A 55,565-nucleotide genomic window follows, 5' to 3' on the forward strand; every position below is an offset into this window, starting at 1 on the left:
AGTTCAAGCCTGAGCAGGCATCGGCCACCAACAACTGGTATTGGCCCACAGTCAGGGTCACGCCAGTGCGTGCAATGGGGTAACCCGCCCAGTACATCATCTGCTCAGCCACCACCGACACCGCGCTCTTGAGGGGCATGGTCATGGCCTGCACCAGCACCCCCGGCAGGGGCACCATGAAGAACAGAAACGCCAGCGGAAACCAGGCACGACGAACACCTGCCACGCCGACGACCAAAAGCATGCAAGCCGGCAGCGTCAGAAGCAACGATCCGGCCTCCAATTCGATGACCTGCTGCGAACGCCCCACGACGTATGTGAGCACTGCCACCATCAACAACAGAAAGCCGACCACCGGTGCAGGACGTGCTTGCGCGCCAAACAAACTGGCGCGCATATCCCACAACAACCAGGAGCAAGCCGCCAAGATCAAGGGTCCATGACCTTGTTCATCCGTGGCCCAGACCGTTTCTGCCAGACGCATGAAGGTCGGCACGTACATCACAGCAATGCCCAGAAGAAGACACAACAGTGCGTGCACGGGATAGGTCACCTCGACAGCCAGACCTGTTGATCCGGATTCGCGCGCAGACGTAGGGGGAGCAGCCATGGACAGACGGGTGAAAATGAAATGTACAGAGCGTAATGTGACCGATAAGTGGGCAGAAGTTCCTGCACCACGGGACATCCATACCCCCCTGAAAACGGGTTCGTATCCTCAGCGCACAAGCACCACAAGAGATATGAGCCAACGAGCCCGCAGACCCCATGGTTATCACCGAGACTGACACCTTACCCCCCCGCAACCAAATGGTTACGCGAATCGAGGGCGTCATTGACGCAACATTTGCGGGTTAACACCCTGACACGAAACGCAAAATCAACAAATACAAAGCAACATACCTGGTGCATCCGCATAACCTCTCCGCAAGCATGAACTTCATTCAGTGACATTCCCGGAGCGTGACGCAGGCCCTTCACTCCTAAAATCATTTCGAGCCTGAGGGGCCACGGCTTGAATCCTCAGCAAGGAGCGGCCTGAGGCAATCCGCCGCCCACAGCCCCACCTGAAGATCGCCTCTTGACCACGCACACATGCCGACACACACCACCTCCCACACTCATGACGCCACCGGTCGGCAAGGCACTCTTGTTCTGGACTCTCACATAGACGCGACGAGTTGGGACGATGCTCTGACACGCATCATCGAATGGGGGCGACAACACCAGTCTCGCTATGTCACCCTTTGCAATGTGCACTCGGTCGTGACTGCCAGCCAAGATCCGGTGTTCAAGCGAGTGGTGGCACAAGCTGATCTGGCCCTGCCCGATGGTGCGCCAGTTGCGTGGGTGCTGCGGCACCGTGGCCACCCAACACAGCAACGGATCAATGGCCCCGATTTGACATGGCGCTACCTGGAATCCGCAGAGAAGCTGGGACAGTCGGTGTTTTTCTACGGCAGCAGTGAGAACACGCTCATGAAGCTCAAGGAACGTATCAGCCACTCGTTCCCACGGCTGAGTGTGGTCGGCATGGTCTCCCCCCCTTTTCGTGAGCTGACACCCGCCGAAGACCAGTCCTACATCGATCAAATCAACCAATCAGGTGCGCACGTCCTCTTCGTCGGCTTGGGCTGCCCCAAGCAAGAGATCTGGATGGCGCAGCATCGCGGCAAAATCAATGCAGTGATGCTGGGCGTGGGTGCTGCATTCGACTATCACGCGGGGACCATCCAACGCGCCCCCGTCTGGATGCAAAAAATGGGGCTGGAGTGGTTTCATCGCTTGTGCAGTGAGCCTCGTCGTCTGGCCAAGCGATACGCCGTCACCAACACGGTGTTTGTGTATCGCACCCTCAAAGCGATGCTGTTTGAGCGCGGCAAACTGAACCCTGATAGCCGCCAGTGAGAGGGCTGACCGCACGCCCCATCTTCAACCCAAATTCCCGCCCTCCTCGCCTCAACACATCATGGATCAGAACGCCAAAATCTTCGTCGCCGGACACCGTGGCATGGTGGGCTCCGCCATCGTGCGCCGACTACAGCGGGCGGGCTATCAGAATGTAATCACCCGAACACGACAAGAGCTCGATTTGCTGAGCCAGCAAGCGGTTCATGATTTTCTGCGTTCAGAGAGACCCGATTACCTGTTCATCGCGGCAGCCAAGGTCGGCGGCATCCAGGCCAACAATGTGTACCGCGCCGACTTCATCTATCAGAACCTGATGATCGAGGCCAACCTGATACACGGCGCCCATCTAGCTGGCATTCAGAAACTGATGTTCCTCGGCTCCAGTTGCATCTACCCGAAAATGGCCCCTCAGCCCATGAGCGAGGATGTCTTGCTGACCGGGCCGCTTGAGCCCACCAATGAGCCGTATGCGATCGCCAAGATCGCGGGCATCAAGATGTGCGAGGCCTACAACGCACAGTACGGCCGCGACTACATCAGCGTGATGCCCACCAACCTGTACGGCGTCAATGACAACTACGACCTGAACAACAGCCACGTGCTGCCGGCTTTGATCCGCAAAACGCACGAAGCCAAGGTGCGTGGCGACCGGGAACTGGTGGTCTGGGGGACCGGCAACCCCATGCGCGAGTTTCTGTACGCAGACGATCTGGCCGATGCCTGCGTGTTTCTCATGGAGCAAGGCTACAGCGGCCCGCTGGTGAACATCGGCACAGGCACGGACGTGACCATCCGGGAGTTGGCCGAAACCGTGACACGTGTGCTGGGTTTCACAGGAACCCTGAGCTTCGACACAAGCAAGCCAGACGGCACGCCGCGCAAGTTGATGAACGTTTCACGCCTGACGCAACTCGGGTGGGAGGCCACGACCACGCTCGAAGATGGCATCCGGATGGCGTACCAGGATTTCCTGCAGCGCCACGCCTGATGCCAATGCACCCGAGATGGCTCAGAGTTTGAGCTTCACAAACACAAACTCGGGAATGTGCCAGATGATCAACATGATCCAGCGCCAGAAGCCAGGCGTGTACACCACACGCTGACCTTGATCGATGGCCCGCGTGATGTCCTTGGCAACCTGCTCGGGTTGGGCCCACAGTGCGCCCTGCTTCAAATGTGCGGTCATGGGCGTGCTCACAAAGCCGGGCTTGATGGTGATGACGTGCACACCCTGCTTGGACAGACGCTGGCGCATGCCCGAGGCGAATGCACTCACCAAGGCCTTGGCGCTGCCGTAGACGTAGTTGCTCTGCCGCCCCCGGTCTCCGGCCACCGACGAGATCACGGCGATGGCACCGTGGCCTTGCTGTGCAAACTGCTCTCCGGCCAAGCTCATCAGCGACACGACGGACGTGCCATTGGTCTGGATTTCCTGCAGCGCATAGGCCACATCCTGTTGCGCCCGCTCCTGATCAGACAGGGTACCGTGTGCGATCAACACGGTGTCCAGCCCCCCCAAGGTCTCGGTCGCCTCGGCGAGTAAGGCAGCGTGGGCAGACAAATCGTTCGCATCAAACACGCGCCGGCCCAAGCGGCCAGCCCCCCGGGCGCGCAGATCGTCGCACACCGACTGCAGCTGGCTGGGGTTGCGCGCAGCCAGGAAAAGGTGGTCGCCACGCTGGGCCCAGAGGCGCGCGCAGGCTTCGGCCATGCCCGAGGTGGCGCCAACGATCAGGATCTTTCTCATGCAGGAGTCTCCGAGACGCGCCGCCACAAGCCGGAGCTGAAGCGGGGGTCCACATAATTTGCAAATTCACGCCAGCGCGGGTAGCCCGCCTGGAACAAGGCAGCGCCCATGCGGCCGTCCTTGGCGGCGTACAGCCGCCCACCCGCCGCCAGCACAATGCGGTCCAGCTCTTCGAACAGGCGATGCAGGCGTGGCCCCACATTGGGGAAGTCCAAGGCCAGCGTGGTGCCGGGTTGGGGAAAAGAGAGCATGCCGCGCGACGGCGGTGCGCCAAACTGCTTGAGGACCGCCAGGAAAGAGCCTTGCCCGCTGTGCGCGATGGTGTACAGCAGGCGTCGCGTGACCGCCAAGGCGTCATCGGGCGGAATCACACACTGGTACTGGTGAAAGCCTGGTGGGCCGTAAATGCGGTTCCACTCCAGCAAGGCATCCAGCGGGTAGAAGAACGGCCGGTAATGCTGCGCCACACGCACCACCTCGGCCCGCTGTTTGTGGAAGTACAAGGTGTTGAAGGCCTTGAGCGACAGCGTGTTGATCAGGGAGATCGGCGGCGTGAACGGCACACGTCGACTCGACTCGCCAACGCCACTGGGCAAGGACGGTGGCAACACTGACAGGTCCATGGCCGCCGGCGCATGGTTAGCCCGACTGAACAGCCCGCGTCCCAGTCGCTTGCCAGTGAAGGCGCAGTCGATCCAGGCCACGGTGTACTCATGGTCACGCTCGGAAGCCTGGCTCAACTCGAAGAAGGCCTCGGGGCTGTCGAACCGGATGGTTTCTGTGTCCATGTAAGGATTGACCACCCGACGCAGCTGGATTTCGGCCCAGGTGATCAAGCCTGTCAGCCCCAAGCCACCCACTGTGGCCGCAAACCAGTCAGCGTGCTGCGTGGGAGAGCACACCCGACGCGTGCCATCGGAGCGCAACAACTCCAATTGCGTGACATGGTTGCCAAAGGACCCTGCCACATGGTGATTCTTGCCATGCACATCGTTGGCGATGGCGCCGCCCACGGTCACGAACTGGGTGCCGGGCGTAACGGGCAAGAACCAGCCCTGAGGCACCACCAGGCGCAAGATGGTGGACAGGAGCACCCCCGCCTCGCAGCGCAGCAAGCCGGTCCGCGGATCGAAGTCGATGAAGTGGTCCAGTTGCCCGGCCAGCAACAAGGCCCCACCCGGATTGAGATTGCTGTCACCGTAGCTGCGGCCATTCCCGAAAGGCAGCACCGAGGCGTCATCCTCAGGCAAAGGCAAGGCCAAATGGCGACTGGGCAGCCCCAAAGCCGTGTGCGCGACACGCTGCACCCGCCCCCAGGAGGTGAACACGCGCGCAGGAATGACCGGGCTCATGCCGATGTCACACCGCCAGGTACAGCGCAATGGCTGCTGCCACCCCGGTCAGCAAGCTGACCCGGTCCTTGAGTGCATAGACCAGCGGGTCGTCATGCATGCGCCCCCGGTAGGTCTGCATCCAGATGCGACTGATCCAGTACAGCATGATGGGCACCAGCAACCATGCGAACTTGGGATGACGGTACATCTGCGCCACGTCAGGCGAATTCAGATAAAGCGCCAGCACCAGAATGCTGAGGTAACCCGATGAGGCGCCCAGGCTCTGCAAGAGGTTCAGGTCTTCCACCTGATACCCCCTGCCCTGCGCCGTCAGCTTGCCTTGTTCGCGCATCGCATGCAGTTCGGCATAGCGCTTGACGATGGCCAGGCTCAGGAAAATGAAAATCGCAAAAATCAGGAGCCAGAACGACAGCGGGATCCCGGCTGCGGCCGAGCCAGCAACGATGCGGATGGTGTACAGCCCGGCCAGCGCCAGCACGTCCACCATCACGATTTTCTTGATGCCAAACGAGTAGGCCAGCGTGGCCACGTAATAGCCACCCAAGACGCCCAGGAAGGTCACAGGCAAGGGCAGCGACAAAAGCAAGGCCACCAGCAACAGCAAGGGCGCCACGGTGAGACCAAACAACAAACTCAACTGCCCTGCCGCGAAGGGGCGATGGCATTTGCTGTGGTGCTGGCGGTCGGCCTCCAGGTCCAGCATGTCGTTGAGCAGGTACACCGAGGACGCACACAGGCTGAACGCGATGAAGGCCAGGAAGCTCGCCCCAAGCGTGGCCATGGTCATCTGATGCGAGGCCAACATAGGCACGAAGATCAGGGCATTCTTGGCCCATTGGTGCACACGCAAGGCCTTCAGCACCACCTTGACGCCGACCGTCGGTGCGGGCACCACGTGGCTGACCACGGCCACCTGCGATGCGGCCAGACGGACAGGCTCGGGCGCATTGACCACGATGGCCGAGCGCGCCTTCGCCCAAATGGGTACATCGACCCGGTGGTTGCCACAGTAATCGAAGGCGCGTTCACCGAACCGCGCCACCAACTCGGCCGCCTTGTTCTGTCCTGACAAGTTGGTGCGCCCGTTGCTGGCGAGCACGCCATCGAAAATGCCCAGGTGATCGGCCACCGCCTGCGCCAGACGTGCATCCGAGGCGGTGCACAACCACAGCGGACGGCCCGCTGCTTTCTGCGCACGCAGCCATGCCACAAACGGTTGGGTATAGGGCAACGCAGCCCCGTTCAAGGTGACCCGGCGAGCAATCTGGGCCTTGAGGTGGGCTTTGCCTCGCAGCAACCACAGCGGTGCGATGAACACGTACAGCGGGTTCTGCTTGATGAGCAACAGGAAAGATTCCAGCAGCAGATCACTGTGGATCAACGATCCATCGAGGTCCACGCACAGAGGCACAGCTTGGGTCATGTTTCACACATTCGAAGAGGTCTGGCCTCGCAGGACCCAGACGCACAGCCAGCCGATCACCACGGCCAGCCACAGGGTCAACAAACGGCATACCAGGGTCAGGAGGATAGCCTGAGGCATGGTGTAGCCGTGGGCAAACAGCAAAGCGGCCATCACGGCCTCGGTGCTGCCCAACCCACCTGGCAAAAAAGACAGGGCGCCCACGATGATGGCAATCGCATAAATGCCCATCGCTGCCGGAATGGAAAGCTCTATCGGTGCCACCACGTCGGCCACCAGCTTGAGACCCACCGCCTCGGCACCCCAGGCGACCAGACCCATCGACAGGCCAGCCAGCAGCAAACCAGGCGCCAGAAACTGACGGGCGCTGACCAGCATGTTCACCAGAGGGCGCAAGGCGGTGACCAGCTTGCCTTGGTGCACCGCCATCAACTGCGCGGCCACGTGGGTCCAAGGCACCAGTGCCACGCCCATCAGCAGCGCCCCCACGAGGCCCACGGCCACCCACAGGAACACGCGGTAGGCCTGCAACTCGGCCAGCACGGCGACGGCCAGCAAAATCATCACGGCCAGGTCCAACAAACGCTCGACAAAAAAGGCCCCACTGACGGCCGACACCGGAATGCCACGCGGCAGGTAGTAACGCGCCCGCACCATCTCACCCAGCTTGCCGGGAGAGAGGGTGAAGGCAAAACCTGCCATGAAGGTCAGCGACACGAAGCCCCAGGGCAGATCGTGCCCCAGCCGCTGCAGGTACAGCCGCCAACGCCAGACTCGCAGCACGTAGTTGAGCAAGGACAGCGCTGCCGCGATGGCGACCGCTGTCCAGCCCGCACGCAGCGGCGTCAGGTCGATCTGCACGATGTCGTGGTGGAAGGCCTTGATGCACCAGGCGGCGAACAGGGCAAACACCCCGTAAACGAGGAGGCGGCGCCACCAGGGCACCGTCGCCGGTTGCAGGTCCGTGTTCAAAACTGGCGTGCTCATGCGCGCACATCCATGCAGATCAGGTGCGCCCGCGCATCAGAACGTCTCAGCATCACACAACCTGGGTGCCTGGGCATCCTTGGGCGCCAACTCAGGCTGCTGTCCCTTCAAAGGCCAGTCGATACCAATGTCCGGGTCGTTCCACGCGATGGCACGCTCGCAGTCCTTGGCATAAACGTCAGTGGTCTTGTAGAGGAAATGGGTGTCGTCCTGCAGAGAGACGAAGCCGTGTGCAAAACCCTCGGGGATCCACAGTTGGCGTTTGTTCTCGGCCGACAGTTCGACGCCCACCCACTGCCCATAAGTGGGCAAGCCTTTGCGGATGTCCACGGCCACGTCAAACGCGGCGCCCTGGGTCACGCGTACCAGCTTGCCTTGCGGGTGGGGCGGCAACTGATAGTGCAGACCACGCAACACCCCCGCCTTGCTGCAGGAGTGGTTGTCCTGAACGAAGGGACGCGGCGCGGGCAGGCCCAACTCGGCCAAGGCTGAGACGAACTTGCCGTGGTGGTAGCTTTCCATGAACCAGCCACGGTCGTCGCCGAACACGGCCGGCTCGACGATGACAACGTCAGGGATGCGAGTGGGAATGAGTTTCATGGTGTCTCAGAAAACCTGGTCGCGCAGGACCTTCAGCAGGTACTGGCCGTAGCCGCTCTTCAGCATGGGCTGGGCCAGCTTCTCGACCTGCTCGGCCGTGATCCAGCCCGAACGGTAGGCGATTTCTTCCAGGCATGCCACCTTGAGGCCCTGGCGCTTTTCCAGCGTGGCGATGAACTGGCCAGCCTCGAGCAGACTGTCGTGCGTGCCGGTGTCAAGCCAGGCGTAGCCACGACCCATGATCTCGACGCTGAGCTGCCCCTGCTTCAGGTACACGGCGTTGACGTCGGTGATCTCCAGTTCGCCGCGTGGGCTGGGCTGGATGTTCGCTGCGATGTCGCACACCTGCTGGTCGTAGAAGTACAGGCCGGTGACGGCGTAGTTGCTCTTGGGCGCTTTGGGCTTTTCTTCGATGCTCAGGGCGCGGTGCTGGGCGTCGAACTCGACCACGCCGTAGCGCTCGGGATCATGCACGTGGTACGCAAAGACGCTGGCGCCCGAGGGCTGGCTGTTGGCGTTGTGCAGCAGGCCTTGCAGGTCGTGACCGTAGTAAATGTTGTCACCCAGTACCAGCGCGCTGGGATGGTTGCCGACAAAGTCCTTGCCCAGGATGAAGGCCTGCGCCAAGCCGTCCGGGCTAGGCTGCACGCAGTAGCTCAGATTCAACCCCCACTGGCTTCCATCGCCAAAAAGCGCCTGGAAGCGCGGCGTGTCTTGCGGCGTGCTGATGAGCAGGATGTCGCGGATGCCGGCCAGCATCAGGGTGCTGAGCGGGTAGTACACCATGGGCTTGTCGTACACCGGCAGCAACTGCTTGCTGATGGCCAGGGTGGCGGGGTGCAGACGGGTGCCGGAGCCCCCCGCGAGGATGATGCCTTTGCGGTTCATGGATGAATCACTTCCCTGAAATTTCAATGAGCATGCGCTCGACGCCCTGCTGCCAAGGCGGCAAGGTCAACCCGAAGGCTTGGCAGACTTTGGCGGTGTCGAGGCGCGAGTTGAGCGGGCGCTGTGCCGGCATCGGATACTCGGCCGTGGTGATGGGCAAGACAGCGTCTGGCGCCACCCGGACTGGCAAGCCGTGCTTGCGCGCCCATTCGATGACAAAGCGAGCGTACTCATGCCAGTGCGTATGACCGCTGGCCACCAGGTGATACAAACCCAGCAGGTCGACGCGCGCCGGCTGCGACTGCACCGTGCGGATCGCATGGGCCGTGACGTCGGCCAACAGATCGGCCCCGGTGGGCGCACCGATCTGGTCGGCAATCACTTTGAGCTGGTCACGCTCGGATGCCAGGCGCAGCATGGTCTTGGCGAAGTTGCCGCCACGTGCGGCATAGACCCAGCTGGTGCGGAAGATCAGGTGCCGACAGCCGCTGGCCTGGATGGCCTGCTCGCCTTGCAGCTTGGTCTGACCGTACACGCTCAAGGGGCCCGTGGGCGCCGTCTCGTTGCGAGGCTGGTCGCCACTGCCATCGAACACATAGTCGGTGCTGTAGTGCACCAGCAGTGCACCCAAGCGGACAGCTTCCCGGGCAATCAGGCCGGGTGTGGTGGCGTTGAGGGCACGGGCCAGTTCAGGTTCGCTCTCGGCCTTGTCCACGGCAGTGTGGGCAGCCGCATTGACGATGACATCCGGGCGCACGGCGCGCACCAGGGCGGCCACCTGCTCAGGCTGGCTGAAATCGGCCCGCAGGTGCGGACATGCGGCGGGGCCGGGCGTGTCGTGGCCGAGGGCCGTCACGGCACCCAGGGTGCTCAGCGCGCGCTGTAACTCCCAGCCGACCTGACCGCCTTTGCCCAACAGCAGGATGTTCATGCGCGCTCCGCGTAGTTCCGGGCGATCCAGTCGCGGTAGGCACCCGAGCGCACGGTGTCGACCCATGCCGTGTTATCGAGGAACCACTGCACCGTCTTGTTGATGCCCGACTCAAAGGTCTCCGCCGGCTTCCAGCCAATCTCACGCTGAATCTTGGTCGGGTCGATCGCATAGCGGCGGTCGTGTCCCGGGCGATCCTTCACATAGGTGATCAGGCTCTCGTAGGGCTGGCCATCGGCGCGCGGACGCAGGGCGTCGAGCTTGCGACAGATGGTGGTCACCACGTCGATGTTCTTGATCTCGTTGATACCGCCGACGTTGTAGGTTTCGCCCAGGCGGCCCTTCTTCAGCACCTGGCAGATCGCCTCGCAGTGATCACGCACATACAGCCAGTCGCGGATGTTGAGGCCGTCGCCGTAGACCGGCAGCGGCTTGCCATCCAGCGCGTTGAGGATCATCAGCGGGATGAGTTTTTCCGGGAAGTGGTACGGCCCGTAGTTGTTACTGCAGTTGGTCGTCAGCGTGGGGAAGCCGTAGGTGTGATGGTAGGCCCGCACCAGGTGGTCGCTGCCGGCCTTGCTGGCCGAGTATGGGCTGTTGGGCGCGTAGGGCGTGGTTTCGCTGAAGGCTGGATCGGTGTCGCTGAGCGAACCGTAGACCTCGTCGGTGGAGACGTGCAGGAAGCGAAAGGCCTCCTTGTCCGCCCCCTCTAGGCCACCCCAGTAGGCCCGCGCCTCTTCGAGCAGGCTGAAGGTGCCCACCATATTGGTGTGGATGAACTCGCCCGGGCCGTGGATGGAGCGGTCCACATGGCTTTCAGCCGCAAAGTGCAGGATGGCGCGCGGACGGTGGGTGGCCAGCGCCTGGCGCACAGCCTCGCGGTCGGCAATGTCAGCCTGCACCAGAGTGGCACGATCGGCCTGCAGATGCTCGCCGATGGTATGGGGGTTGCCCGCATAGGTCAGCTTGTCGAAGACCACCACGGGCTCTTCGGGCAAGCCCAGGCGCGCACAGCGCTCAAACCAGTGGTGCACGAAATTGCCGCCGATGAAGCCGGCGCCGCCTGTGATGAGAATCATCCTGGGTCCTGGAACGAGAAATGGGGCAGATTATGCAAGGAGACACCCCTCTTCACGGTGACGTAGACGGCCTCGGGGCCCCTCCAACGGGGGACTCGCCACCCGATCGTCACTGCGCCTCAATTCATTTGCTGCATCATGTACGGCTACACCAGCAACGCCACACGCGTGAAGAAGTCCACATGGCCAAAGCAATGATCCTGGCAGCCGGGCAAGGAACCCGGGTGCGCCCTCTGACCAAGCAGACGCCCAAGCCGATGGTGCCCATCCTGGGCAAGCCCGTGCTCGAGTACATCATCGAGCACCTGGCGCATCACGGGATCAAGGAGATCATGATCAACGTGGCCTTCAACCACTGGAAGATCGAAAACTACTTTGGCGACGGCCACCGCTGGGGCGTGCAGATCGGCTACGCCTACGAAGGCGTGCGGGAACACGGCGAAATCGTGCCCCGCCCCGTGGGTTCGGCCGGCGGCATGCGCCGCATCCAGGATTTCAGCGGCTTTTTTGACGAAACCACCCTGGTACTGTGCGGCGACGCCATCATCGACCTGGACATCGAAGCCGCCTTGGCCGAGCACCACGCCAAGCAGGCGATGGCCAGCGTCGTGGCCCTGGAGGTACCCGAAGACCAGGTCCAGAACTACGGCATTGTCGTGGCCGACCCCGACGGCCGGATCACGTCCTTCCAGGAAAAGCCCAAGCCTTCTGAGGCGCGCTCGCGCTTGGCGAGCACCGGCATCTACATTTTCGAGCCCAGCGCGCTGGATCTAGTGCCACCTAGTCGGGAATTCGACATCGGCAGCCAACTCTTCCCCCTGCTGGTCGAGAAGCACCTGCCCTTCTACGCCCAAAACCGCTTCTTCAACTGGATCGACATCGGTCGGGTGAGCGACTATTGGGCCGTGTGCCAGCGGGTGCTGCGCGGTGAGGTCAACCAGATGCACATGCCCGGCACCGAGGTCCGCCCCGGCGTCTGGGTGGGGCTGAACACCCGCATCGACTGGGACAGCGTCCACATCACCGGACCGGTGTACATCGGCTCCAGCACCCGCATCGAGCCGGGCGTGACCATCGAAGGCCCCGCCTGGATCGGGCATGGCAGCCTGCTGCGGCAGGGCAGCAAGGTGGTACGCAGCGTGCTGTTCGAATACACCCGCCTCAACGAAGGCACGGTGTTCAACGAGGTGGTGGCCTCATCCCAATATTGTGTGGACCGACACGGTCACACCACCTACCAGGGCGACGAAAGCACCAGCCTGCGCTGGGGAGACGCCCGCGCCTGACGGACAATACGGGCCATGCGCAAATTTCTTGTCACCGGTGCCGCAGGTTTCATCGGCATGCACGTGGCCCAGGCCTTGTTGGCACGGGGGGATGAGGTCGTCGGCATCGACAACCTCAATGATTACTACAGCCCGCAACTCAAGCAGGACCGGCTGAGCCATCTGCAACAGCAGGCGGGGGCCGAACGCTGGCGCTTTGAGCGCATGGATGTGGCCGATAACGTGGCCCTGCAGGCCTTGTTCACCCGCGAGCGCTTCGACGGCGTCGTGCACCTGGCGGCGCAAGCCGGCGTGCGCTACTCGCTCACCAACCCGCACGCCTACGCCCAGTCGAATCTGGTGGGCTTCGTGAACATCCTGGAGGCCTGCCGCCACCACGCCACCGCGCACCTGGTGTACGCCAGCAGCTCGAGCGTGTACGGCGGCAATGTCAAGATGCCGTTTGCCGAGACCGACCCGGTCGATCACCCCGTCAGCCTGTATGCGGCCACCAAGAAGGCCAACGAACTGATGGCGCACACTTACAGCCATCTGTACGGTCTGCCGACCACCGGTCTGCGCTTTTTCACGGTCTACGGTCCCTGGGGTCGCCCGGACATGGCCCCGATGCTGTTCACCCGCGCCATCCTGGCGGGCGAGCCCATCAAGGTGTTCAACCACGGACACATGAAGCGTGACTTCACCTACATCGACGACATCGTGCGCGGTGTGATGGCCACGCTCGACCGCCCGCCGCTGGCCGACCCCGACTTCAATCGCACCGAACCCTCGGCCGCTGGTTCGTGGGCGCCGTACAAGGTGTTCAACATCGGGCGCAGCGAACCGGTGCCTCTGCTGGATTTCATCGGCACCTTGGAAGACGCCCTGGGTGTTCAGGCGCAGAAGGATCTGCAACCCATGGCCCCCGGTGACGTGGCCGCGACCTACGCCGATGTCAGCGCCCTGGCCGAGTGGACCGCTCAGCAGCCTCAGGTCGACCTGAGCGAGGGCGTGCGCCGCTTTGTGGCTTGGTACCGTCAGTACCACGGTTGACACCACGCCTGATTCGCCACGCCCCAGCCTCGGCTCGACGCCCCCTATTCATATTCAAGAGAGCATCCCATCATGAAAGTTTCCGTTGTTGGCACCGGTTATGTCGGCCTGGTCACAGGGGCCTGTCTGGCCGAAATGGGCAATGACGTGCTGTGCCTGGACGTCGATCCGCGCAAGATCGAGATCCTGGAAAACGGCGGCATCCCCATCCACGAACCGGGCCTGGACCTAGTGGTGGCGCGCAATGTGAAGGCGGGTCGCCTGCACTTCACCACCGATGTGGCCCGTGCGGTGGCCCACGGCACCATCCAGTTCATCGCCGTGGGCACCCCACCCGATGAAGATGGCTCGGCCGACCTGCAGTACGTGCTGGCCGCGGCCCGCAACATCGGCCGCCTGATGACGGACTACAAGGTCATCGTCGACAAGAGCACGGTGCCGGTGGGCACGGCCGACAAGGTGCGTGCGGCCGTGGCGGACGAGCTGGCCAAGCGCGGCAGCGATGCCCAGTTCGCCGTGGTCTCCAACCCCGAGTTCCTGAAAGAAGGCGCCGCGGTGGAGGACTTCATGCGCCCCGACCGCATCGTGGTGGGCGCCGACGACGAGCAAGCCATTTTGCTGATGCGTGCCCTGTACGCCCCCTTCCAGCGCAACCACGAACGCCTGGTGGTGATGGACGTGCGCAGCGCCGAGCTGACCAAGTACGCCGCCAACGCCATGCTGGCCACCCGCATCAGCTTCATGAACGAGCTGGCCTTGCTGGCCGAGAAGATGGGCGCCGACATCGAAGCGGTACGCGTGGGCATCGGCTCCGACCCCCGCATCGGCACGCACTTCCTGTATGCCGGTTGCGGCTATGGCGGCAGCTGCTTCCCCAAGGACGTCAAGGCGCTGATCAAGACCGCCAGCGACGAAGGTCAGGAGTTGCTGGTGCTCAAGGCCGTGGAAGCGGCCAACGACCGCCAAAAGCATGTGCTGGTCGAGAAGGTGACGCGCCGCTTTGGAGAAGACCTCAAGGGCAAGCACTTTGCCTTGTGGGGCCTGGCTTTCAAGCCCAACACCGATGACATGCGCGAAGCCACCAGCCGCGTGGTGCTGACCGAGCTGTTCGAGCGCGGCGCCACCGTGACGGCCTACGACCCGGTGGCCATGGACGAAGCCCGTCGCATCTTCGGCGATGAGCCCAGCCTGCGTTACGCCGAGAACCCGATGGCCGCTCTGGACGGCGCCGACGCCCTGGTGATCGTGACCGAGTGGAAGGAATTCCGCAGCCCGGACTTCGACCGCATCAAGGCCACGCTCAAGACCCCGACCATCTTCGACGGTCGCAATCTGTACGAACCCAGCCTCGTGCAAAAGGCGGGCTTGGTGTACGAGAGCATCGGCCGCAAGGGCTGACCCTGCGGTATCAGGCTGCTCAGACCCCGGGAGGGGTCTTGGGCAGCTGGATCACGAAACAGCTGCCCCCGCCCTCGCGGGCTTCGCAGCGTGCCTGGCCGCCATGCTTGGCGGCAATCTGGCGCACCAGGCTGAGCCCCAGGCCCACGCCGCCGGCATGCTCGGCATGACCTGGCAGACGGTAGAAGGGCTCGAAAATGCGTTCGCGCTGATCGGCGGGCACACCGGGGCCCCGGTCCTTCACGCGAAGGAAGATGTAGGCGGGGTCGTGGCTGAGTTCCACCTGAACATCCGCCCCACCGTAACGACGTGCGTTCTCCAGCAGGTTGCGTGCCGCGCGGCGCAGCAGGCGATCATCCCCCATGTAAGGTTGGGTCGGAAAGCCTTCGGCCACATCGACTTCCGCCCCCACACGGCTGGCCTCTTCCACCATCAGCCCCACCAGGTCCACCGGACCGCGATCGATGGTTTGTCGTGCGTCGATGCGGCTGGCCAGCAGCACTTCTTCCACCAGCGCATCCAGCTCGCGGATGTCCTGATGGATTTCATCCTTGATCTGGGCCGCACGCTCAGGTGGCAGGTCAGCCATGATGGACACGGCCATTTTCAGCCGCGCCAGCGGTGAGCGCAGCTCATGGCTGGCGTTGGCCAGCAGGCTGCGGTTGGACGTGACCAGGTCTTCGATGCGCTGGGCGGCTTCGTTGAAACTGCGCGCCAGGGTCGCCACCTCGTCGCGGCCTTCCACGGCAACGCGGTGATGCAGCTCCCCAGCGCCGAACACTTCCACACCCCGGCGCAAGGCCTGCAGGCGTCGGGTGAGGTGGTGGGCCACCGGCCAGGCACTCACGGCCACGGCGACGAACAAGAGAATCAAGGACAGGATGAGGGCCGGTGCACCGTGGGCCAACCAGGGGGGCAACATGGGCGACAGGGGCTCCAGCCAGGGCTGAATGGGCACGGGCGTCATATCGGGTGGCACCAGCCCCGCCGGCAAGGAAGCGCTGGCTCCCGGATGCTGACGCGGACCACGCGCGAGGCGCTTGGCCATCCACAGGCTGCGCCCGTCAGAGAGCTGAACGCGGTGCAGCACCGGCCGGTTCTCACCACCCAGACGCAGGCGCTCTTGCAACAAGGTGGAAGTGGCGATGCGCTCGCCCTCGGGCGACTCCAGCGCCATTGGCAGGCGCAGACGCTCTGCCCAGTCGAGAAAGACCTGGGCTTGCAGTTCCTCGGGCGCGGTGACCGGCGGCAGGCTGTTTTCCAGCAACTCGCCCCAGGCAGCCGCGCGCTCGGTCCAGGCCGACTGGCTCTGGACCAGGGTGCGCTCGTGCTCGAGGTTGTGCTGGGCCAGCCAGCCGGTGATCAGCGCGAAGATCAGCAGGACCGCGACGACGGTCAGGTAGATGCGCAGCGCCAGCGTCTTCATGCGGCCCCGGTGTCGGCGTCCTGCTTCTTGGCGAAGACATAGCCTACGCCACGCACGGTGAGGATGCGGCGCGGCTCTTTGGGGTCGTCCTCGATGGCGGCTCGGATGCGCGAAATGTGGACGTCGATGGAGCGGTCGAAGGCTTCCAGCGGGTGGCCCTTGAGCGCATCCATGATCTGGTCGCGGCTCATGACGCGGCCCGGATGCTGGGCCAGCACGAGCAGCAGGTCAAACTGATACGACGTCAGGTCGCAGGACTGGCCGTCCAGGCGGGCCTGGCGCAGGCCATTGTCGACTTCGAGTCGGCCGTAGCGCAGCACGTCGTCGCCGTCGTCAGACGACTGCCCGGCGCGGCGCAGCAAGGCACGGATGCGGGCCAGCAGTTCACGCGGCTCGAACGGCTTGGGCAGGTAGTCGTCGGCCCCCACTTCGAGGCCGACGATGCGGTCGGTGGGCTCCCCGCGCGCACTGAGCATCAGCAAAGGCAGATGCCGGTGCCGCGGCGAGGCACGCAACTCCTTGCAGAGGTCAAGCCCGTCACCATCGGGCAGCATGAGGTCGAGCACCAGCGCACCAAAGCTCTGACGGGCCAGCAACTCCCGGCCGGCGGCCAGGCTGGGGGCATTGGACACCTCGTAGCCATGACCGCGCAGGTAGTCGCCCACCATGGCGCTCAGGCGCAGGTCGTCGTCGATCAACAGGATGTGCTCATTGCTCATGTCTGCCATTGTCGCGCGCTCCGGGTTGCTCTGACGGGACAGCTCAGCGCGATGCCGAGGCCGCAGCAGCCGGCTGTGACGCGCTGCGCGCGGCCTGGTGGGCCGCACGGCGCTCCGCCCGCTCGCTCAGGCGCGCCTTCATGCGCTCCTGACGGGCCTTCAGCGTGGTGGCGATCTGGGCGCGCTGGGCCGGGGTCAAGACATTGGCGATGTCGAGCTGGGCCTGGAGCATGCGCTGGCTGGCCTTGTCATGGCGTGCCAGCATTTGCTGACGGGCCTTTTCTGCCGCAGCGGCGTCGGGCTTGGCTTCGCTCAGCAGCGACAGGCCGTGTGCCATCGGCGCGCGATCCTGGGTGTGCAGGGCCTGCAGGTCGGCATGTGCCTTGTTCTGGATGTCACGGATCTGAGTGCGCTGGGCATCGGTGAGCTTGGCATCTCCCAGCAGGCGGTCGAGGTGACGGGCGCTGCCCATCATGTGCTTGCCCCCCTGGTGGCCCATGTGCCCTTCGTACATACAGGCCTCGCCATGACGGGCGCCCTGAGGGCCGTGCTCACCATGGTGGCCACGGTGACCGCCCGCCAGCGCCGTGACACTGAAGGCCGCAGCGGCAGCCCCGATGAGCAGCACACTGCCCAGGCTCCACAGGCGACGCAGGGGTTGAGAAGACAGCTGAGCGGTGGGGGTACGGTGTGTCATGGTCATCACTCCTTCAATAGGATGGGGAATGAGTTCATGGTGCGCCCGGGGCGTGAACTGTGTGTGCGTGAGGGGTAAAGATGTGTGAACCGCCGCTGCCATAGATTTGTCACAATAGAGGGTTTACAGCAATCCCCCTCCCCCATGCAACTCAAAGACTTTGCAGAAATCGAGAAAGCCACCAAGAGCGGACGCAAGGAGTTCTTCCGCCTGGGCCTCGGCCTGATTTTCGTGGTCTGCGTCATGTTGTATGCGGCGCTGGGCATCGGGGCCAAGGGGCCGCAGGGCCTCATGCTGGTGATGGCCGCCATGATCGGTGGCTACATGGCCATGAACATTGGCGCCAACGACGTGGCCAACAACGTCGGGCCGGCCGTGGGTTCGCGCTCCATCACCATGACGGGCGCCATCATCCTGGCGGCCGTTTTCGAGGTGGCCGGCGCCCTGATCGCGGGGGGCGATGTGGTCTCCACCATCCGTGGCGGCATCATCAAGCCCGAGGCCATCACAGACAGCAGCCGCTTCATCTGGGTCATGACCTCGGCCTTGCTGGCAGGGGCCCTGTGGCTCAACTTTGCGACGGCCATCGGTGCGCCGGTGTCCACCACCCACTCCATCGTGGGCGCGGTGTTGGGCGCAGGCGTGATGGCGGGCGGGCTGGATGCGGCCAACTGGGGCACCATGAGCGGCATCGTGGCCAGCTGGGTGATCTCGCCCGTGCTGGGCGGCTTGGTGGCCGCCGGCTTCCTGCTCTGGATCAAGCGCGCCATCACCTACAAGGCCGACATGGTGGGCGCCGCGCAGCGCACCGTGCCCTTGCTGATCGGCCTGATGGCCTTCGCGTTCTCGACCTACGTGATCCTCAAGGGCCTCAACAAGGTCTGGAAGACCGACTTCCTGACGGCCTCGCTGGTGGGCCTGGCCATTGGTGTGCTGACCTGGGCGCTGATGCGCGCCTCGATTCGCCGCCGTGCGCCCAGCCTGAACAACGACAAGGCCAGCATCAACGCGCTGTTCACGCTGCCCCTGATCTGCGCGGCCGCCCTGCTGAGCTTCGCCCACGGCGCCAACGATGTGGCCAATGCCATCGGGCCGCTGGCCGCCATCACCGACATCGTCCTCAACAGCAGCCACCAGGTGGCAGACAGCGCCGGCATCCCGCTGTGGGTGATGATGGTGGGTGCCTTGGGCATTGCGCTGGGCCTGGCCCTGTACGGCCCCAAGCTGATCCGCACGGTGGGCGGAGAGATCACCGAGCTGGACCAGATGCGGGCCTTCAGCATCGCCATGTCGGCCGCGGTGACGGTGATCATCGCCTCACAGATGGGACTGCCGGTGAGCTCGACCCACATTGCGCTAGGCGGGGTGTTCGGAGTGGGCTTCCTGCGCGAGTTCATCAAGACGAACTATTCGCAAATGCTCGAAGAGATCAAGAGCCACCACTCGGGGGACGACAAGGAAATGGTGTCGCGCTACCTGAATGACTTCGCGAAGGCCGACATCAAGCAAAAGCGCACCATGCTCGAGCAGTTGAAGGCCAAGACCGCCGAAGCTCAGTTGACGAAGTCCGAGCGCAAGCAGATGCGCAAGGTGTACCGCCATGAGTTGGTCAAACGCTCGGCGGTATTCAAGATTGCCGCCGCGTGGATCATCACCGTGCCGGCCTCGGCCCTGATGGCCGCCGGCATCTATATGCTCATCGCGACCGTGGCACAGCCCTGAAGCGCTGAGAGCTTCCCGCGCCATGGAAAAGGCGCCCCCTCTGACGAGGTGGGCGCCTTTTTGTTGACAGGGAGAGTGAGCCCGGTAGCGGACCAGACACCCGCACGCTGGGCCAGAGACGGGGCGGATACCGCCCCGCTGGATCAGAACAGCATGCGACTGACGCCGTAAGCCAAGGCCGCCACCAGACCCGAAGCCGGGATGGTGAGCACCCAAGCCCAGACGATGTTGCCGGCCACCCCCCAGCGCACTGCACTGGCGCGCTGCACCGAACCCACCCCGACGATGGCGCCGGTGATGGTATGGGTGGTAGACACCGGGATGCCCAGACCGGTCGCGATGAACAGCGTCAACGCGCCGCCTGTTTCGGCACAGAAGCCGCCCACTGGCTTGAGCTTGGTGATGCGCTGGCCCATGGTCTTGACGATGCGCCAACCACCCAACATGGTGCCGATGCCGATGGCGGCATAGCAGGCCACGATGGTCCAGGTGGGCGGGCTCGTGTCCGCCGTGGATGCATACCCGGTCGCCAGCAGCAGCATCCAGATGATGCCGATGGTCTTTTGCGCATCGTTGCCGCCGTGACCCAGGCTGTAGGCCCCGGCCGACACCAGTTGCAGGCGACGGAACCAGCGATCCACCCGCGCCGGCGCGGTGCGGCGGCAGATCCAGGCCACGGCCACCATCATCAGCGAGCCGAGCACGAAACCGAGCAGCGGCGACACGAAGATGAAGGCCACGGTGCGCAGGATGCCGGTGGTGATCAGAGCACCGGTGCCCGCCTTGGCCAGCACGGCGCCCACGATGCCACCGATCAGGGCATGCGAGGAGCTGCTGGGGATGCCGTAGTACCAGGTGATGACGTTCCAGGTGATGGCGCCGCACAAGGCGCCAAACACCGCATAGACGTCCACCACGCCAGGGGCCGCAATCCCCTTGCCCACGGTCGCCGCCACACTGAGGTGAAAGACGAAGATGGCGACGAAGTTGAAGAAGGCGGCAAAGACCACCGCCTGCCCCGGTCGGAGCACGCCGGTCGAGACCACGGTGGCGATCGAGTTCGCGGCGTCGTGGAAGCCGTTCATGAAGTCGAACACCAGCGCCAGCGCGACCAGGAAGATGATGACCCAGAGAGCCACCTGCATGGTTGCCATGGTCAGGCCTCTCGGATCAGGAGTTTTCGAGGATCACGCCCTCGACGAGCTTGGCCACGTCGTCGCACTTGTCGGTGACGGTCTCCAGCAGTTCATAGATGGCTTTGAGCTTGATGACTTCACGCACATCGGGCTCTTCACGGAAGAGCTTGCTCATGGCGGTGTGCAGCACCTTGTCGGCCTCGCCTTCGAGCTGGTCGATTTCGGCGCAGGTCTTCAGGGCGGACTCGGCCGAGACTGGCTGGCCCACCTGGTGCAGCAAACCCACAGCGGTCTTGACGCGCTCGACGCAGCGCACGCACAGGTCGGTCAGGCGCTCGATGTGGTCGGTCATGGCGCGGATGTCGTACAGCGCCATGGCCTCGGCGGCGTCCTGCAGCAGGTCGGCCACGTCGTCCATCGTGTTGATCAGCGAGTGGATCTGCTCACGGTCGATCGGGGTGATGAAGGTCTGGTGCAGCAGGCGGTTGACTTCCAGCGTCACTTTGTCAGCGGCCCCCTCGGCATCGTCGACAGCGCGGTTGTGGCGTTCACGCAAGGCCGGGTCGGCGTAGTGTTTGACGAGTTCGGCAAAGGCGTGAGCAGCCGTGACCGTGTGTTGAGCGTGCTGGTTGAACAGCTCAAAAAAATTGCCCTCACGGGGCAGCAGTTTTCCAAAGATCATCGTGTTCTCTTGGGTGTTGCACGGTCATGACCCTGACATGCAAAGGGAGTACCCGCATTTTACCTGTCACCCGCAAAAACCAGAAGGTCCGGAGGGCGACAAGTTGAGCACTCTGTCGCCCTCCGGTCCATCCGTCGCCGTCAGCCTCAGCGTCAGCGGGCCGCCCCTTCGAACGCCGGGAACAGCACATTGTTTTCCAGGTGGATGTGCTGGATGAGGTCGTCGGCCAGCTGAGCGGTGCCGGCGAACAGCGCACGCCAGGTGTTGCAGGCGCCCTGAGGCGGCGCGTGTTCGTCGGTCAGCTCGACCAGGCGGGCGAGGTGCTCACCGTGGTCGACGTGCTCGTGGCGCATCATGGCAATGGGCTGCCCCACCATGGGGTGGCCACCTGCCTTGAGCATGGGAAACAGCACCCCTTCTTCCTTGGCCATGTGCTCGCACAGCTCCTCGTTCATGCGCTCGAGGTGGTCGGCCAGGCCGGCGGGCACGTGCGGGTGGTCGCGGTGCACGGCCTCGACGCGGCGGGCCATGCGGATCAGTTCAGGCAACTGGGCGCGGTGCACCTCGTGGTAGCGCGACACGATGTGGTCGACCAGAGCCGAGGGATCCGGGGTGGTCGGCGCCACGTCGTCGCGCACCAGGGCCTTCAGCTCGCTCACCAAGGCATCGGCGTCCAGGCCCTTGGCGGCACAGGCCTCGGCCAGGCGCACCTGACCGCCGCAGCAGAAGTCCAGCTTGAGGCGACGGAACACGGCGGTGGCGCCGGGCAGGGCCACGGCGATCTCCCCCAGCGATTGATGGGCCAGGTCGGCCGAGGTGGGGGTGGCGGGCGCCAGGGTGTGAGGTGCGTGCATGGGGAGTCCTTAAAGGTTCATCGTGTGTGCATATTCTAAACACAGAAGATTCATCTTGTGTGAATCTTTTTGTGGTGCCACACTCACGTCATGCGATTGACCCAGTGGACCGACTACAGCTTGCGGGTACTGATGTACTGTGCCGCCACCGAAAGCCGCCCCACCCCGCCCACGATCAGCGAGATCGCGCTGGCGCATGGGATTTCGCGCAGCCACCTGACCAAGATCGCGATGACCCTGGCCGCCAACGGCTGGCTGGAAACGACCCGCGGACGCGGCGGCGGACTGCGCCTGCTCAAGCCCGCCGAACAGATCGTGCTGGGCACCGTGGTGCGTCAGACCGAAACAGACTTCAATCTGGTGGAATGCTTTGACGCGAGCCTGAACACCTGCCGGCTCGATGGTCTGTGTCTGCTCAAGCGCACGCTGAAAGACGCGATGGCCCAGTACTTGGCGGTGCTCGACGGGGTCACGCTGGCCGACCTGGTGACGCCTGGCCAGCCGCCGCTGGGTGGACAGGTAATTTCGTTCACGCCACGCGCCTGAGTCACAGGACAGCGGTATGGTGCGGCCCTGAGGCGCATGCCGTACGCTTGCTCCCTGAAGAAACGATCACATGGCCGCCAGCCCCACCTCCCTGAACGCGCCCCTGCAAACGGCTGATGCCGTGGCCAATGCCCTGCAGACCGACCCTGTCCGTGGCCTGAGTGCCCAGGAGGCGGTCCGTCGCCTGTCGCAGGACGGCCCCAACCAGTTGCGCACCACGCCCCCGCCCCCGGCGTGGCGCCGCCTGCTCAAGCAGTTTCAAGACCCCCTCATCTACCTGCTGATGGCCGCCGTGGTGGTCACCCTGCTCGCCTGGGTCATCGAAGGCCGCGTGGGCTGGCCGGTGGACGCCGTGGTCATCGCCGTGATCGTGGTGCTCAACGGCATCCTGGGCTATGTGCAAGAGGCCAAGGCGGCCGACGCGGCGGCGGCACTGGCTCGCATGGTCGAAGCCACCTCGGCGGTGATGCGCGACGGCCAACTGACGCGGGTGCCCAGCGCCACCCTCGTGTGCGGCGACCTGCTGGTGCTGAGCGAGGGCGATGCCGTGGGCGCCGACGCGCGCCTGGTGCGCGCCGCCGCGCTGCGTGTACAGGAAGCCTCGCTCACCGGCGAGAGCGAAGCGGTGCTCAAAGACGCCGCCACCCTGGTCGCCCCGGCAGCGGTGGCCGATCAGCGCAACATGGTCTTCAAGGGCACAGCCGTGGCGCAAGGCACGGGTCTGGCCATTGTCACCGCCACCGGCATGGCCACGCAGATGGGCGCCATCGCTCACCTGCTGGCCGAAACCCGGCAGGACGCGACCCCGCTGCAAAAGGAGATCCGCCGGGTCGGCCAGATGCTGGGTCTGGCGGTGATCATGATCTGCGTCCTGGTGGTGGGCTCGGTGCTGCTGGTCACCGAGGTGCACACGGTCGCCTCCCTGGTCTCCGTGATGATGCTGGGCGTGTCGCTGGCTGTGGCCGCCGTGCCCGAAGGCCTGCCCGCCATCTTGTCCATGGTGCTGGCCATCGGGGTGCAGCGCATGGCGCGCCGCCAGGCCATCGTCAAACACCTCTCCTCGGTCGAGACCCTGGGTTCGGCCTCGGTCATCTGCACCGACAAGACTGGCACCCTCACCCGCTCGGAGATGACCTTGCAGCGCGGCATGACCGCCTCAGGCCACACCCAGGTCACAGGCGTCGGCTATGCGCCCACTGGCGAGGTACAGCACCAGGGTCAGGCACTGACCGAGGGCGACGTGCACAGCGAGCACATCGCCCTGCTCAGCGGGGGCAGCCTGGCCGGCAACGCCGACCTGCGCCAGACGCCCACCGGAGAGTGGGAGATCCAGGGCGACCCCACCGAAGCGGCCTTCCTGGTGGCCGAACACAAGCTGGGCGCACAGGCGCAGCGAGATGCCCGCTTCGAGCGCATCAGCGAGGTGCCCTTCACCTCGGACCGCAAGATGATGTCCGTGCTGGCCCGTGACCGGGAGCAGGGCAACGCCCCCGTACTCGTGTGCAAGGGCGCGCCCGATGTGCTGCTGGCGCGCTGCACCCACCTGCGCGTGGGCAAGGCGATCGAGCCGTTGACGCCCGAGCGACGCGCCCAGGCCCTGGCGCAGGTCGAGGAGCTCTCCCAGGCGGCGCTGCGTACGCTGGCGGTGGCCTACCGCCCCATTGCCGCAGATGAGGATCTGCAAGCCGGTCATGCACTGGAAGAGCAGCTGATCTTCGTGGGCACCGCCGGCATCATCGACCCGCCCCGTGAGGAAGCCGGCGAAGCCATTGCGGAGGCGCGGCGTGCCGGCATCCGGGTCATCATGATCACCGGCGACCACCCGCGCACCGCCGAGCGCATCGCCACCGATCTGGGCCTGGTCGAACCCGGCGCCCGCGCCCTCACGGGCATTGAGCTCGATGCGCTGGACGATGCCGGCTGGGCCGAAGCCGTGCGCACCACCTCGGTCTTTGCCCGTGTGGCCCCGGCACACAAGCTGCGCATCGTCGATGCCTTGCAAGCGCAGGGACAGATCGTCGCGATGACGGGTGATGGCGTCAACGACGCCCCGGCGCTCAAGGCCGCCGACATCGGCATCGCGATGGGCATCACCGGCACCGAGGTGAGCAAGGAAGCGGCCAAGATGATCCTGGCCGATGACAACTTCGCCACCATCGTCGACGCCGTGCGCGAGGGGCGCGCCATCTTCGACAACATCCGCAAGTTCCTGCGCTACCTGCTGTCGTCCAACATGGGCGAGGTGCTCACGGTGTTCCTGGGCGTGGTCGCCGCCCAGTGGCTGGGCCTGCTCAACGACGGCCAGGGCGTGATCCTGCCCCTGCTCGCCACCCAGTTGCTGTGGGTCAACCTCATCACCGACTCAGGCCCCGCACTGGCGATGGGCATGGACCCGCCCACCGACGATGTGATGGCCCGTCCCCCACGTCGCCTGAGCGAGAGGGTGATCGACCTGCGCATGTGGCTGGACGTGATGCTCAACGGCCTGGTGATTGCCGTGTGTACCCTGCTGACCCTGGACTGGCATTTGCCTGGCGGCCTCATTGAAGGCCACGATAGCCTGGAGCTGGCCCGCACCGCCGCCTTCACCGTGCTGGTGTTGGCTCAGCTGTTCAACGCCTTCAACGCCCGTTCCGACACGCACAGCGCCTTCCACCAGGCCTGCGTCAACCCCTGGCTCTGGGGCGCAGTGGGACTGTCCGCCCTGTTGCAGATCGCGGTGGTGCACCTGCCGGTGCTGCATGTCGCGTTCGGGACCGTGCCGCTGAGCCTCGACCAGTGGCTGTTCTGCCTCGCGATGGGAAGCGCCGTCCTGTGGGTGAGCGAGATGAAAAAATGGGTCGGACGATGGACTCGTCCGACCCACTGAGGAGACACCGCGCGGAGCGACGCCTCGTGTTGCCGCGATGGTGTCCGATCAGCGGCGGTTGAGTTTCCAGGCGCCTTCGCCGCGACCGTCACCGGTGGTCTCGCCACGCTGGGTGTCCTTGGCGTAGTAGTACAGGGGCTGGCCCTCCAGGGTCACCTGACGGGTGCCATCCATGCGGATGATCAGCGGAAATTCCTTGGTGGCCACGGTGCCCGGCGCCACGGTCAGCGGGGGCCAGTTCTTGGCGCATTCGTCATAGCACTCCGACATGCCGGAGTTCTTGCCGTCCTTGGCATAGGTGTACACGGTCATGCCATTGGGGCCCACCAGCAGGCCATCGGCCGTGCGTGTCGGGAAGCCCTCGGCCGACACCGCAGCCTCATTCGTCATCGTGCCGCAGGCCGTCAAGGACAGCGCCACAACGAGTGCGGCAGACATGCTCAAAAGCGATCGCATCATCCATCTCCAGTGCTTACAGTTGACCGTTCTCGTGTTGGAACGGCAAGGATCGCTTTATAGAGATGGAATTTGACAGCGCCGTGTCAGGTGTCGGCGCCGCCAGCGCGAGGCTCAGTAAGCGTAGGCGATGCGCACCACCTTGCGCGCGGTGGCGCGCAGCGACGCTTCCTGTTGCGACAGCACCTGGTCGGTGGCCGACAACAGCGGCTGGGGCAGGCCCAGGTCCTCGGCGCGGCGCACCGCGTTGCGCGATGCGCTCACGGCGTCCAGGCCCAGGTTGAACCAGAGTGTGTTGAAGGTGTTGAGGGCCCGCGACATCGCCCGGTCGTGCGATTGCAGGGAGTGGATCGAACCCCGCTCCAGCTGGCTGAGATAGGCATGGGCCACATTCAACGGCGCCACGCTCAGCCCCAGCATGAGGTTCAGATTGACGTTCGGATCGGTCGACATGATGAGGAAGCTTGAATGACAACAGGCGCGATTCTAGGGTAAACCCTTAACCCATACCAGCACCCCTGCTTCTCTGGTGGCAAGCTGTGATGTGAACCCTGGTGTAATGCCACTTCTTTCACGCGCCAGAGCCTCACCGTGACGACCTCGCCTCCCACGCACCGCCGGATCGACCTCGACACCTACCCGCGCGCCGACATCCTGCGCGCCTTCGCCGACCGGAGCTTGCCCCAGCTCAGCGTCACCTGCGAGGTCGACGTCACGGCCATCCGGCAGGCCTGCCAGACCCTGGGCGTCTCGTTTTTCATGGGCATGAGCTACGCCGTGTCTCGTGCGGTACAGGCCGTGCCAGCCTTTCGCCAGCGTGTGATCGACGGCGTGCTGTACGAGTACGACCGCACCGACCCCGGCTACACCGTGGCACGCGACGGCGGCCTGTTCTCCTTCTGCGACGGCGTGCACCTGGACGACTTCGCCGCCTACTGCCGCGAAAACCAGGCCCGCATGGACGCGGTCAAGCTCACCCCCGACCTGTCCGTGGGCGCCAAGCACCACATGTTCTTCATCACCACGGTGCCCTGGCTGTCCTTCACCGCCTTCACCCACCCCTACGATCCGCTCTATGCCTACATCCCGGTGATCACGCTGGGCAAGTTCACGGCCCGTGGCGACACCTGGGTGATGCCCGTGGCGGTGCAGGCGCACCACGGCGTGGTCGATGGCATCCACCTGGCGCAGTTTTATGAGGCTTTGGCAGCGGTGCGCTTGCCGTGATCCTGTGCCGCCCTGCAGCACCCGCCCCACTCAATCCCAGCGACGGTCGTAGGCAAAGGTCGGCAAGCTCCAGCTGAAGTAAATGGCCGCCAGGCGCAGTGACAGGCCTGTCGCAAAGCTGATGAGGGTGTTGATTTCCTGATCGACGCCCAGCGCCCTCAGCGAGAGAAACAAGCAGCACACCGCCAGCGACACGATCGCGTAGATCTCACGCTGGAACACCACCGGCACCTGCGCGCACAGCACATCGCGCAAGATGCCACCAAAGATGCCGGTGATCATGCCCGCCATGATCACCACCGCCACCGGGTAGTTCATCTGCAAGGCCACATCGCAGCCGATCAGCGAGAAAGCCACCAGCCCCAGTGCGTCCAAGACCAGGAAGGTGCGCTTGAGACGGTGCATGTAGGGCGCGACCACGATGGTCAGCAAGCCCGCACAGATCACCAGGTAGATGTAAGTGGGGTGCTGCGTCCAGCCGATCGGGTAGTGCCCCAGGACCATGTCGCGCACCGTGCCACCGCCCAGCGCCGTGACAAAGGCCACCACGGCCACTCCGAAGATGTCCATGCTGCGACGCCCGGCCGCCAGGGCTCCCGACATGGCTTCGGCCGTGATGGCCACCAGGTAGATGAAGGTCAGCACAGCCCGTCTCCGTTATCCGCGTAAACCCTGATTATCGTTGGAGGGTGATCTCCCAGTGAAGCGCTATGACCTGCGGGGCGACACCCTCAACGGCGCCAGAAATGCCGCGTGAACAGCACCAACACCGTCAGGAACTCCAGCCGCCCCAGCAGCATGGCAAAGCTGAGCAAGGACAGCTGAAACGCACTCAAGCCGCCGAAATTGCCCGCCGGCCCCACCAGCCCCAGGCCCGGGCCGATGTTGTTGACCGTGGCGACCACCGCCGAAAACGCCGTCACGATGTCCAGCCCCGACAGCAACATCAGAAAGGTCAGGCCCATCGTGGCCCCACCGTAGATCAGCATGAAGCCCAGCACCGCATGCATCACCGGCGCCGGCACGGTCTGGCCGCCCAGCGTCACGGGATTGACCACCCGAGGATGGATGATGCGCACCAGCTCGCGCCGCGCCTGCTTGATCAGCAAGACCATGCGCACCATCTTGATCCCGCCCCCTGTGGAGCCCGCACAAGAGGCGAACGAGCCCAGAAACATCATCAACACCGGCAAGGCCACCGGCCACTGCGTGTAATCCTGCGACGAATAGCCGGTCGTGGTCGCCACCGACACCACATGGAACAGGGCCGCCCGCAAGGTGTCGCCCGCATGCAGATCGGGACGATGGTCCAGCAGGCTCAAGAACACCACCAGCACCGACACCAGCAAGACCCCGATGTACATGCGGATCTCGCGGTCATCGGTGACCGGCCTCAGCGAGCGCGAGCGCCACACCATGAAGTAGCGCAGGAAGCTGATGCCCGCCAGCGTCATGAACAGCGTCGCTACCCACTCGATCGCCGCCGAATTCCAGTAGCCAAAACTCGCATCGTGCGAAGACAGCCCCCCGAGCCCCATGGTCGTGCACATGTGCATGAAGGCATCGGCCCAACTCATGCCCGCCCAGCGGTAGGCGAAAAAGCACGCGGCCGAGAGCACGAAGTACACCGCCCACAGGCCCCGTGCCGTCTCGGCGATGCGTGGCGTGAACTTGGCGTCCTTCATCGGGCCCGGCGTTTCGGCCTTGTAGAGCTGCATGCCGCCCAGGCCCAGCAGCGGCAACACCGCCACCACCAGCAGCACGATGCCCAGCCCCCCCACCAACTGCAGGAAACAGCGCCACACATTGACCGAGACCGGCAAATCATCCAGCCCCGACAAGGCGGTGGCCCCCGTGGCCGTCAAGGCACTCATGGCCTCAAAGAAGGCCTTGCTCCAGGTGATGTCCGGCACGGTGAACAGCAAGGGCACCATGGCGTAAAAGGTCAGCACCACCCACACCAGGTTGACCAGCAAGAAGCCATCGCGCGGCAGCAGTTCGCGCTGGTACCTGCGGCTGACCATGAACAGCAGCCAGCCGCTGCCAAACGCCAAGCCGAACGACGCTCCCCACACCGCACGCAGCGCCATGGCATCTTCGTACCAGGCCCAGGCCAGCGGCACAAAAAACGAAAAGGCGAACGCCATCAGGATGCGCGCCAGCAAGGCCAGAACCGGACCAAACAACTGCATGGCGATCATCCAAAGAAGGTGGCACCGACCTGAAACAGCTTCTCCACCGCCCGGATCAAGCGCTTGTGGGGAATGAAGATGATGATGTGATCATCCGCCTCGATGAGCGTGTCATGGTGCGGCATCAGCACCTGAGACTGACGCCCCTCCCCCCGCACGATGGCACCGAAGCGTGCCCCGGCGGGCAGCTTGATCTCCTCCACGCGACGCCCCACCAAACGCGACGTTTTGGCATCGCCCCGCGCCACCCCTTCCAGCGCTTCGGCCGCGCCGCGACGCAGGCTGTGCACCCCCACCACGTCACCGCGGCGGATGTGCGTCAGCAACTCCCCGATCACGGTCTGCGCGGGCGACACCGCAATGTCGATCATGCCGCCGTTCAACATGTCGGCATAGGAGCGCCGGTTGATCAGCGCCATCACCCGGCGCGCGCCCAAGCGCTTGGCCAGCATCGCCGCCATGATGTTGTCTTCGTCGTCGTCCGTCAGCGCCAGGAACATGTCCATGTCGGCCACGTTCTCTTCTTCCAGCAGATCCTCGTCGACGGTGTCCCCATGCAGCACCAGCACATCCGAAGGCAGCTGGCTGGCCAGGTACTCGCAACGCGTGAGCTTTCGCTCGACGAGCTTGACCTGGTACTGCCCGATCAGGCTGCGGGCCAGACGCAGCCCCACCTTGCCGCAGCCCCCGATCATCACCCGCTGCACTGGCTTGTCCACATTGTGGATGGCCCTGAGCACCTCCCGAATGTGCTCCTGTGCGGCCAGCACGAACACCTCATCGCCGGGCAACACCACCGTGTCACGCGTCGGCTCGATGCCCACATCCTGACGGTACAACGCCACCACCCGCATCTCGAAACGCGGGAAATGCTGCTTGAACTCCGCCAGCGTGCGGCCGGCCAGCGGGCTGCCCGCCACGGCCTTCACCCCGATCAGGCACACCCGGCCTTCGGCAAACTCCAGCACATGCAGGGCTTCGGGGTACTCGAGCAACTTGTTGATGTAGTGCGTGACCGAATCCTCCGGGCAAATCACCCGGTCCACGGCAAAGCCGGACTTGGACAGCAACTCGTCGCCTTCCTGAAACTCGGGCGAGCGCAAGCGGGCGATCGTGGTCGGTACCTGGAACACGTTGTAGGCCACCTTGCAGAACACCAGGTTGGCTTCGTCCGACGTGGCGCAACCGATGACCATGTCGGCATCCTGCGCCCCGGCGTCGCGCAGCACCGAGGGCTGGATGCCATTGCCCACGATTCCGCGCAAGTCCAGGCGCTCTTCCAGCACGCGCAGGCGCTGGGGATCCTGATCGATCACCGTGATGTCGTTCTGCTCGGAGACGAGGCTTTCCGCGACACTCTCGCCTACACGGCCGGCGCCCAAAATGATGATATTCATGGAACGTACTGTGCCATCAGGAAGGCCGGGACGGGAGCCTGACGTGACGGCCCGTTGCGCAGAGACACGCAGGAGCGTGGCAGCCGCCAAACATCGACACGCCAAGGCGCCAAAAACCAAAAAGCCCCAAGTGAATCAATCACTTAGGGCTTGTACTTGGCGGAGAGGGTGGGATTCGAACCCACGGTAGGTTATGCACCTACGCCTGATTTCGAGTCAGGTACATTCGACCACTCTGCCACCTCTCCTGAACTGGTTGCAACCGTGGTCAACGGTGTGTAGCCTGCAAGTATAGCATCAGTTTTGATGCCTCATGCACGCATGCATCACGCCATGCGGATGAACTCTGCGCCCCCCAGGTAGGGGCGCAGCGCCACCGGCACGTACACCGAGCCGTCGGCCTGCTGGTGGTTCTCCAGCACCGCCACCATGGCACGGCCCACGGCCAGGCCGGAGCCGTTCAAGGTGTGCACCAGTTCGTTCTTGCCCTGGGCCGTCTTGTAACGGGCCTGCATGCGACGGGCCTGGAAGGCCTCACAGTTCGACACCGAGCTGATCTCGCGGTAGGCGTTCTGCGCGGGCAGCCACACTTCCAGGTCATAGGTCTTGGTGGCGCCAAAGCCCATGTCTCCGGTGCACAGCGACATCACGCGGTACGGCAGCTCCAGCTTTTGCAGCACGGCCTCGGCGTGGCCCACCATCTCTTCCAGCGCGCCATAGCTCTGTTCGGGCGTGGTGATCTGCACCATCTCCACCTTGTCGAACTGGTGTTGGCGGATCATGCCGCGCGTGTCACGACCGGCACTGCCTGCCTCCGAGCGGAAGCAGGGGCTGTGCGCCGTGAGCTTGATGGGCAACTGGTCCAACGGCACGATGGTGTCGGCCACGGAATTGGTCAGCGTCACCTCCGAGGTGGGGATCAGGTACCACTTGCTGTCCGATGCCTCGCCGTCGCCTGACGTCACGTGGAACAGGTCCTGCTCGAACTTGGGCAGCTGGCCGGTGCCTTGCAGTGCCTTGGCCTGCACCAGATAAGGCGTGTAGCACTCGGTGTAGCCGTGCTCCTGTGTCTGCACATCCAGCATGAACTGGGCGAGTGCACGATGCAGGCGGGCGGCTGGGCCCTTGAGGAAACTGAAGCGCGAGCCCGACAGCTTGGCGCCGGTCTCGAAGTCCAGCCCCAGCGGGGCCCCCACGTCCACGTGGTCCTTGACCTCGAAGGCATAGGTGGCCGGTGTGCCCCAGCGGCGCACTTCCACGTTGCCGGTTTCGTCCGACCCGACCGGCACGCTGTCGTGCGGCAGGTTGGGCACGGCCAGCAGCATGGCGGCGATCTCGGTCTGAATGACCTCCAGGCGCTCGGCGCTGGCCTTGAGCTCGTCACCGATGCCGCCCACTTGTGCCATCACGGCCGACACGTCTTCGCCCTTGCCTTTGAGCATGCCGATCTGCTTGGACAGGCTGTTGCGCTGGGATTGCATCTCTTCGGTGCGGCTCTGGATGGTCTTGCGTTCGGCTTCGAGGGCGCGGTAGGCGGCCTCGTCCAGGAAGGGCTGCGGGTTCTTGCGCTTGGCCAGGCGGGCCAACACGCTGTCGAGGTCTTTGCGCAGCAGGGCAATGTCAAGCATGGTGAGAAATCAGGTTGGAATGTGGTTCTAGCTTAGCGGCTATTGTCGGTGTTGCGCTCGTTGGGCAGGGGGCGGTCCAACCCCGTGCCGCCCAGCCCCTTGGGCAGGGGGAAGCGCACGTGTTCTTCCACGCCCTGCATGCGGCGCACCCCGACAGCACCCAGCGCACGCAGGCGGGCAATCACCTGCTGCACCAGCACGTCCGGGGCCGAGGCACCGGCGGTCAGCCCCACACGCGGATGCGCGTCAAACCAGGCTTCTTGCAGGTCATCGGGGCAGTCGATCATGTAGGCCGGTGTGCCCAGCCGCTCGGCCAGCTCACGCAGGCGGTTGCTGTTGGAGCTGGTAGGGCTGCCCACCACGATCACCACATCCACCTGAGGCGCCATGATCTTGACCGCATCCTGGCGGTTCTGGGTGGCATAGCAGATGTCTTGCTGCTTGGGCTCACGCACGTTCGGGAAGCGCTGCTTGATCGCCGCCAGGATGCCCGCGGCATCGTCGACCGACAGCGTGGTCTGGGTGACCACGGCCAGCTTGTCCGGATTGCGCACCTGCACCGTGGCCACGTCGGCCTCGTCTTCGACCAGGTAGATGCCTTCGCTGACCTGGCCCATCGTGCCTTCGACCTCGGGGTGCCCCTTGTGGCCGATCATGATGAACTCGTAACCCTCGCGGTGCAGCTTGGCCACTTCGACGTGGACCTTGGTGACCAGCGGACAGGTGGCATCGAACACCTGAAAACCACGGGCATCGGCCTCCCGGCGCACCTCCTGGCTGACGCCGTGGGCGCTGAAGATCAGGGTGGCGCCGGGTGGCACCTCGGCCAGGTCTTCGATGAAGATGGCGCCCTTGGCCTTGAGGTCGTTGACCACATAGGTGTTGTGCACGATCTCGTGGCGCACGTAGATGGGCGCACCGAACTGCGCGAGCGCGCGCTCGACGATCTCGATGGCGCGGTCGACGCCGGCGCAAAAGCCACGTGGCTCGGCCAGCAAAACATCTTGGACTTGGGTCATGTCAGAGCACGCCGATCAGCTGCACTTCAAAGGTGCAAGGCTGGCCCGCCAGGGGGTGGTTGAAGTCAAACAAGGCCCATTCCCCGGCCGGGTCCAGCTCACGCACGACCCCGGCAAAAGACCCCTTGCCATCGGGCGTCGGGAACTGCACGACATCTCCCACCGCCCAGGTCTCATCGAGGTCGCCGAGTTGGCGCAGCAGGGACAGGGCCACGCGCTGGATCATCTCGGGGTTGCGCTGGCCGAAGGCTTCGCCGGGAGCCAGTTCGATGACCGTGCGGGTGCCTTCGGCCAGGCCGATCAGGCGGGCTTCCAGCGCTGGCGCCAGTTCACCCGAGCCCAGCGACAGGGTGGCGGGCTTCTCGTTGAAGGTGTTGATGACGTCGCCGCCATCCGGCCCCGCCAGGCGGTAGTGCAGGGTCAGGAAAGCGCCAGGGGTCACCAGGGGGGCAGCAGAGGTCATGGGGGTGTCTCCCGCGCGGCAGAGGCCACAGCGGGGCTCCGGATAAGAAAACGCCGATTTTAGGTTTCAGAAGCCGTTCGCGCAGGTGCATCTGCGAAAGACTTGTTCCGCATCAGGCCCACCCATCCGAGGGCGTTCTTCCGAAGGATGGTCACCCGGCCCATCCCACCTGAGAATCCTCGGCTCCATCCACCCCTGTGACACCGCCCCGATGAAAGACCTGCCAGCGGCCCTCAGGCCCCGCGAGAAGCTGTTGACGCACGGCGCCGCCGCGCTGGCCGATGCCGAACTGCTGGCCCTATTGCTGCGCACCGGCATGAAGGGCCTGGGCGTGCTGCAACTGGCCGAGAAAGTGCTGAGCGACCTCGGGGGCCTGCCCGGCCTGTTGGCCGCCCCACCCACACAACTGACCCGCATCAAGGGCCTGGGGCCGGCCAAGCGGGCCGAGTTGCTGGCGGTGATGGAGATGGCACGGCGCAGCCTGTCGGGCACGCTGCAAAGTCAGCCGGTGTTCTCCTCGCCGCAGCTCGTCAAGGACTACCTGCAGATGCGCCTGGGGTCCCTGCCCCACGAGGTCTTTGCGGTGCTGTTTCTCGACGCCCAGCACCGCCTGATCGCCTGCGAGGAGCTGTTTCGGGGCACGCTCACGCAAACTTCGGTCTACCCGCGTGAAGTGGTCAAACGCACGCTCGAGCTCAATGCGGCCAGCGTGATCCTCGCGCACAACCACCCTTCTGGCGTGCTGGAGCCCTCCCGGGCCGACGAGCTCCTCACCCAGACGCTCAAAAGCAGCCTGCAATTGGTCGATGTGCGGGTGCTCGATCACCTCGTCGTCGGTCGGGGTGGTGCCCTGTCCTTCGCCGAAAAGGGCCTGATCTAAGTTGTTGTAGGCTTGCGCCTTGTGAGCCCCTCCAACAAGCCCCCCCTCAACACCACGCTGCGTGATTTCGCAGACCTCAAGCGCGCCCTGAGCAAGGCCGCGAAAGAGGCCGCGGCACGCCGTGAGCAAGAGCGTGCCGAGCAGGCGCGTCGCGAGGCCACCCAGCGCAGCCAGGAAGCCGACGCCGCCCTGTTCAAGCGCATGGTCGGGGCCGTTCACGGCCTGCCTCATACGGGCCGGGCCCACCTCACGCCGCCGCGCCCCCAGCCCGTGCCAGCGCGCCGCCAGCTCGACGAGCAAGCCGCGCTGCGCGAGTCCCTGTCGGACGAGTTCGATGTGGAGAGCCTTCTGGAGACCGACGAAACCCTGTCGTGGCGCCGGCCCGAGCTGGGCATCGACGTGGTGCGCAAATTGCGCCGTGGCGTCTGGGCCTTGCAGGGCGAGCTGGACCTGCATGGCCTGCGCACGGACGAGGCCCGGGAAGCCCTCATCGACTTCCTGCGCCAGGCCCACCTGAAAGGCTGGCGGTGCGTGCGCGTGGTGCACGGCAAAGGCCTGGGCTCGCCCGGCAAGCAACCCGTGCTCAAGGACAAGACACGGCGCTGGCTGGTGCAAAGCGAGCGGGTGCTGGCCTTCGTGCAGGCACGGGCCGACGAAGGGGGTGTGGGCGCGCTGGTGGTGCTGCTCAAGCCCGGCAAGACCAAGGGTCAGACCAGCGCCTGAGGCCTCACTTGTTGCGCATCCAGTCAGCGGTCTGCATGAAGGCCTGCTGCAGACGTTGGGCGAGCGCGTCGGGCACCTGCACGTCGGCCATGGCCTGACTCATGCAGGCCACCCATTGGTCGCGTTCCTTGATGCCGATGGCAAACGGCAAATGCCGGGCGCGCAGGCGCGGATGACCGAAGCGCTCGATGTACAGGCTCGGCCCGCCCAGCCAGCCGCTGAGAAACCAGTAGAGCTTGTCACGCGCATCGTCGAGCGTGGTGCCGTGGGCGGCACGCAGCTCGGTGTAGGCCGGCTCCAGGTCCATCAAATCGTAGAAGCGGTCGACCAGTTCACGCACCCGGGCATCACCGCCGAGCAAGGTGTACGCAGTCGGGGTCGGCAGGGCCTCGGCCGGGTCATCGTCCTGGGCAGGATCGTGCATGGGCAAACAACAGGAACAGGACAGGAGAGCGGATCAGGCGCGGCCCAGCAGACGCACGGCCACCTGGTTCACGCCCAGGGCGGCGGGACTGCCAGGGTGCAACTCCAGCAACAACTGGCGCTTGCGTACGGCCTCACGCACGCTGGGGTCAAAGGGGATGTCGCCCAGGAACTGCAGCTTGGGCACCACCCCGGTGGGGCTGACCACGAAGCGGTCGACCACCTGCTGCAGCTGCTGGCAAATGGTGCGCCCATCACCGGGACGCGCCACCTGGTTGACGACCAGGTTCAGCTTCTCGCGCGACTGCTGCGCCGACAGCACCTTGATGGTGGCGTAGGCGTCGGTCATGGAGGTGGGCTCAGGCGTGGCCACGACGATGACCTCGCCGGCCATCGAGACGGCATAGAGCACCACGTCGGAGATGCCCGCACCGGTGTCGATCAGGATGACGTCAAAACGCGGTTTGACGGTTTCGAAAATCTCGAGCAGCTTCTCGCGAACTTCGGGCGTCAGGCGCGAGTACTCAACCAGACCCGAGCCGGCCAGCAGCACGTGGAAACCGCCGGGGGCCGGCAAGATGGCCTCCTCCAGCTGCGCCTTGCCGGTGAACACGTCGTGCAAGGTGATCTTGGGGTAGAGGTTGAGCACCACGTCGAGGTTGGCCAAGCCCAGGTCGGCGTCCAGCACCAGCACCTTGAGGCCTTGGCGGCTCAGCGCCGTGGCCAGGTTGGCGCTGAAAAAGGTCTTGCCCACCCCGCCCTTGCCGCTGGTGACGGCCACCGTGCGGGCAAGTCGGGCGGACGGCTTGGAAGAATTTGTCTCGGAAACTGGCATGGGCACCATCATGAGGTCGTTTTCGGGTGTTCCTCAAGAATTTCTGAGGCCGATAGGGTGTCAGATTGCGCAAGACTGCTGAACAGGAAGCTTTTTTCTTCGGCGCTGACCACCGTCAGGGGGGGCGTGTCCAGGCAGGTGCGGTTGCGGCCCTCGGCCTTGGCGCGGTACAGCTGCTGGTCGGCACGCTCGGACCAGAGGATGACGGAGGAGCGCACCCACTGCGGCGCAAACGCCCCGCCAATGCTCACCGTCACCGAGGTCACGGTGCCATCGAGCAGATGGATGGGGCGCTGTGCAATGCGATGGCGGATGCGCTCGGCCACCGTCTGCCCGAAAGCCGGCGGGCAATTGGGCAGGATGACGGCAAACTCTTCGCCCCCCACGCGGGCCACGAGGTCCATGGGCCGCACACACTCCTGCAGGCACTCGGCCACGGCGCGGATGACGGTGTCGCCAGACACGTGGCCGTGGGTGTCGTTGATGGCCTTGAAGTGGTCAATGTCGGCCACGATCAGCAGCGAGGGCTCGCCGACCCGGGCCACCCGGTCGATTTCGCGGGCCAGCGCGGTTTCGAACTGCCGGCGGTTGGCCAGTCCGGTGAGCGGGTCACGGCTGGAAAGGTCGCACAAGCCATCGACCAGGGCCTGCACCCAGGGCCATTCACCCTCCCGGACATCGACCGGCGCACGCCAGCCTGCCTGGGTCAACAGGGCCACCGCATTGCTCAAATCCAGCACGCTCTCGGGCATCAACGTGGTGTCTTCAGGTACGGCAAGATGACAGCTGGGGGATGCGATGGCTCACTCCACGACAAATTCGTCAATTGTCCGCAAGTCTAGCAGGGCAGGCCGCTCTTTAACCCCCGGATGAGGGGCCTAATAGGGGGTGAATCGGCCACGCCGGCCCGTGGTTTTCAAACCAGCTCAAGGCCCACGCACGGCGTCCGATATACCCAATACGGGTTAAGGTGTCGTCACAGGGGCATCTGGCCCCTTGTTCGCCGTTGTTTGCCCTCACGTCACAGATTTCATGGACATCGTTGCCGACCGCGAGTTCAATTTCCACGCCCGCGACTTCGCACGCGTGCGCGCCCTCATCTACGACCGCGCGGGCATCAGCCTGCACGAGGGCAAACAGGCGATGGTCTACAGCCGCCTGTCGCGGCGCCTGCGCGAAACTGGCCACGCCTCGTTCGAGGGCTATCTGCAGTGGCTGGAAAGCGCCTCGGGCGCCCAGGCTCAGCAGGAGTGGCAGGAGTTCGTCAACTGCCTGACGACCAACCTGACCTCGTTTTTCCGCGAAGAGCATCACTTTCACACCCTGACCGACTGGCTCAAGGCCCGCGGCCCCCAGCCCACGCGCATCTGGTGTTGCGCCGCGTCCACGGGCGAGGAGCCTTATTCGCTGGCCATGACGGTGGCCGAAACCGTGGGGCTGAACGCACCGGTCAAGATTCTGGCCAGTGACATCGACACCAATGTGCTGCAGACCGCCGCCCGCGCGGTGTACGACGCCGGGGCCCGCGGCCTGAGTCCGCAGCGGCTCAAGCAGTTCTTCCTGCGTGGCAAGGGCAACAACGCCGGCTTCATCCGGGTCAAGCCCGAGTTGACGCGGATGGTGGAGTTTCGCCCCTTCAACTTGATGCAGACGCAGTGGCAGCTCGGGGAGCCCTTCGACGTGGTGTTTTGCCGCAATGTGATGATCTACTTCGATGGCCCGACGCAGCGCAAGGTGCTCGAGCGCATCCACGGCGTCATGAAGCCCAAGGGCTTGCTGTTTGTCGGCCACTCCGAGAACTTCACCGAATCACGCGACATCTTCGTCCTCAAGGGCAAGACGGTCTACGATCGGGTCTGACCCGCGTCGCCACAAGGATTTCCTCATGTCCAGCATTCCACCCTTTGGGAGCGCGCGCGGCCCCGCTGTGGGCGCCAGCCCCCGGCCCGGCGCCCTCGCCTCGGCGGCCGCCGCACTCAACCAGGGGGGCGGGCCGCGCACGGAGCGCCTGACCCGTCTCAAATCGCGCACCCCGAAGCCGGGCGAGGCCTCGTTTTTCTATTACGACGCCCACTTCAAGTCCGAGGCCGTCAAGATCCTGCCGGGCGAGTACTTTGTGTACCACGAGGACCTGCTGATCATGACGACGCTGGGCTCGTGCATTGCCGTGTGCCTGTGGGACCGCCAGGCCAAGGTCGGGGGCATGAACCATTTCATGCTGCCCGACAGTGGCGGCAACGGCCAGGACTCCGGACGCTACGGTTCGTACGCGATGGAATTGCTGATCAACGAGCTGATGAAGCTGGGGGCTTCGCGGATGACGATGGAGGCCAAGGTCTTTGGCGGTGGCGCCGTCATCAGTGGCATGAACACCATCAACGTGGGGGAGCGCAACACCACGTTCGTGATGGACTATCTCAAGACCGAGCGCATCCCCGTGGTGTCCAAGGACGTCCTCGACATCTATCCGCGCAAGGTCTGCTTCCTGCCGTTCAGCGGCAAGGCCATGGTCAAGCGCCTGGCGCCCAGCAACCCGGAAGCCATCCTTCAACAAGAGCGCCTGGCGGCGCAGAAAGTGGCCCCCGTCTCGCGCAGCGGTGGCTCGATCGACCTGTTCTGACAGGCGGAGAACGACATGCCCAAGATTACCGTGGTGGTGGTGGACGACTCGGCGCTGGTTCGCAGCATGCTGACGGAAATCATCAACCGACAGCCCGACATGGAATGCATCGGCGCGGCCAGCGACCCTTTTGTGGCCCGCGAGATGATCCGCAACCTCAATCCGGACGTGATCACGCTGGATGTGGAGATGCCGCGCATGGACGGCCTGGACTTTCTGTCCAAGCTGATGCGCCTGCGCCCGATGCCGGTGGTGATGGTGTCCACGCTGACCGAGCGCGGCGCCGAGGTGACGCTCAAGGCCCTGGAGTTGGGCGCGGTGGATTTCGTCTCCAAGCCCAAGATCGGGGTGGTGGACGGCCTGCGCCAGTTGTCGGACGACATCACGGACAAGATCCGCGTGGCGTCCAAGGCGCGCATCCACCGTCTCGCCCCTGCGGCTTCGGTGCCCCCCGCGGCGGCCGGCGCCACGGCAGCAGCCAGCTCGCGTGCCGCGTCGTCCGGTGCTGCGACGCCCGCCAAGCCGCTGAACACGTGCTCCTACAGCCTGGGCCGTCTGTCCACCGAAAAGCTGATCTTCATCGGCGCGTCCACCGGCGGCACCGAGGCCACCAAGGAGGTGCTGACCGCCCTGCCCGCTGACTCTCCGGGCGTGGTCATCACCCAGCACATGCCCCCGGGTTTCACGCGCAACTACGCGGCACGTCTGGACGGCCTGTGCAAGATCCGCGTGAAGGAGGCCAGCGATGGCGAGCGCATCCTGCCCGGTCATGCCTACATCGCGCCGGGCGGTCTGCACCTGAGCGTGGAGCGCTCGGGGGCCAACTACATCGCCCGCGTGCAGGATGGTGACCCGGTCAACCGGCACAAGCCCAGCGTGGAGGTGCTGTTCAAGTCGGCGGCGCGCGTGGCCGGCCCCAACGCCATCGGCATCATGCTGACGGGCATGGGTGCCGACGGGGCCAAGGCGATGCGCGAGATGCGCGACGCCGGCGCCTATTGCGTGGCGCAGGACGAGGCCAGCTGTGTGGTGTTCGGCATGCCGCGCGAGGCGATTGCGGCTGGTGCGGTGCAGGAGGTGCTGCCGCTCAACAAGATCGCGCAGCATGTGCTCGACCACCTGCGCGCCACGGTAGGCCAGGCACTTAGCCGGGTCTGATCCCGGCCCTCGCGCTCAGGGCCGACCAACGTACAGCATCAGGGTCGGCCCCACACCGGGGCTGTGCAAGAAGGCGGTGTAGACTGGGCCGATGGCCGTGTCGGCCCCCAGGTACAGGCTCAGGCCGGTTTTCTTGGCCCCCGTCCACACATCTTGCGGGCGCAGCCAGGCATTGCCCATTTCCAGGCTGGTGCCCGCGAACAGCCCGCGGGTGAGGATCATGTCGCTCAGGCGCACGTGGTAGCCCAGGCGCAGCAAGGCCACTTGGGGCCCGGCCACCTGGAACGGTGCGTAGCCCGAGAGCTGCTGGAAGCCACCCAGGCCAAACCGGCCGATGGCGGGTTGCGCCCCTTCGGACAGCGCCAGCCGCCCCATCAGACTGAGGGTGTGCGGCCCCCAGGAGTTCACCCACTGACCCTGCACGTCGAGGTGGCGCAGGTAGCCCTCGGCGTAGCTGCTGTCCTGCCGCGCGCGGCCGCGCCCCTGGAACCATTGCCCCTCGACGCGCCAACCCTTCGACGGGAAGTAGGCGTGGTCCAGCTGGTCGAACACGGCTTTCAGGCGCCAGCCGCTTTCGCGCCAGCGTTCGATCAAGGTGGTCTGTGGGCGCGACAGCCGATAGTCGGCTGTGGCCAGCGAGGGCTTGTCGCGCCCGATCTGCTCGACCCAGCCCAGGCGCCACTCGCCCAACTCGCGCCAGTTCAGACCTGCATCCAGCGAGAGTTGGGTCTGGCTCCGCTCGTTGCGGGCGTCTTCCGGGCCATCAGGGTCACGGTAGACGTCGAAGGTGCGGCGCTGGGCGCTGGCGGCTGCAGCCACGAAGCCGCTCAGGCCATCGGGCAGCTGCCAGGCCATCGGCCGGTACCACTCGGTGCCCACCAGCGGGCTGGTGCCCAGGCGCAGGATGTTGCGCCACTCGCTGCCCGCGTTGTCGAGCCAATGACGGTTGTGCACCAGCTTGAGGTTGAAGGCGCTGCGCCCCCGGTTATCTGCACTGAAGTCCAGCCCCATCTGCAGATAGTCGGGCCCCCAGGGCTTGTCCTCGAGTTCGTACACCAGGCCCGCTTCGCCTTGCGGCGTGCGCTCCAGGCGGTAGTCGGTGCGCAGGTAGTCCCCTGAGGCGGCCAGCAGGTTGATGTCACGCTCGGCCTTGGCGACGTCGAACTCCTGGCCCGGCTGGCTGGCGAACAGGTCGGGGCGCCGGTCCGGGCGCGTCAGGGCCGAGCCCTCGGTGCGCACGAACTGCAGGGTGGGCGGCGGCGGCTGGCGGCGCTGGCGGGCGGCACGCCAGGCGGCGTAGTCGGCCTCGGACAGTTGCAGATCCTGCATGCGCAGCACCATCGCCTCGGCCTGCACCTCGCCCTGGTCCATGAACTCGCGGGCGCGGTTGAAGTCGGCGGAGGTCAGGCCTTCCAGCCGGGGCGCGATCAGGACATCCTGGGGCGTGAGCGTGCGCAGGCTTTGCTGCACGTTCTGCTCGGTCAGGATGTTGATCATCTGCGTGGTCACCCCGGTCAAGGTCGACAGGGTGTCGCGCGGGGCCAGCGAGGTGCCGATGTTGACGACGATGAGCCGCTGGGCGCCCATCGCGCGGGCCACGTCCACCGGTGTGTTATTGACCAGGCCGCCATCGCCCAGGATGCGACCGCTCACTTCCAGCGGCGCGAAGATGCCGGGCACCGACATGCTGCTGCGCAAGGCGGTGGCCAGGTCGCCCTCGGCCAGGATCACGGGCTGGCCGGTCTCCATGTCGGTGGCCACCGCCCGAAACGGTGTCGGCAACTGGTCGAAATGGCGGATGTGGCTGGCCGACAGGGTCAGACGACGCAGGTGAGCCTCCAGCACGCGGCTGGACAGCGAGCCCAGAGGCGCCTTGAGCCCATCGCTGCCGATGCCGACCTCCAGCAGGGGCGAGACCTCGAAATCATGCTCCTTGCGACGCTGGGACAGTTCGCGCCGCTCCACGCGGCTGGCAAAGACGTTGTCCCAGTCCAGACGCTGGACTTCGCGCTCGACCTCCAGGGCGGACAGGCCGCTGGCATACAGGCCGCCCACGATGGCGCCCATGGAGGTGCCCGCGATCACGTCAACCGGGATGCGCTCGCGCTCGAGCACCTTGAGCACCCCCACATGGGCCAGGCCCCGGGCACCGCCACCGGACAGCACCAGCCCCACCTTGGGGCGCTCGGCCCACGCCGGCAGGCACGCGAACCCACTCAGGAGCAAGGCGCACACGGTGCGGCGAAGGGACAGGCGTGCAGGCGAAGACATGCGCGAGATTGTGCCGTGTCAAACCCGCTTGCCAATCCGGCTCGGTGCGCATACAAACTTGATGTAAGTCAGAACGCTCTGGCTCAATCCGCGGTTTGATAGATCCAAGAAAGCACAACGGAGAACCATCATGCAAGCATTGACCGACTTCCTGACCACCGACTATGGCCTGATGAGTCTGGCCGGCCTGCTCTTCATGTTCGGCATGCTGGGCTACATCGCTTGGTATGTGGCCCAACACGTCAAGCAAGACACCGAACGGCATGACAAGGATGTGCGCGAGGGCCGCGCACACTGATCGGTGTCGACTGAACGCCCACGAAAAAGGCCCTCTCACGAGGGCCTTTGTTTTGCCAGATGGGCAGAGCCTCAAGTGCTCACACGCCCTCCTTGACGACGGTGTTGCGCAGAACGCCCACTCCTTCGACCTCGACCTCCACCACGTCACCGTGGTGCATGAACACCTGGGGCGTGCGACGGAAGCCCACGCCGCCCGGCGTACCGGTCACGATCACGTCGCCAGGTGACAGCGGCATGATGGACGAGATGTAGCTGATCAGGCGCGGGATCGAGAAGATCAACAAGTCGGTGGTGCTGCGCTGCATCTCCACGCCGTTGAGGCGGGTGACGACGCTCAGCACACGATCCGGCGGCAATTCGTCCGACGTCACCAGCCAGGGGCCGAAAGCCCCGGTGGCACGGAAGTTCTTGCCGGCGGTCCACTGCGACGTGGCCATCTGCCAGTCGCGCACCGAGCCGTCGTTGTAGGCCGAGATGCCGGCCACATGGGTGAGTGCATCGGCCTCGGTGATCCGATCGCCCCCCCGGCCGATCACCACAGCAATCTCGCACTCATAATCAAACTGGTCTGACTCCTTCGGGCAGATCATCGGCTGGCCATGGGCCACCTGAGACTCTGCCACGCGCAGGAACAAGGTGGGATCCCCCACCTCGCCATGCCCGCCTTCGAGACGGTGTGCGTGGTAGTTGAGCCCCACGCACACGATCTTGCCAGGATTGGGAATGACCGGCAGCAAAGTCAACTGGCTCAGTTGGTCATCCGGCGCCACGCTGCCAGGCAACTGGGCAAACTGCGCCAGCTGGTTCTGCGCGATGGCCGTGCGCAGGTCAGGGCATTCGGGACCCAGGCGGCGGCCCAGGTCGTACACGTCCTGCCCGTCCACCAGACCAAAGCTGTCGCCCGTTCGGGTCTGGAAGGAGATCAGCTTCATGCGGCGGCCTTCTCACCGCTGCAGCCGATGTGGGCAATGCCCTCGATCTCGACCAGGATCTCGGCGCTGGCGCCCTTGGCCAGCGACTTCACTTCCACCAGCGTGCAGGCCGGGAAGTCGCCGCTGAAGAACTCCTGGCGGGCCTTCCACACGAGATGGTTGTGCTCGATGTTGACGACGAAGATGGTCATCTTGACGACGTCGTTGATGGAGCCGCCGGCGGCCTCGGTCAGGTCCTTGATCTTCTGGAAGATGACGCGGGACTGTTCGTACTCGTCCTTGCCCTGGATGGTGACGCGGTCGTTGGCGCGAGCGGTCATGCCCGAGATGTAGGCGATGTTGCCCACGGTCATGCAGTTGGTCCACATGCCTGGCACAGGCTCGGCCACGGCGGGAGAGGAGGAACGCTTTTTGAGAATGGTCATGTTGAAAAACTTCCTAAGTCGGTGATCACAGCTTGATGCGGCTGTCCCAGGCGGACTCGCCGCCCCAGTTCACACACACGCTTTGACGGCGCATGTAGCCCTTCCAGGAGTCGGACCCCGCGGTACGACCACCGCCAGTTTCCTTTTCGCCCCCGAAAGCAGCGCCGACGTCCGCGCCGGTGGTGCCCATGTTGATGCGCACGATGCCGCAGTCACTGCCGGCTGCCGACAGGAAGGTTTCGATGTGGGTGAGGTTGGTGGAGTGCATGCCCGAGGCCAGGCCTTGGGGCACACCGTTGTGGATGGCGATAGCTTCCTCCAGCGTGTCATAGGGCATGACGTAGACGATGGGCGCGAAGGTTTCGTGCTGCACGCACTCCCATTCGGGCTTGACGTCGGTGACGATGGCGGCCTGCACGTAGTGGCCGGGGCGCTGGATGCGTTTGCCACCGTACACCACCTTGCCACCCAGGCTCACGGCCTGCGCCAGTGCGGCTTCATACTGCCCCACGGCCGCGCCGTCGATCAGCGGACCGACCACGGTGCCGGGTTCACGCGGGTCACCGATGGTGATCTGCTCGAAGGAGTGCGCCATCAGTTCGACCAGCTCGTTGAGGATGGAGCGGTGCGCGATGATGCGGCGCGTGCTGGTGCAACGCTGGCCGGTGGTGCCGACGGCACCGAAGGTGATGGCACGGGCAGCCAGCTTCAGGTCGGCGGTTTCGTCGACGATGCAGCCGTTGTTGCCCGAGCATTCGAGCATGTAGCGGCGGCCCAGGGTCTGACCGACCAGGTCGGCCACCTTGCGACCCACGCCCGACGAGCCGGTGAAGGAGATCAGTGGCACACGGGTGTCACGCAGCAGCAGCTCGGCCAGCTGGTTGTCGGCCGGGGTGTAGAGCGAGAACACGCCTTCGCACTTGAACTCCTTCATGGCTTGGTTGGCCAGCTTCTGGATGGCGATGGCCGTGAGCGGCACCTTGGGGCTGGGCTTCCAGATCACCGTGTTGCCGCCGATGACCGACAGGAAGCCGTTCTGCGCCCAAACGGCGGCGGGGAAGTTGTAGGCGGTGATGATGCCGACCACGCCCAAGGGCAGCCATTGGTCGTACATGCGGTGCTTGGCACGCTGCGACTGCTGGGTGAAGCCGTACATCATGCGCGACTGACCGGCGGCCAGCGTGGCCATGTCGACCACTTCCTTGAGCTCGCCCTTGGCTTCCATCATGGACTTGCCGGTGTCGAGCATGACGACCGCGGCCAGCATCTCCATGTTCTCTTCGACCAGCTCACCGATGCGGCGCACGAACTCGCCCCGGGTGGGGGCCGGGACCATGCGCCAGCGCTTTTGCGCTTCGAAGGAGGCCGAGACGATGGCTTCGTAGTCCTCGGCGGTGGAGCCGGCAATGCGGGCGCTCAGCTTGCCGTCGGCGGGGCAGATGGCATCGAACGTGGTGCGGCCGTCCACCGGGGCCCAGCCCAGGGTGGCGCCATAAGAGCCGGACTGGACGGCAGCGATGCCGGCCTTCTGGAGGATGTCTTGGGTGTCAAACATGGATGAACTCTCAATCTGAATGGGGGTGGCGCGGCTCAGGGCTTGGCGAGGAAGTCGCCGATGGTCTCGTCGGTGTGGAAGACCGGCTTTTCCTTGTAGTGAGGGCCGTCGTAGATCTCGATCAGCACGCTGCGCTCGTGGGCGATGGTCGGGCCGTGAGCCTGGCCCACCGGGTTCATGTAGAAGGAGCCGGGCTTGAGGCGCAGGCCGACGTCGGTGTATTCGTAGTCGCCCTCCAGGCAGTACATGAACTGGTTGGAAGCGTGCACGTGCTTGACCGGGATGCGACCGCCCTTCTCGTATTCGAGGATGGCGATGGACGCACCGGTTTCGGGGTTCTTGAACAGGAAGTACTGGCGGAAGCCGTACTCGGGGAAGTTGATCCACTGGTCTGGGTCCAGGTCCTCACGGTTGATGAGGATTTCCAGCGTCTTCATGGTGTTGACATCGGGGCTCACGGTGTGGTCTCCAGAGGTGGGAAAGCGGGACGGCCAGCGGCCACCCATTGGTCATAGGCTGCGCGGCTCTCAGGGGTGGCCGGGAAGCAGTCGAGGATGGAAGTGCCGCGCTCGATGAGTTGCGCGGCATAGGCTTCGTATTCGAAGGCGTCAAGGGCTTCGATGGCGATCTCGTCGGCCAGGTGGCGGGGGATGCAGACCACCCCTTCGCCGTCGCCGACGATGACGTCACCGGGGTAGACGGGCACACCCGCGCAGCCAACCGGGCCGTTGAGCTCGATGGGGTGCATGGCGATGGCCGTGGCCGGCGGCGCACTCTGCTTTTGGTAGCAGGGCAAGCCGGTGGCCTGGATGGCCGGGGCATCACGGTAGCCCCCGTCGGTGACGACGCCTTGGACGCCGCGGTGCTTGAGGCGCAGGGCCATCATGTCGCCCATGGCGGCAGCCTTGGTCGAGCCCATGGCATCGATCACGAGGACAGCGCCTTGTGGGCACTGCTCGATCGCCACGCGATGCAGGTTATCGCGCTTGCCATAGTTCGCCATGGTGTCCAAATCTTCACGGGCTGGCATGAAGCGCAGCGTGTAGGCGGGGCCGACCAGTTGACCTTGCTCGGGCGTCAGCGGTGCCAGGCCCAGCAGGTACACATTGCGAAAGCCGCGCTTGAGCAAGGCGTTGGTCACGTTGGCCGTGCCCACCTTCATCAGGCGTTCCCGCGTGATGTCGGAGATGGGTTCGGTGGTGTAGCTCATGTGGTGATCCTCGTCACTGGAAGAATTCCATGGGAGGCTCCATGCCCCACTGGGTGGTTTCGGGTGCTGTGCCGTTGAACACACCGGGCTGGTGGCTGGCGTCGACGACGTCGCCATCGGTGTAGTGCTCGACGCGGAAGCCGAAGGGGTCTTTCCAGTAGTCAAAGACCTGGCTGCCCATCAGGTGACGTCCCACGCCGCAGTCGAGCTGCCAGCCTTGCTGGACCAGGTAATCGTGCGCACCCATGATGGCGTCGAGGTCCTGCACTTCGAACGAGCAGTGGTGCACGCCCACCCAGTCCGACTGCAGGATCAGCAGGCTGTGGTGGTCCACCAGTTCGGCGCCACGGTCGAAGCGCAGGAAGGTGCCGTAAGGCGGGCCGTCGGTGCCGGGCGGCACGAAGAACTCGGAGGGCAACATGCCGAAGCGGTCGCGGAACCACTTCACGGTTTCGTCGTGGTTGCTCACGTGCAGCACGAAGTGACCCAGGCGCATGGCCTCGCACGGTTCGCGCTTGACGCGGATGGACGAGCCGACGCGGTGCTTGGCCTGGCCGGCGTTGAAGGCATGCGGGCCGCGGATGGGCAGCGGCGCGGCGTGTTCACGTCCCCAGACGGCGCGGATCTCGATGCCATCGGGGGTGTGCATGATGACCTGCCAGCCGCCACCGGGTTCAGTCGACCAGTCGATGGGCGAGGAGCCCGGCAGCGCGGCCAGCTCTTCGAGGTCCGCCTTGCTGGCCACTTCCAGGGTGGCGCCGATGAAGCGTTGCTTGGCGGCGTGGCGGGTCACGTGCAGGTGATGCTGATGCCCACTGCCGCGCATGTACAGCACCCCATCGGTACTGGGCACGCGACGCAGACCGAAGTCGGTCATGAAGCGCTCCATCAAGGCCAGGTCCGGCGCTTCATAGCTCACTTGGGCGATGTCAATGGCTCGTGCCATGGTCTTCACTCACAAAAAGAATTCGTCATCGGGTAGGGCCTGCGCCCCATGCCGCTCAGTTCAGCTGGTTCAGGGCGGCGTAGCGGCCACCGTGGTACAGCAGGGGGCCACCGCAGTCGCCGTCCAGGCACAGCTCCTGCACACGGCCCACAAACAGGGTGTGATCGCCACAGGGGTAGGCGTGCTGCAGGTCGGCGGCCAGTTGCACGGCCGCGCCTTCGATCACCGGCATGTCGCACAAGGACAGGAAGGTCGGTGCGTAGTCGGGCGAGGGCTTGCCGGCAAAGTGGTTGCTGACGCTCAGCTGCGGTTTGGCCAGCACGCTGACACCGAAGCGGCCCGCGCGTTGCAGTCGCTCATGCATCTTGGCCGAGCAAGCCACGGACACGATCACCAGCGGCGGCTCCAGCGAGCCCGACATGAAGGCGTTGGCCGTCATGGCGTGGGTTTCGCCGTCCACCTCGGTGGTGATGACGACGACACCGGTGGCGAACTGGCCCATGGCATCGCGGAACTGACGCGAAGTGAACGTGGGCGTTGACGGCTCGACGACAGGCGCGGGCACATTCACAGGGGGCATGGTTTCCATCATGGCAAGGGCGGTCATGGACATGTCTCTCATGGCAACTCTCAACGCTTGGTCAGGATGCTCACGTCATCCGGGTTGATCAGATCCTTGGACTTCCAGCCGTCCAGGTCGTACTCGTCCATGGCGGTCTGGGCAAAGGCCTTGCACTGGTCCAACAGGCCGTTGCCCTTGGCCGACCACAGGTTGGTCTGGCGGGTCACGTCGTTGGAGCCGATGTAGTTGATTTCGTAGAGCTCGTGGCGGGCGCCAAACTCGGTGCCGATGGCGTCCCACAGCATCTTCATGACCTTGACGCGCTCGACCGCATCGGCACCGCCGGAGCCACGCACGTACTGGTCGAGGTAGGGACGGATCTCGGGCGACTTGAAGTCGCTGGTGTGCGAGTTCAGGTAGATCAGGCCCGAGGCCACGACGGTCTCGATGATGTTCTTGATCTTGGGCATCGCCTCCTGGTTGAGCACGCGGTAGGCACCGGCAGGCTCGGGCATGGGGCGGATCATGCCGTTCCAGGGCTGGGCGCTCTTGGCCATGGCGTCCGACAAGGCCCAGAAGGCGTTGCGCCAGGCGATGACTTCACCGAGCTGCGACTGCACGCCGTGGAAGGTGCTGGCGCCGGTGATTTCCAGCGCGCGGGTCAGCAGGCCGACCAGAAAATCCATCTTCACGGCGAAGCGGGTGCAGCCGTGCATGGAGGCGCGCTCCAGATAGCCGGAGCCAACGTTGTAGGCATTGGCCTGCTTCAGGTCACCATGCAGGAACACGTCTTCCCAAGGAATGAACACGTTGTCCATCACCAGGATGGCGTCGTTCTCGTCCAGGCGGCTGGAGAGCGGGTAGTCGAAGGGGCTGCCCAGCGCGGCGGCGCGGTACTCGTTGGAGACGCGGCACAGCAGCTTCACGCCCGGGGCATTGGTGGGCATGATGAAGACCGGGCAGTAGGCCGGGTCCTGCACCGCCACCTGGCCGACGTGACCGATGAAGGTGTAGTGGGTCAGGGCCGAACCGGTGGCCACGACCTTGGCGCCGCTCACATAGATGCCCTTGTCGGTTTCCTTGGTGACGCGCACGAACACGTCCTTGCCGGCATCCGGACCTTTGTCGCGGTCAACCGGCGGGTTCATGATCGCGTGGTTGACGTACCAGGTTTTTTCCTGAGCCTTGCGGTACCAGCGGCGGGCGTTCTCTTCAAAACCCTTGTAGAAGTCGGCGTTGGCGCCCAGGGTGCCCAGGAAGCAACCCTTGTAGTCGGGCGAGCGGCCCATCCAGCCCCAGGAGATGCGCTGCCATTCGGCGATGGCGTCGCGCTGCGCAACCTGCTCTTCGATGGTGTTGGCGGCACGGTAGAAGCGGTGGGTGAAACCGCCCCACTCCGTCGGCACGGTCAGGATGTCCTTCTTGGCCGGATCGTGCAGCGCGTCGTACATGCGGGCGATCATGCGGGCCGAGTTGCGGAAGGCCGGGTGATCGGTGATCTTCTTGACGCGCTCGCCGTAGATCCAGACCTCACGGCCGTCGTCCAGGCTGTCCAGGTATTCCTGGCCGGTGAAGGGGATGTGGTCCTTGTTGACTTCTGCTGCTGACATGACAAGTTCTCCTGGGGGATACAGAGGGCTTCGGGGGTGCCGAGCGCCTCACTCAAGCTGCTGTTGTTGTGGTGCTGTAGGTCCCATGTTCTGGGACGGGAGCCGGTTTGTCTAATGACGATTGCAAGCCGTGCTCATAACCGGTGCGACATGAGTAGAACAACCCATTGCCGCCTGCTTCCCAGGCATGAGCCGGTGCTTTATTACTTTCTTGACAAGGCCATGGCCGCAATCAGGATCGCGCCGATGACCATGGTTTGGGCGTAGGCGCCCACCTGCATCAGGTTCATGCCGTTCTGCACGAACACGATCAGCAAGGTGCCCACCACCACCGCAAGGGCGCGCCCCACGCCACCGGCGAGGGCCACACCGGCGATCACGCAGGCGGCGATCGATTCCAGCGGCATGCTGGCCCCGATATTGGATTCCCCGGTGTCCAGGCGGGCCGTCAGGAGCAGGCCGCACAGGGCCGACAGCACGCCGGAGAGCACGAAGGCGATGATGCTGACGCGACGGGTGCGCACCCCGGACAGCTCGGCCGCACGCAGGTTGCCGCCGGTGGCATACAGGTGGCGACCGTAGCGGGTGCGCTCCAGCAGGACGTACACCGCGACCACCACGATCAGGGCTGCCCACACCGGGGTCGGCACGCCCAGCAGCGAGCCGAAGCCGAACAGCTGGCCGAACTCGGGCGGCAGGCCATAGATGGGCACCCCACCGCTGACCAGCAAGGTGATGCCGAACACCACCGAAGACATGCCCAACGTCATCATGAAAGCCGGGATGCGCAGGGCCGAGGTGCCCCAGCCGTTGATCAGGCCAATGAGGGCTCCGGAAGCCAGACCCGCCGCGGTGCCAGCCAGGATGGCCAGACCGGGCGAGTCGGGCATGGCCTGCAGGACGGCGGCCATCACCGACGCACCGACCACCGAGGACAGCGCCACGACGGCACCGACCGACAGGTCCAGGCCACCGCCGATGAGGACCAGCAATTGAGCCAGTGACACGATCAGCAGGTAGACAGACTGACGTGCGACGTTGGTCAGGTTGTCCAGGCTGAGGAAGCCGGGGGCCAGGGCCGTGAAGATGACCATGGCGCCGATGAACAGCACCGGCAGCACCGCCGCCTGACGGTGACGGGCCAGCCACTGGCGCCAGGCAGCCGGAGCCTCGCTGGCAGGAACGTTCGCCACCACAGCGGGGGCAGCAAGGGTCGTGCTTGTGGACATGATTTCACTCACTCAAAAAACTGCTCAAGGATGCGGTGCTGGTCGTAATCGGCACGCGCAAACTCGCTCACCAGGCGCCCGCCGCGCATCACCATCAGGCGGTGCGACATGCCGAGCAACTCCGGCAGGTCCGAGGAGATGAGCACGATGGCAGCGCCCGCTGCGCTCAACTCGCCCAGATACTTGTAGATGGCCTGACGTGCGCCGATGTCGACGCCCACCGTGGGCTCGTCGAAGATGTAGACCTTGACGTCCTGGGCCAGGCCCTTGGCCAGCAAGGCCTTTTGCTGGTTGCCGCCCGAGAAGTTCGCCACCGACTCGCCCAGACGCGGCTGGGGGAAGTCGACCTGCGAGGACAGGTGGGACAGCAATTCACCTTCGGCTTTCCCACGCAACCACACGCCACGCGCCTTGCCGAAAGCCAGCGAGGACAGGGTCATGTTTTCGCGGGCGGGGCGCATCAGGGCCAGACCATCGCGCTTGCGGTCGGGCGGCGAGTACCAGACACCGGCTTCGATCGCATCGGCCGGGTGCTGGAAGCGCGCCGGCTTGCCATCAACCGTCAGGTGACCGGACGCGATCGCGCTCAGACCGAAACAGGCCTGACCCAACTCGCTCTTGCCGCAGCCCACCAGACCGGCCACGCACAGGATCTCACCGGCACGCACATCCAGGCTGGCCTCGATGACGGCGCCGTCGGCGGTGCTCAGACCACGCAGCGACATCAGCACCTGCCCCGGCTCGCCGCGCGGCGCGGGGTAGATGTCCGACACGGTGCGGCCGGTCATCAGCTCGATCAGGTCCGACTCGGGCGTTTGCGCCGAGACGGTCGCGATCTGCGCGCCATCACGCAGCACCGTCAGGCTGTCCCCGATCAGGGGAATCTCGTGCATGCGGTGTGTGATGTAGATGATGGCCGTGCCCTGCGCCTTGAGCCGTGCCACCAGGGCGAACAGCGCCTGGGTGTCGTGCTCGGACAGCGAAGCCGTCGGCTCGTCGAGGATCAGCACCCGGGGCGACTGACGCACCGCCTTGCAGATCTCGACCATCTGTTGCTTGCCGCGCGGCAGGTCGGCCACCACGGCATCGGCGTCGATGTCAAAGCCCAGGTCGGCGATCAGGCGCACGGCCTGCTCACGCGCCGAGGCGTGTGACAGGAAACCGAACGCCGCCACCGGCTCTTCACCCAGGGTGATGTTGTCGGCCACCGTCAGGTGCGGGATCAGCGAGAACTCCTGGAACACCGCCCGCACCCCATGAGCGCGCGCCTCGGCCACCGAGCGGAAGCTGCCCTTGTGCCCCCCCACCTCCAGCCAGCCATCGGTGGGCTGGTTGGCGCCGGCAATCATCGAGATCAGCGTGGACTTGCCGGCGCCGTTCTCACCGAACAGGATGTGCACCTCACCCGGCATCAGGTCCAGGTCCACACCCTTGAGCGCGAGATGCGTGCCGTAGCGCTTGCTCAGGCCCCGAACCCGCATCAGGGGTTCGGCCTGACTCACGCCGTGAGCCGCATCCAGCTGAGCCAGCACGGCACTCATTGACCGACTCGGAAGGTGGGACGGAAGTTGGCCGGCGCCAGCACGGTGTCGACCTTCAGGGTGCCGATGTCTGCCGGGGTGTAGACCTTGCCCACCGGGCCGACGTTGGTCAGCACGTCCTTTTTCTCGATCAGACGCACAGCCTGGTCGATGGCGATGCGGCCGGTCAGCACCACCGGGGCCATGCCCGAGGCGTCGATCGTCTTGGCCTTGAGGCCCTGGTAGACACCGGGGGTCATGTAAACCGACACGACCTTGACCTTGCCGGCCACACCGCGGGCGCGCAGCACCGGCACCGCGGCTTCGGCGGTCACGGCGGTGCCGACCACGTAGTCGATGTCCTTGTGGGTTTGCAGCAGGTCTTCGATCAGACGCGACTGCACCTCCTTGCCCGTGTCACCGTACTTGGTTTCGGCGATCTGCACGGCACTGCCCTTGATGGCCGAGGTGAAACCGGCGTTGAACAGCTCGACCCAGCCGGCGCCTGCAGGACCCGGCAACCAGGCCACCTTGACGGGCTTGCTGCCCGCGGGATGCTTCTGAGCCAGGTAACGGCCAGCGCGCTCGCCTTCCTCACGCGGGATGGTCAGCACGCGGGCACCCACGTCCTTGGAGACGATGCCGTTGAAGGCGTCCACGACGGGGATGTTCTTCTTCTTGAGTTCGGCCACCAGGTTGTTGAGGCCGTCTTGCGAGATCGAGCCGATCACCACAGCCTTGGCGCCACCGGCCGCGCAGTTCTCGATCTGCGAGATCTGGTTGCTCAACTGGGTGTAGCCACCGGCATCCAGCACCTGGAGCTTCACACCCAGGCGCTTGGCCTCTTCGACCACGCCGTAGTTGGCGGCCAGCCAGAAGGGGTCTTTCATGTGCGGGAAGGAAACGCAAATCTTCCAGGGCTGGGCGGCCTTGGGCAGGGCCTGGTACTGAACCTGGCTGGTGGTGCCATTGGCAGCCGTGCTGTTGACCGGCAGGGGGAACCACTCGGCCGCCTGGGCACCGACGGCGGCGCAGGCCAAGGCGGTGGCGGCAACGAATCGGGCGAGGGGGAAATGAGTCTTCATGATCGCGTCCAGAGGGCAGGTACAAAGGTCCGAAAAAAACAGCCGAGATGCGCTGTTGACGGTCACAGTGTTGGCCAGGCCTGGACCGGACGTCTATTGAATATTTCCATTCGGTTATATGTCTGTTTGGTTATGCCGTACTAACCCTGAGCACCAATCAAGGGAAAACCCTTGAACCCTGCTTTCTCTCGGTGCATGCGGGATTTCACCAATGCTGATGCGGCACTTGCGAGGTGCAGAATCCCGCCACATCACCGGACAGCGCGCAAAATCGCCCCCGAAACGGCGTCAAAGCATGTTCGGCACGATTTGTGCTTAAACCACATTTCCATTCATGCCCTCGGGTGGAGCCGTTTTCCGCCCTTTGCCCGGAAGCCCCATGGCCCAACTCGACTGGTATCTCCGCGCCAACGTGAAACTGCGCCACCTGCAGCTGTTGGTCGCCCTCGATGACATGCGCAGCGTCGGCCGCGTGGCCGACTACCTCAACGTGACGCAACCGGCCATCTCCAAGACCCTGGCAGGCCTGGAAAGCGGCCTGGAGGTCAAGCTGTTCGAGCGCACGGCCCGGGGCATGGAGCCCACCGAGCACGGCAGTTGCCTGATCCGCCACGCGCGCAACATCCTGGGTGAAATGGTCTCGCTGCGCTCCGAGTTGCTGGACATCACCGAAGGCCGGGTCACCAAGGTCACCATGGGCGTGCTGCCTGCAGCGACGGCCTCGTTGGTGCCCGAGTTCATCGCCCGGCTGGAAGCCGACTTTGCCGACGTGACCGCATCGGTGCGCGAGGGCACGATGGAGTCGATGCTGCCCATGTTGCGAGCGGGCGATCTGGACCTGATCGTGGGCAACCTGCCGCCGCGCCCGATGGGCGTCGAGTTCGGCACCGAGTTGCTGTACCGCGACCCGCTGGTGCTGGTGACCCGTGTGGGCCACCCGCTGACCGAGGAGCCTGAGCTGGGCTGGCAGATGCTGTCGCACTACCCCATGGTGCTGCCGCCCATTGGCACCTTCACACGCAACCTGATCGATGACTTCATGCTGCAACACGAGGTCAACGTGCCGCGTCGGCACATCGATTCGGTGTCGACCTTGACCAACGTGGGCGTGCTGCAACGCACCGAATCGGTCGGCTGCCTGTCACGCGAGGTGGCGCAGTACTTCCAGAACACCGGGGTGCTGCGCATCCTGCCGCTGGCTTTGCCCAACATCGACATGCATGTGGGCCTGGTCTGGATGGTCGAGCGCAAGATGACCAAGGCACAGCAACAGGTACGCGCGCTGTTCCGTGAGATCCGCGATGAGCTGATCAGCCAGCGTGACCCCCATCATCCCGGTGCGCAGGTCTCTGCCACCGCGCTGGCTCTGGCGCTGTGAGCCAGAGCCCCCTCCACCGACAGACCCCATGGAAGACCTCGACACCCGCGTTCTCCGAACCTGCGCCCGCTTGCTCGACGAGGGGCGCAGTGCGATCCTCGTCACCGTGGCGCGGACCTGGGGCTCCTCCCCTCGTCCACCTGGTGCCTTGATGGTGCTGGGGCCCGACGGCCTGACCGTGGGCTCGGTCTCGGGCGGATGCATCGAGGACGATCTGGTGGCGCGCCTGCGTG

Annotated in this window: 55 protein-coding genes and 1 tRNA gene (1 of these 56 running past the window's edge); 17 read left to right on the plus strand and 39 right to left on the minus strand. The window is 64.8% G+C overall.

What is annotated here, in order from left to right; translation table 11 throughout:
* The coding region (locus RBT42_RS01445; protein ID WP_320361909.1) for an archaeosortase/exosortase family protein at window positions 1–688 on the minus strand (688 nt) is incomplete at its 3' end.
* A gap of 407 nt (window positions 689–1,095) precedes the next feature.
* Between RBT42_RS01445 and RBT42_RS01450 the strand changes: the two genes are divergently transcribed.
* Together RBT42_RS01450 and fcl are read left to right on the plus strand one after the other, a co-directional pair.
* Complete coding sequence (locus RBT42_RS01450) at window positions 1,096–1,908, plus strand: WecB/TagA/CpsF family glycosyltransferase (RefSeq protein WP_320361911.1); 813 nt, start codon at window positions 1,096–1,098, stop codon at window positions 1,906–1,908.
* A 61-nt stretch (window positions 1,909–1,969) separates the two neighbouring features.
* Window positions 1,970–2,899, plus strand: a complete 930-nt coding sequence (gene fcl / locus RBT42_RS01455) for a GDP-L-fucose synthase (RefSeq protein ID WP_320361912.1) — start codon at window positions 1,970–1,972, stop codon at window positions 2,897–2,899.
* 21 nt (window positions 2,900–2,920) lie between these two features.
* On the opposite strand, the gene RBT42_RS01460 is transcribed toward fcl, so the two are convergent.
* From RBT42_RS01460 to rfbB, 8 genes are read right to left on the minus strand one after another with little or no spacing between them, the layout of a single operon-like run.
* A complete protein-coding gene (locus RBT42_RS01460) occupies window positions 2,921–3,658 on the minus strand; it encodes an SDR family oxidoreductase (protein WP_320361914.1) in 738 nt (245 codons plus the stop codon).
* Window positions 3,655–5,010: an FAD-binding oxidoreductase gene (locus RBT42_RS01465; RefSeq protein ID WP_320361915.1), complete on the minus strand. Its 1,356-nt coding sequence runs from the start codon at window positions 5,008–5,010 to the stop codon at window positions 3,655–3,657. The genes RBT42_RS01460 and RBT42_RS01465 overlap by 4 nt, the downstream gene beginning before the upstream one ends.
* Window positions 5,011–5,017: 7 nt before the next feature.
* Window positions 5,018–6,436, minus strand: coding sequence for a UbiA family prenyltransferase (locus RBT42_RS01470; RefSeq protein ID WP_320361917.1), 1,419 nt, complete (start codon window positions 6,434–6,436; stop codon window positions 5,018–5,020).
* A 3-nt stretch (window positions 6,437–6,439) separates the two neighbouring features.
* Window positions 6,440–7,423, minus strand: coding sequence for a lysylphosphatidylglycerol synthase transmembrane domain-containing protein (locus tag RBT42_RS01475; RefSeq protein WP_320361919.1), 984 nt, complete (start codon window positions 7,421–7,423; stop codon window positions 6,440–6,442).
* A 36-nt stretch (window positions 7,424–7,459) separates the two neighbouring features.
* Complete coding sequence (gene rfbC / locus RBT42_RS01480; protein ID WP_320361920.1) at window positions 7,460–8,023, minus strand: dTDP-4-dehydrorhamnose 3,5-epimerase; 564 nt, start codon at window positions 8,021–8,023, stop codon at window positions 7,460–7,462.
* A gap of 6 nt (window positions 8,024–8,029) precedes the next feature.
* A complete protein-coding gene (gene rfbA / locus RBT42_RS01485) occupies window positions 8,030–8,911 on the minus strand; it encodes a glucose-1-phosphate thymidylyltransferase RfbA (protein WP_320361921.1) in 882 nt (293 codons plus the stop codon).
* 7 nt (window positions 8,912–8,918) lie between these two features.
* The gene (gene rfbD / locus RBT42_RS01490) at window positions 8,919–9,842 is read right to left on the minus strand and encodes a dTDP-4-dehydrorhamnose reductase (RefSeq protein WP_320361922.1); all 924 of its coding nucleotides are present in this window, start codon (window positions 9,840–9,842) and stop codon (window positions 8,919–8,921) included.
* A complete protein-coding gene (gene rfbB, locus RBT42_RS01495; protein ID WP_320361923.1) occupies window positions 9,839–10,921 on the minus strand; it encodes a dTDP-glucose 4,6-dehydratase in 1,083 nt (360 codons plus the stop codon). Before rfbB ends, rfbD begins: the two co-directional genes overlap by 4 nt.
* Before the next feature lie 182 nt (window positions 10,922–11,103).
* Here rfbB and RBT42_RS01500 point away from each other — a divergent pair, with 182 nt between their 5' ends.
* From RBT42_RS01500 to RBT42_RS01510, 3 genes are all read left to right on the plus strand, one after another.
* The gene (locus RBT42_RS01500; RefSeq protein WP_413785828.1) at window positions 11,104–12,207 is read left to right on the plus strand and encodes a sugar phosphate nucleotidyltransferase; all 1,104 of its coding nucleotides are present in this window, start codon (window positions 11,104–11,106) and stop codon (window positions 12,205–12,207) included.
* 15 nt (window positions 12,208–12,222) lie between these two features.
* The gene (locus tag RBT42_RS01505) at window positions 12,223–13,239 is read left to right on the plus strand and encodes an NAD-dependent epimerase (RefSeq protein WP_320361925.1); all 1,017 of its coding nucleotides are present in this window, start codon (window positions 12,223–12,225) and stop codon (window positions 13,237–13,239) included.
* Between the two features lie 72 nt (window positions 13,240–13,311).
* A complete protein-coding gene (locus tag RBT42_RS01510) occupies window positions 13,312–14,637 on the plus strand; it encodes a UDP-glucose/GDP-mannose dehydrogenase family protein (protein ID WP_320361927.1) in 1,326 nt (441 codons plus the stop codon).
* A 19-nt stretch (window positions 14,638–14,656) separates the two neighbouring features.
* On the opposite strand, the gene RBT42_RS01515 is transcribed toward RBT42_RS01510, so the two are convergent.
* From RBT42_RS01515 to RBT42_RS01525, 3 genes are read right to left on the minus strand one after another with little or no spacing between them, the layout of a single operon-like run.
* Entirely contained in the window at window positions 14,657–16,063 is a 1,407-nt protein-coding gene (locus RBT42_RS01515; RefSeq protein WP_320361929.1) for a HAMP domain-containing sensor histidine kinase, read from the minus strand.
* A complete protein-coding gene (locus RBT42_RS01520) occupies window positions 16,060–16,782 on the minus strand; it encodes a response regulator transcription factor (RefSeq protein ID WP_320361933.1) in 723 nt (240 codons plus the stop codon). Before RBT42_RS01520 ends, RBT42_RS01515 begins: the two co-directional genes overlap by 4 nt.
* 43 nt (window positions 16,783–16,825) lie before the next feature.
* Window positions 16,826–17,479: a Spy/CpxP family protein refolding chaperone gene (locus RBT42_RS01525; protein WP_320361935.1), complete on the minus strand. Its 654-nt coding sequence runs from the start codon at window positions 17,477–17,479 to the stop codon at window positions 16,826–16,828.
* A 144-nt stretch (window positions 17,480–17,623) separates the two neighbouring features.
* On the opposite strand from RBT42_RS01525, the gene RBT42_RS01530 reads away from it, so the two are divergent.
* The gene (locus RBT42_RS01530; protein ID WP_320361938.1) at window positions 17,624–19,201 is read left to right on the plus strand and encodes an anion permease; all 1,578 of its coding nucleotides are present in this window, start codon (window positions 17,624–17,626) and stop codon (window positions 19,199–19,201) included.
* A gap of 143 nt (window positions 19,202–19,344) precedes the next feature.
* On the opposite strand, the gene RBT42_RS01535 is transcribed toward RBT42_RS01530, so the two are convergent.
* From RBT42_RS01535 to ytfE, 3 genes are all read right to left on the minus strand, one after another.
* Complete coding sequence (locus RBT42_RS01535) at window positions 19,345–20,355, minus strand: inorganic phosphate transporter (RefSeq protein ID WP_320361940.1); 1,011 nt, start codon at window positions 20,353–20,355, stop codon at window positions 19,345–19,347.
* A 16-nt stretch (window positions 20,356–20,371) separates the two neighbouring features.
* Entirely contained in the window at window positions 20,372–21,019 is a 648-nt protein-coding gene (locus tag RBT42_RS01540) for a DUF47 domain-containing protein (RefSeq protein WP_320361942.1), read from the minus strand.
* Between the two features lie 152 nt (window positions 21,020–21,171).
* Window positions 21,172–21,873: an iron-sulfur cluster repair protein YtfE gene (ytfE, locus tag RBT42_RS01545; protein ID WP_320361943.1), complete on the minus strand. Its 702-nt coding sequence runs from the start codon at window positions 21,871–21,873 to the stop codon at window positions 21,172–21,174.
* Between the two features lie 90 nt (window positions 21,874–21,963).
* Between ytfE and RBT42_RS01550 the strand changes: the two genes are divergently transcribed.
* Window positions 21,964–22,419 carry an Rrf2 family transcriptional regulator gene (locus RBT42_RS01550; RefSeq protein WP_320361944.1) on the plus strand — a complete coding sequence of 152 codons (456 nt, stop codon included), beginning with the start codon at window positions 21,964–21,966 and terminating at the stop codon, window positions 22,417–22,419.
* A 70-nt stretch (window positions 22,420–22,489) separates the two neighbouring features.
* Complete coding sequence (locus RBT42_RS01555; protein WP_320361946.1) at window positions 22,490–25,288, plus strand: cation-translocating P-type ATPase; 2,799 nt, start codon at window positions 22,490–22,492, stop codon at window positions 25,286–25,288.
* A 48-nt stretch (window positions 25,289–25,336) separates the two neighbouring features.
* Here the strand turns inward: RBT42_RS01555 and RBT42_RS01560 are convergent, their stop codons facing one another.
* Window positions 25,337–25,726, minus strand: a complete 390-nt coding sequence (locus RBT42_RS01560) for an ATP-binding protein (protein WP_320361948.1) — start codon at window positions 25,724–25,726, stop codon at window positions 25,337–25,339.
* 132 nt (window positions 25,727–25,858) lie between these two features.
* Window positions 25,859–26,197 carry a hypothetical protein gene (locus RBT42_RS01565; protein ID WP_320361950.1) on the minus strand — a complete coding sequence of 113 codons (339 nt, stop codon included), beginning with the start codon at window positions 26,195–26,197 and terminating at the stop codon, window positions 25,859–25,861.
* Window positions 26,198–26,335: 138 nt separating this feature from the next.
* Between RBT42_RS01565 and RBT42_RS01570 the strand changes: the two genes are divergently transcribed.
* Entirely contained in the window at window positions 26,336–26,971 is a 636-nt protein-coding gene (locus RBT42_RS01570) for a CatA-like O-acetyltransferase (protein ID WP_320361951.1), read from the plus strand.
* A 30-nt stretch (window positions 26,972–27,001) separates the two neighbouring features.
* On the opposite strand, the gene RBT42_RS01575 is transcribed toward RBT42_RS01570, so the two are convergent.
* From RBT42_RS01575 to RBT42_RS01605, 7 genes are all read right to left on the minus strand, one after another.
* Window positions 27,002–27,616: a trimeric intracellular cation channel family protein gene (locus RBT42_RS01575; RefSeq protein ID WP_320361953.1), complete on the minus strand. Its 615-nt coding sequence runs from the start codon at window positions 27,614–27,616 to the stop codon at window positions 27,002–27,004.
* Window positions 27,617–27,702: 86 nt separating this feature from the next.
* Complete coding sequence (locus RBT42_RS01580; RefSeq protein WP_320361955.1) at window positions 27,703–29,163, minus strand: TrkH family potassium uptake protein; 1,461 nt, start codon at window positions 29,161–29,163, stop codon at window positions 27,703–27,705.
* 5 nt (window positions 29,164–29,168) lie between these two features.
* Window positions 29,169–30,560 carry a Trk system potassium transporter TrkA gene (gene trkA, locus RBT42_RS01585; protein ID WP_320361957.1) on the minus strand — a complete coding sequence of 464 codons (1,392 nt, stop codon included), beginning with the start codon at window positions 30,558–30,560 and terminating at the stop codon, window positions 29,169–29,171.
* Window positions 30,561–30,717: 157 nt separating this feature from the next.
* A tRNA-Ser gene (locus RBT42_RS01590) sits at window positions 30,718–30,808 on the minus strand.
* A 78-nt stretch (window positions 30,809–30,886) separates the two neighbouring features.
* Window positions 30,887–32,188, minus strand: a complete 1,302-nt coding sequence (serS, locus tag RBT42_RS01595; RefSeq protein WP_320361959.1) for a serine--tRNA ligase — start codon at window positions 32,186–32,188, stop codon at window positions 30,887–30,889.
* Between the two features lie 32 nt (window positions 32,189–32,220).
* Window positions 32,221–33,207: a 4-hydroxy-3-methylbut-2-enyl diphosphate reductase gene (gene ispH / locus RBT42_RS01600; RefSeq protein ID WP_320361961.1), complete on the minus strand. Its 987-nt coding sequence runs from the start codon at window positions 33,205–33,207 to the stop codon at window positions 32,221–32,223.
* A gap of 1 nt (window position 33,208) precedes the next feature.
* A complete protein-coding gene (locus RBT42_RS01605; RefSeq protein WP_300156865.1) occupies window positions 33,209–33,670 on the minus strand; it encodes an FKBP-type peptidyl-prolyl cis-trans isomerase in 462 nt (153 codons plus the stop codon).
* A gap of 211 nt (window positions 33,671–33,881) precedes the next feature.
* On the opposite strand from RBT42_RS01605, the gene radC reads away from it, so the two are divergent.
* Both radC and RBT42_RS01615 read left to right on the plus strand, forming a co-directional pair.
* The gene (gene radC / locus RBT42_RS01610; RefSeq protein WP_320361966.1) at window positions 33,882–34,550 is read left to right on the plus strand and encodes a RadC family protein; all 669 of its coding nucleotides are present in this window, start codon (window positions 33,882–33,884) and stop codon (window positions 34,548–34,550) included.
* 21 nt (window positions 34,551–34,571) lie between these two features.
* A complete protein-coding gene (locus RBT42_RS01615; RefSeq protein WP_320361968.1) occupies window positions 34,572–35,273 on the plus strand; it encodes a Smr/MutS family protein in 702 nt (233 codons plus the stop codon).
* 4 nt (window positions 35,274–35,277) lie between these two features.
* Here the strand turns inward: RBT42_RS01615 and RBT42_RS01620 are convergent, their stop codons facing one another.
* From RBT42_RS01620 to RBT42_RS01630, 3 genes are read right to left on the minus strand one after another with little or no spacing between them, the layout of a single operon-like run.
* The gene (locus tag RBT42_RS01620; protein WP_320361970.1) at window positions 35,278–35,697 is read right to left on the minus strand and encodes a group II truncated hemoglobin; all 420 of its coding nucleotides are present in this window, start codon (window positions 35,695–35,697) and stop codon (window positions 35,278–35,280) included.
* Window positions 35,698–35,730: 33 nt separating this feature from the next.
* Window positions 35,731–36,531 carry a MinD/ParA family protein gene (locus RBT42_RS01625; protein ID WP_320361972.1) on the minus strand — a complete coding sequence of 267 codons (801 nt, stop codon included), beginning with the start codon at window positions 36,529–36,531 and terminating at the stop codon, window positions 35,731–35,733.
* Window positions 36,532–36,539: 8 nt separating this feature from the next.
* Window positions 36,540–37,283, minus strand: coding sequence for a GGDEF domain-containing protein (locus RBT42_RS01630; RefSeq protein ID WP_320361974.1), 744 nt, complete (start codon window positions 37,281–37,283; stop codon window positions 36,540–36,542).
* A 280-nt stretch (window positions 37,284–37,563) separates the two neighbouring features.
* On the opposite strand from RBT42_RS01630, the gene RBT42_RS01635 reads away from it, so the two are divergent.
* The 3 genes from RBT42_RS01635 to RBT42_RS01645 are packed head-to-tail and all read left to right on the plus strand — an operon-like array spanning window position 37,564 to window position 40,309.
* Entirely contained in the window at window positions 37,564–38,391 is an 828-nt protein-coding gene (locus RBT42_RS01635) for a CheR family methyltransferase (protein WP_320361976.1), read from the plus strand.
* A gap of 25 nt (window positions 38,392–38,416) precedes the next feature.
* Window positions 38,417–39,151, plus strand: coding sequence for a chemoreceptor glutamine deamidase CheD (gene cheD / locus RBT42_RS01640; protein WP_320361978.1), 735 nt, complete (start codon window positions 38,417–38,419; stop codon window positions 39,149–39,151).
* Between the two features lie 15 nt (window positions 39,152–39,166).
* Window positions 39,167–40,309: a chemotaxis response regulator protein-glutamate methylesterase gene (locus RBT42_RS01645; RefSeq protein ID WP_320361979.1), complete on the plus strand. Its 1,143-nt coding sequence runs from the start codon at window positions 39,167–39,169 to the stop codon at window positions 40,307–40,309.
* A 15-nt stretch (window positions 40,310–40,324) separates the two neighbouring features.
* Here RBT42_RS01645 and RBT42_RS01650 read toward each other — a convergent pair whose 3' ends face one another.
* Window positions 40,325–42,580, minus strand: a complete 2,256-nt coding sequence (locus RBT42_RS01650) for a patatin-like phospholipase family protein (protein WP_320361980.1) — start codon at window positions 42,578–42,580, stop codon at window positions 40,325–40,327.
* A 130-nt stretch (window positions 42,581–42,710) separates the two neighbouring features.
* Here RBT42_RS01650 and RBT42_RS01655 point away from each other — a divergent pair, with 130 nt between their 5' ends.
* The gene (locus tag RBT42_RS01655; RefSeq protein WP_320361982.1) at window positions 42,711–42,878 is read left to right on the plus strand and encodes a DUF3149 domain-containing protein; all 168 of its coding nucleotides are present in this window, start codon (window positions 42,711–42,713) and stop codon (window positions 42,876–42,878) included.
* 79 nt (window positions 42,879–42,957) lie between these two features.
* Here RBT42_RS01655 and RBT42_RS01660 read toward each other — a convergent pair whose 3' ends face one another.
* The 11 genes from RBT42_RS01660 to torT form a co-directional block, all read right to left on the minus strand.
* Window positions 42,958–43,812, minus strand: a complete 855-nt coding sequence (locus tag RBT42_RS01660; RefSeq protein ID WP_320361983.1) for a fumarylacetoacetate hydrolase family protein — start codon at window positions 43,810–43,812, stop codon at window positions 42,958–42,960.
* Complete coding sequence (locus RBT42_RS01665; protein ID WP_320361985.1) at window positions 43,809–44,237, minus strand: RidA family protein; 429 nt, start codon at window positions 44,235–44,237, stop codon at window positions 43,809–43,811. Before RBT42_RS01665 ends, RBT42_RS01660 begins: the two co-directional genes overlap by 4 nt.
* Before the next feature lie 25 nt (window positions 44,238–44,262).
* Entirely contained in the window at window positions 44,263–45,792 is a 1,530-nt protein-coding gene (locus RBT42_RS01670) for an aldehyde dehydrogenase family protein (RefSeq protein ID WP_320361987.1), read from the minus strand.
* Between the two features lie 35 nt (window positions 45,793–45,827).
* Window positions 45,828–46,250, minus strand: coding sequence for a cupin domain-containing protein (locus tag RBT42_RS01675; RefSeq protein ID WP_320361989.1), 423 nt, complete (start codon window positions 46,248–46,250; stop codon window positions 45,828–45,830).
* Window positions 46,247–47,002 carry a ribonuclease activity regulator RraA gene (locus tag RBT42_RS01680; protein ID WP_320361991.1) on the minus strand — a complete coding sequence of 252 codons (756 nt, stop codon included), beginning with the start codon at window positions 47,000–47,002 and terminating at the stop codon, window positions 46,247–46,249. The genes RBT42_RS01675 and RBT42_RS01680 overlap by 4 nt, the downstream gene beginning before the upstream one ends.
* A 13-nt stretch (window positions 47,003–47,015) precedes the next feature.
* Window positions 47,016–47,948, minus strand: a complete 933-nt coding sequence (locus RBT42_RS01685; protein WP_320361993.1) for a VOC family protein — start codon at window positions 47,946–47,948, stop codon at window positions 47,016–47,018.
* Window positions 47,949–48,003: 55 nt separating this feature from the next.
* Window positions 48,004–48,555: a flavin reductase family protein gene (locus RBT42_RS01690; protein WP_320361995.1), complete on the minus strand. Its 552-nt coding sequence runs from the start codon at window positions 48,553–48,555 to the stop codon at window positions 48,004–48,006.
* Window positions 48,556–48,578: 23 nt separating this feature from the next.
* Complete coding sequence (locus RBT42_RS01695) at window positions 48,579–50,120, minus strand: 4-hydroxyphenylacetate 3-hydroxylase N-terminal domain-containing protein (protein WP_320361997.1); 1,542 nt, start codon at window positions 50,118–50,120, stop codon at window positions 48,579–48,581.
* 203 nt (window positions 50,121–50,323) lie between these two features.
* Window positions 50,324–51,349 carry an ABC transporter permease gene (locus RBT42_RS01700; RefSeq protein WP_320361999.1) on the minus strand — a complete coding sequence of 342 codons (1,026 nt, stop codon included), beginning with the start codon at window positions 51,347–51,349 and terminating at the stop codon, window positions 50,324–50,326.
* Window positions 51,350–51,357: 8 nt separating this feature from the next.
* Complete coding sequence (locus RBT42_RS01705; RefSeq protein WP_320362001.1) at window positions 51,358–52,890, minus strand: sugar ABC transporter ATP-binding protein; 1,533 nt, start codon at window positions 52,888–52,890, stop codon at window positions 51,358–51,360.
* A complete protein-coding gene (gene torT / locus RBT42_RS01710; RefSeq protein WP_320362003.1) occupies window positions 52,887–53,954 on the minus strand; it encodes a TMAO reductase system periplasmic protein TorT in 1,068 nt (355 codons plus the stop codon). Before torT ends, RBT42_RS01705 begins: the two co-directional genes overlap by 4 nt.
* Before the next feature lie 379 nt (window positions 53,955–54,333).
* Between torT and RBT42_RS01715 the strand changes: the two genes are divergently transcribed.
* Both RBT42_RS01715 and RBT42_RS01720 read left to right on the plus strand, forming a co-directional pair.
* Entirely contained in the window at window positions 54,334–55,332 is a 999-nt protein-coding gene (locus RBT42_RS01715) for a LysR substrate-binding domain-containing protein (protein ID WP_320362006.1), read from the plus strand.
* A 28-nt stretch (window positions 55,333–55,360) separates the two neighbouring features.
* A protein-coding gene (locus tag RBT42_RS01720; protein WP_320362008.1) for an XdhC family protein crosses the window boundary here: on the plus strand, window positions 55,361–55,565 show its beginning. Its footprint extends 842 nt past the window's final position; the window shows 205 of its 1,047 coding nt (coding positions 1–205); it begins with the start codon at window positions 55,361–55,363; its stop codon lies off the right edge, out of view.

The organism is Aquabacterium sp., assembly GCF_034003525.1.
Taxonomy (GTDB): Bacteria; Pseudomonadota; Gammaproteobacteria; order Burkholderiales; family Burkholderiaceae_C; genus Aquabacterium.

What these genes read in the sequence shown, in the direction of transcription:
- RBT42_RS01450 (WP_320361911.1), top strand. Translation starts at nt 1,096, where the DNA reads ATGCCGACACACACCACCTCCCACACTCATGACGCCACCGGTCGGCAA.
- fcl (WP_320361912.1), top strand. Translation starts at nt 1,970, where the DNA reads ATGGATCAGAACGCCAAAATCTTCGTCGCCGGACACCGTGGCATGGTG.
- RBT42_RS01460 (WP_320361914.1), bottom strand. Translation starts at nt 3,658, where the DNA reads ATGAGAAAGATCCTGATCGTTGGCGCCACCTCGGGCATGGCCGAAGCC.
- RBT42_RS01465 (WP_320361915.1), bottom strand. Translation starts at nt 5,010, where the DNA reads ATGAGCCCGGTCATTCCTGCGCGCGTGTTCACCTCCTGGGGGCGGGTG.
- RBT42_RS01470 (WP_320361917.1), bottom strand. Translation starts at nt 6,436, where the DNA reads ATGACCCAAGCTGTGCCTCTGTGCGTGGACCTCGATGGATCGTTGATC.
- RBT42_RS01475 (WP_320361919.1), bottom strand. Translation starts at nt 7,423, where the DNA reads ATGAGCACGCCAGTTTTGAACACGGACCTGCAACCGGCGACGGTGCCC.
- rfbC (WP_320361920.1), bottom strand. Translation starts at nt 8,023, where the DNA reads ATGAAACTCATTCCCACTCGCATCCCTGACGTTGTCATCGTCGAGCCG.
- rfbA (WP_320361921.1), bottom strand. Translation starts at nt 8,911, where the DNA reads ATGAACCGCAAAGGCATCATCCTCGCGGGGGGCTCCGGCACCCGTCTG.
- rfbD (WP_320361922.1), bottom strand. Translation starts at nt 9,842, where the DNA reads ATGAACATCCTGCTGTTGGGCAAAGGCGGTCAGGTCGGCTGGGAGTTA.
- rfbB (WP_320361923.1), bottom strand. Translation starts at nt 10,921, where the DNA reads ATGATTCTCATCACAGGCGGCGCCGGCTTCATCGGCGGCAATTTCGTG.
- RBT42_RS01500 (WP_413785828.1), top strand. Translation starts at nt 11,104, where the DNA reads ATGGCCAAAGCAATGATCCTGGCAGCCGGGCAAGGAACCCGGGTGCGC.
- RBT42_RS01505 (WP_320361925.1), top strand. Translation starts at nt 12,223, where the DNA reads ATGCGCAAATTTCTTGTCACCGGTGCCGCAGGTTTCATCGGCATGCAC.
- RBT42_RS01510 (WP_320361927.1), top strand. Translation starts at nt 13,312, where the DNA reads ATGAAAGTTTCCGTTGTTGGCACCGGTTATGTCGGCCTGGTCACAGGG.
- RBT42_RS01515 (WP_320361929.1), bottom strand. Translation starts at nt 16,063, where the DNA reads ATGAAGACGCTGGCGCTGCGCATCTACCTGACCGTCGTCGCGGTCCTG.
- RBT42_RS01520 (WP_320361933.1), bottom strand. Translation starts at nt 16,782, where the DNA reads ATGAGCAATGAGCACATCCTGTTGATCGACGACGACCTGCGCCTGAGC.
- RBT42_RS01525 (WP_320361935.1), bottom strand. Translation starts at nt 17,479, where the DNA reads ATGACACACCGTACCCCCACCGCTCAGCTGTCTTCTCAACCCCTGCGT.
- RBT42_RS01530 (WP_320361938.1), top strand. Translation starts at nt 17,624, where the DNA reads ATGCAACTCAAAGACTTTGCAGAAATCGAGAAAGCCACCAAGAGCGGA.
- RBT42_RS01535 (WP_320361940.1), bottom strand. Translation starts at nt 20,355, where the DNA reads ATGGCAACCATGCAGGTGGCTCTCTGGGTCATCATCTTCCTGGTCGCG.
- RBT42_RS01540 (WP_320361942.1), bottom strand. Translation starts at nt 21,019, where the DNA reads ATGATCTTTGGAAAACTGCTGCCCCGTGAGGGCAATTTTTTTGAGCTG.
- ytfE (WP_320361943.1), bottom strand. Translation starts at nt 21,873, where the DNA reads ATGCACGCACCTCACACCCTGGCGCCCGCCACCCCCACCTCGGCCGAC.
- RBT42_RS01550 (WP_320361944.1), top strand. Translation starts at nt 21,964, where the DNA reads ATGCGATTGACCCAGTGGACCGACTACAGCTTGCGGGTACTGATGTAC.
- RBT42_RS01555 (WP_320361946.1), top strand. Translation starts at nt 22,490, where the DNA reads ATGGCCGCCAGCCCCACCTCCCTGAACGCGCCCCTGCAAACGGCTGAT.
- RBT42_RS01560 (WP_320361948.1), bottom strand. Translation starts at nt 25,726, where the DNA reads ATGTCTGCCGCACTCGTTGTGGCGCTGTCCTTGACGGCCTGCGGCACG.
- RBT42_RS01565 (WP_320361950.1), bottom strand. Translation starts at nt 26,197, where the DNA reads ATGTCGACCGATCCGAACGTCAATCTGAACCTCATGCTGGGGCTGAGC.
- RBT42_RS01580 (WP_320361955.1), bottom strand. Translation starts at nt 29,163, where the DNA reads ATGCAGTTGTTTGGTCCGGTTCTGGCCTTGCTGGCGCGCATCCTGATG.
- trkA (WP_320361957.1), bottom strand. Translation starts at nt 30,560, where the DNA reads ATGAATATCATCATTTTGGGCGCCGGCCGTGTAGGCGAGAGTGTCGCG.
- serS (WP_320361959.1), bottom strand. Translation starts at nt 32,188, where the DNA reads ATGCTTGACATTGCCCTGCTGCGCAAAGACCTCGACAGCGTGTTGGCC.
- ispH (WP_320361961.1), bottom strand. Translation starts at nt 33,207, where the DNA reads ATGACCCAAGTCCAAGATGTTTTGCTGGCCGAGCCACGTGGCTTTTGC.
- RBT42_RS01605 (WP_300156865.1), bottom strand. Translation starts at nt 33,670, where the DNA reads ATGACCTCTGCTGCCCCCCTGGTGACCCCTGGCGCTTTCCTGACCCTG.
- radC (WP_320361966.1), top strand. Translation starts at nt 33,882, where the DNA reads ATGAAAGACCTGCCAGCGGCCCTCAGGCCCCGCGAGAAGCTGTTGACG.
- RBT42_RS01620 (WP_320361970.1), bottom strand. Translation starts at nt 35,697, where the DNA reads ATGCACGATCCTGCCCAGGACGATGACCCGGCCGAGGCCCTGCCGACC.
- RBT42_RS01625 (WP_320361972.1), bottom strand. Translation starts at nt 36,531, where the DNA reads ATGCCAGTTTCCGAGACAAATTCTTCCAAGCCGTCCGCCCGACTTGCC.
- RBT42_RS01630 (WP_320361974.1), bottom strand. Translation starts at nt 37,283, where the DNA reads ATGCCCGAGAGCGTGCTGGATTTGAGCAATGCGGTGGCCCTGTTGACC.
- RBT42_RS01635 (WP_320361976.1), top strand. Translation starts at nt 37,564, where the DNA reads ATGGACATCGTTGCCGACCGCGAGTTCAATTTCCACGCCCGCGACTTC.
- cheD (WP_320361978.1), top strand. Translation starts at nt 38,417, where the DNA reads ATGTCCAGCATTCCACCCTTTGGGAGCGCGCGCGGCCCCGCTGTGGGC.
- RBT42_RS01645 (WP_320361979.1), top strand. Translation starts at nt 39,167, where the DNA reads ATGCCCAAGATTACCGTGGTGGTGGTGGACGACTCGGCGCTGGTTCGC.
- RBT42_RS01650 (WP_320361980.1), bottom strand. Translation starts at nt 42,580, where the DNA reads ATGTCTTCGCCTGCACGCCTGTCCCTTCGCCGCACCGTGTGCGCCTTG.
- RBT42_RS01655 (WP_320361982.1), top strand. Translation starts at nt 42,711, where the DNA reads ATGCAAGCATTGACCGACTTCCTGACCACCGACTATGGCCTGATGAGT.
- RBT42_RS01660 (WP_320361983.1), bottom strand. Translation starts at nt 43,812, where the DNA reads ATGAAGCTGATCTCCTTCCAGACCCGAACGGGCGACAGCTTTGGTCTG.
- RBT42_RS01665 (WP_320361985.1), bottom strand. Translation starts at nt 44,237, where the DNA reads ATGACCATTCTCAAAAAGCGTTCCTCCTCTCCCGCCGTGGCCGAGCCT.
- RBT42_RS01670 (WP_320361987.1), bottom strand. Translation starts at nt 45,792, where the DNA reads ATGTTTGACACCCAAGACATCCTCCAGAAGGCCGGCATCGCTGCCGTC.
- RBT42_RS01680 (WP_320361991.1), bottom strand. Translation starts at nt 47,002, where the DNA reads ATGAGCTACACCACCGAACCCATCTCCGACATCACGCGGGAACGCCTG.
- RBT42_RS01685 (WP_320361993.1), bottom strand. Translation starts at nt 47,948, where the DNA reads ATGGCACGAGCCATTGACATCGCCCAAGTGAGCTATGAAGCGCCGGAC.
- RBT42_RS01690 (WP_320361995.1), bottom strand. Translation starts at nt 48,555, where the DNA reads ATGACCGCCCTTGCCATGATGGAAACCATGCCCCCTGTGAATGTGCCC.
- RBT42_RS01695 (WP_320361997.1), bottom strand. Translation starts at nt 50,120, where the DNA reads ATGTCAGCAGCAGAAGTCAACAAGGACCACATCCCCTTCACCGGCCAG.
- RBT42_RS01700 (WP_320361999.1), bottom strand. Translation starts at nt 51,349, where the DNA reads ATGTCCACAAGCACGACCCTTGCTGCCCCCGCTGTGGTGGCGAACGTT.
- RBT42_RS01705 (WP_320362001.1), bottom strand. Translation starts at nt 52,890, where the DNA reads ATGAGTGCCGTGCTGGCTCAGCTGGATGCGGCTCACGGCGTGAGTCAG.
- torT (WP_320362003.1), bottom strand. Translation starts at nt 53,954, where the DNA reads ATGAAGACTCATTTCCCCCTCGCCCGATTCGTTGCCGCCACCGCCTTG.
- RBT42_RS01715 (WP_320362006.1), top strand. Translation starts at nt 54,334, where the DNA reads ATGGCCCAACTCGACTGGTATCTCCGCGCCAACGTGAAACTGCGCCAC.